General features: G+C 66.4%; 59 protein-coding genes (1 of these 59 cut by a window edge). 32 read left to right on the top strand and 27 right to left on the bottom strand.

Annotated elements, in window-relative coordinates; all coding sequences use genetic code 11:
- Together ACQ3DC_RS18745 and ACQ3DC_RS18740 are read left to right on the top strand one after the other, a co-directional pair.
- A protein-coding gene (locus ACQ3DC_RS18745) for a DUF72 domain-containing protein (protein ID WP_157241030.1) crosses the window boundary here: on the top strand, window positions 1-338 show its 3' end. It extends 394 nt beyond the left edge of the window; 338 of the gene's 732 nt are visible here — the last part of the coding sequence; the start codon falls outside the window, past its left edge; the stop codon is at window positions 336-338.
- A gap of 67 nt (window positions 339-405) precedes the next feature.
- Window positions 406-1,512, top strand: a complete 1,107-nt coding sequence (locus tag ACQ3DC_RS18740) for an App1 family protein (protein WP_157241028.1) — start codon at window positions 406-408, stop codon at window positions 1,510-1,512.
- A gap of 7 nt (window positions 1,513-1,519) precedes the next feature.
- On the opposite strand, the gene ACQ3DC_RS18735 is transcribed toward ACQ3DC_RS18740, so the two are convergent.
- The 4 genes from ACQ3DC_RS18735 to ACQ3DC_RS18720 form a co-directional block, all read right to left on the bottom strand.
- Window positions 1,520-3,100 (bottom strand): glycoside hydrolase family 1 protein, encoded by a 1,581-nt coding sequence (locus tag ACQ3DC_RS18735; protein WP_430752929.1) that lies wholly within the window; start codon window positions 3,098-3,100, stop codon window positions 1,520-1,522.
- An 83-nt stretch (window positions 3,101-3,183) separates the two neighbouring features.
- Window positions 3,184-3,561, bottom strand: coding sequence for a hypothetical protein (locus tag ACQ3DC_RS18730; protein ID WP_157242932.1), 378 nt, complete (start codon window positions 3,559-3,561; stop codon window positions 3,184-3,186).
- A gap of 49 nt (window positions 3,562-3,610) precedes the next feature.
- Window positions 3,611-3,934 (bottom strand): J domain-containing protein, encoded by a 324-nt coding sequence (locus ACQ3DC_RS18725; protein WP_157241024.1) that lies wholly within the window; start codon window positions 3,932-3,934, stop codon window positions 3,611-3,613.
- Between the two features lie 59 nt (window positions 3,935-3,993).
- A complete protein-coding gene (locus ACQ3DC_RS18720) occupies window positions 3,994-4,419 on the bottom strand; it encodes an Hsp20/alpha crystallin family protein (RefSeq protein ID WP_157242931.1) in 426 nt (141 codons plus the stop codon).
- Between the two features lie 137 nt (window positions 4,420-4,556).
- Here ACQ3DC_RS18720 and ACQ3DC_RS18715 point away from each other — a divergent pair, with 137 nt between their 5' ends.
- Complete coding sequence (locus ACQ3DC_RS18715) at window positions 4,557-4,880, top strand: MerR family transcriptional regulator (RefSeq protein WP_321214426.1); 324 nt, start codon at window positions 4,557-4,559, stop codon at window positions 4,878-4,880.
- Between the two features lie 12 nt (window positions 4,881-4,892).
- Here ACQ3DC_RS18715 and ACQ3DC_RS18710 read toward each other — a convergent pair whose 3' ends face one another.
- Window positions 4,893-5,696, bottom strand: coding sequence for a phosphatase PAP2 family protein (locus tag ACQ3DC_RS18710; RefSeq protein WP_321214427.1), 804 nt, complete (start codon window positions 5,694-5,696; stop codon window positions 4,893-4,895).
- Window positions 5,697-5,833: 137 nt separating this feature from the next.
- On the opposite strand from ACQ3DC_RS18710, the gene ACQ3DC_RS18705 reads away from it, so the two are divergent.
- Window positions 5,834-6,946 (top strand): DNA alkylation repair protein, encoded by a 1,113-nt coding sequence (locus tag ACQ3DC_RS18705; RefSeq protein ID WP_430752928.1) that lies wholly within the window; start codon window positions 5,834-5,836, stop codon window positions 6,944-6,946.
- On the opposite strand, the gene ACQ3DC_RS18700 is transcribed toward ACQ3DC_RS18705, so the two are convergent.
- The 3 genes from ACQ3DC_RS18700 to ACQ3DC_RS18690 all read right to left on the bottom strand — a co-directional run bounded on the left by ACQ3DC_RS18700 (window position 6,943) and on the right by ACQ3DC_RS18690 (window position 10,474).
- Complete coding sequence (locus ACQ3DC_RS18700) at window positions 6,943-8,763, bottom strand: S8 family serine peptidase (RefSeq protein ID WP_430752927.1); 1,821 nt, start codon at window positions 8,761-8,763, stop codon at window positions 6,943-6,945. The two genes, ACQ3DC_RS18705 and ACQ3DC_RS18700, sit on opposite strands and share 4 nt — an antisense overlap.
- Window positions 8,764-8,947: 184 nt before the next feature.
- Complete coding sequence (locus tag ACQ3DC_RS18695) at window positions 8,948-9,823, bottom strand: NAD-dependent epimerase/dehydratase family protein (RefSeq protein WP_321214430.1); 876 nt, start codon at window positions 9,821-9,823, stop codon at window positions 8,948-8,950.
- Between the two features lie 57 nt (window positions 9,824-9,880).
- Window positions 9,881-10,474: an adenylate kinase gene (locus ACQ3DC_RS18690; RefSeq protein WP_157241013.1), complete on the bottom strand. Its 594-nt coding sequence runs from the start codon at window positions 10,472-10,474 to the stop codon at window positions 9,881-9,883.
- 299 nt (window positions 10,475-10,773) lie between these two features.
- Between ACQ3DC_RS18690 and ACQ3DC_RS18685 the strand changes: the two genes are divergently transcribed.
- Complete coding sequence (locus tag ACQ3DC_RS18685; RefSeq protein WP_323058052.1) at window positions 10,774-11,517, top strand: GAF and ANTAR domain-containing protein; 744 nt, start codon at window positions 10,774-10,776, stop codon at window positions 11,515-11,517.
- Between the two features lie 151 nt (window positions 11,518-11,668).
- Here the strand turns inward: ACQ3DC_RS18685 and ACQ3DC_RS18680 are convergent, their stop codons facing one another.
- The 5 genes from ACQ3DC_RS18680 to ACQ3DC_RS18660 all read right to left on the bottom strand — a co-directional run bounded on the left by ACQ3DC_RS18680 (window position 11,669) and on the right by ACQ3DC_RS18660 (window position 16,578).
- On the bottom strand, window positions 11,669-12,505 hold the full coding sequence (locus ACQ3DC_RS18680; RefSeq protein WP_430752926.1) for an alpha/beta fold hydrolase: 837 nt from the start codon (window positions 12,503-12,505) through the stop codon (window positions 11,669-11,671).
- Between the two features lie 145 nt (window positions 12,506-12,650).
- The gene (locus ACQ3DC_RS18675; RefSeq protein ID WP_104999076.1) at window positions 12,651-12,848 is read right to left on the bottom strand and encodes a hypothetical protein; all 198 of its coding nucleotides are present in this window, start codon (window positions 12,846-12,848) and stop codon (window positions 12,651-12,653) included.
- Window positions 12,849-12,999: 151 nt separating this feature from the next.
- Window positions 13,000-14,196 (bottom strand): fatty acid desaturase family protein, encoded by a 1,197-nt coding sequence (locus tag ACQ3DC_RS18670; protein WP_157241009.1) that lies wholly within the window; start codon window positions 14,194-14,196, stop codon window positions 13,000-13,002.
- A 13-nt stretch (window positions 14,197-14,209) separates the two neighbouring features.
- Window positions 14,210-15,307 carry a ferredoxin reductase gene (locus ACQ3DC_RS18665; protein WP_157241007.1) on the bottom strand — a complete coding sequence of 366 codons (1,098 nt, stop codon included), beginning with the start codon at window positions 15,305-15,307 and terminating at the stop codon, window positions 14,210-14,212.
- A gap of 236 nt (window positions 15,308-15,543) precedes the next feature.
- Window positions 15,544-16,578 carry an LLM class flavin-dependent oxidoreductase gene (locus ACQ3DC_RS18660; RefSeq protein WP_430752925.1) on the bottom strand — a complete coding sequence of 345 codons (1,035 nt, stop codon included), beginning with the start codon at window positions 16,576-16,578 and terminating at the stop codon, window positions 15,544-15,546.
- A 110-nt stretch (window positions 16,579-16,688) separates the two neighbouring features.
- Here ACQ3DC_RS18660 and ACQ3DC_RS18655 point away from each other — a divergent pair, with 110 nt between their 5' ends.
- On the top strand, window positions 16,689-17,093 hold the full coding sequence (locus ACQ3DC_RS18655; protein ID WP_321214433.1) for a YidH family protein: 405 nt from the start codon (window positions 16,689-16,691) through the stop codon (window positions 17,091-17,093).
- A complete protein-coding gene (locus ACQ3DC_RS18650) occupies window positions 17,077-17,433 on the top strand; it encodes a DUF202 domain-containing protein (protein WP_430752924.1) in 357 nt (118 codons plus the stop codon). Before ACQ3DC_RS18655 ends, ACQ3DC_RS18650 begins: the two co-directional genes overlap by 17 nt.
- A gap of 18 nt (window positions 17,434-17,451) precedes the next feature.
- On the opposite strand, the gene ACQ3DC_RS18645 is transcribed toward ACQ3DC_RS18650, so the two are convergent.
- Complete coding sequence (locus ACQ3DC_RS18645) at window positions 17,452-17,850, bottom strand: hypothetical protein (protein WP_157241000.1); 399 nt, start codon at window positions 17,848-17,850, stop codon at window positions 17,452-17,454.
- Between the two features lie 57 nt (window positions 17,851-17,907).
- Between ACQ3DC_RS18645 and ACQ3DC_RS18640 the strand changes: the two genes are divergently transcribed.
- The 3 genes from ACQ3DC_RS18640 (at window position 17,908) to ACQ3DC_RS18630 (ending at window position 20,692) form a co-directional block, all read left to right on the top strand.
- Window positions 17,908-18,144, top strand: a complete 237-nt coding sequence (locus ACQ3DC_RS18640) for a DUF2630 family protein (RefSeq protein ID WP_104999083.1) — start codon at window positions 17,908-17,910, stop codon at window positions 18,142-18,144.
- Between the two features lie 55 nt (window positions 18,145-18,199).
- A complete protein-coding gene (locus ACQ3DC_RS18635) occupies window positions 18,200-18,994 on the top strand; it encodes a carbon-nitrogen hydrolase family protein (RefSeq protein ID WP_421093795.1) in 795 nt (264 codons plus the stop codon).
- Window positions 18,995-19,339: 345 nt separating this feature from the next.
- Window positions 19,340-20,692: an ammonium transporter gene (locus tag ACQ3DC_RS18630; protein ID WP_421093796.1), complete on the top strand. Its 1,353-nt coding sequence runs from the start codon at window positions 19,340-19,342 to the stop codon at window positions 20,690-20,692.
- Here ACQ3DC_RS18630 and ACQ3DC_RS18625 read toward each other — a convergent pair whose 3' ends face one another.
- Complete coding sequence (locus ACQ3DC_RS18625) at window positions 20,693-21,319, bottom strand: PadR family transcriptional regulator (RefSeq protein WP_430752923.1); 627 nt, start codon at window positions 21,317-21,319, stop codon at window positions 20,693-20,695. It lies immediately after the preceding gene.
- A gap of 179 nt (window positions 21,320-21,498) precedes the next feature.
- Between ACQ3DC_RS18625 and ACQ3DC_RS18620 the strand changes: the two genes are divergently transcribed.
- Window positions 21,499-23,676, top strand: a complete 2,178-nt coding sequence (locus ACQ3DC_RS18620) for a transglycosylase domain-containing protein (RefSeq protein WP_430752922.1) — start codon at window positions 21,499-21,501, stop codon at window positions 23,674-23,676.
- Window positions 23,677-23,785: 109 nt separating this feature from the next.
- On the opposite strand, the gene ACQ3DC_RS18615 is transcribed toward ACQ3DC_RS18620, so the two are convergent.
- The 3 genes from ACQ3DC_RS18615 to ACQ3DC_RS18605 form a co-directional block, all read right to left on the bottom strand.
- Window positions 23,786-24,379: a DUF1992 domain-containing protein gene (locus tag ACQ3DC_RS18615; protein WP_421093806.1), complete on the bottom strand. Its 594-nt coding sequence runs from the start codon at window positions 24,377-24,379 to the stop codon at window positions 23,786-23,788.
- A gap of 158 nt (window positions 24,380-24,537) precedes the next feature.
- Window positions 24,538-25,038, bottom strand: coding sequence for an SRPBCC family protein (locus tag ACQ3DC_RS18610; protein WP_157240993.1), 501 nt, complete (start codon window positions 25,036-25,038; stop codon window positions 24,538-24,540).
- A gap of 12 nt (window positions 25,039-25,050) precedes the next feature.
- Window positions 25,051-25,383: an ArsR/SmtB family transcription factor gene (locus tag ACQ3DC_RS18605; RefSeq protein ID WP_321214439.1), complete on the bottom strand. Its 333-nt coding sequence runs from the start codon at window positions 25,381-25,383 to the stop codon at window positions 25,051-25,053.
- Window positions 25,384-25,483: 100 nt separating this feature from the next.
- Here ACQ3DC_RS18605 and ACQ3DC_RS18600 point away from each other — a divergent pair, with 100 nt between their 5' ends.
- Window positions 25,484-26,212, top strand: a complete 729-nt coding sequence (locus ACQ3DC_RS18600) for a hypothetical protein (RefSeq protein WP_430752921.1) — start codon at window positions 25,484-25,486, stop codon at window positions 26,210-26,212.
- A 29-nt stretch (window positions 26,213-26,241) separates the two neighbouring features.
- On the opposite strand, the gene ACQ3DC_RS18595 is transcribed toward ACQ3DC_RS18600, so the two are convergent.
- Complete coding sequence (locus ACQ3DC_RS18595) at window positions 26,242-26,976, bottom strand: GAF and ANTAR domain-containing protein (RefSeq protein WP_321214441.1); 735 nt, start codon at window positions 26,974-26,976, stop codon at window positions 26,242-26,244.
- A 169-nt stretch (window positions 26,977-27,145) separates the two neighbouring features.
- Between ACQ3DC_RS18595 and ACQ3DC_RS18590 the strand changes: the two genes are divergently transcribed.
- From ACQ3DC_RS18590 to ACQ3DC_RS18555, 8 genes are all read left to right on the top strand, one after another.
- Window positions 27,146-27,865, top strand: coding sequence for a GAF and ANTAR domain-containing protein (locus ACQ3DC_RS18590; protein ID WP_321214442.1), 720 nt, complete (start codon window positions 27,146-27,148; stop codon window positions 27,863-27,865).
- Window positions 27,866-27,874: 9 nt separating this feature from the next.
- Window positions 27,875-28,222, top strand: a complete 348-nt coding sequence (locus ACQ3DC_RS18585; protein ID WP_421093800.1) for a hypothetical protein — start codon at window positions 27,875-27,877, stop codon at window positions 28,220-28,222.
- A gap of 169 nt (window positions 28,223-28,391) precedes the next feature.
- Complete coding sequence (locus ACQ3DC_RS18580; protein ID WP_430752920.1) at window positions 28,392-29,117, top strand: GAF and ANTAR domain-containing protein; 726 nt, start codon at window positions 28,392-28,394, stop codon at window positions 29,115-29,117.
- A gap of 2 nt (window positions 29,118-29,119) precedes the next feature.
- Complete coding sequence (locus ACQ3DC_RS18575; RefSeq protein ID WP_157240979.1) at window positions 29,120-29,374, top strand: hypothetical protein; 255 nt, start codon at window positions 29,120-29,122, stop codon at window positions 29,372-29,374.
- Window positions 29,371-30,141: a GAF and ANTAR domain-containing protein gene (locus ACQ3DC_RS18570; protein ID WP_430752919.1), complete on the top strand. Its 771-nt coding sequence runs from the start codon at window positions 29,371-29,373 to the stop codon at window positions 30,139-30,141. The genes ACQ3DC_RS18575 and ACQ3DC_RS18570 overlap by 4 nt, the downstream gene beginning before the upstream one ends.
- Before the next feature lie 311 nt (window positions 30,142-30,452).
- Window positions 30,453-30,650, top strand: a complete 198-nt coding sequence (locus ACQ3DC_RS18565; RefSeq protein ID WP_157240975.1) for a hypothetical protein — start codon at window positions 30,453-30,455, stop codon at window positions 30,648-30,650.
- 170 nt (window positions 30,651-30,820) lie between these two features.
- Window positions 30,821-31,666, top strand: a complete 846-nt coding sequence (locus ACQ3DC_RS18560; protein WP_430752918.1) for a CPBP family glutamic-type intramembrane protease — start codon at window positions 30,821-30,823, stop codon at window positions 31,664-31,666.
- 29 nt (window positions 31,667-31,695) lie between these two features.
- Window positions 31,696-32,733: a nitronate monooxygenase gene (locus tag ACQ3DC_RS18555; protein ID WP_430752917.1), complete on the top strand. Its 1,038-nt coding sequence runs from the start codon at window positions 31,696-31,698 to the stop codon at window positions 32,731-32,733.
- Between the two features lie 11 nt (window positions 32,734-32,744).
- Here ACQ3DC_RS18555 and ACQ3DC_RS18550 read toward each other — a convergent pair whose 3' ends face one another.
- The 3 genes from ACQ3DC_RS18550 to ACQ3DC_RS18540 form a co-directional block, all read right to left on the bottom strand.
- A complete protein-coding gene (locus ACQ3DC_RS18550) occupies window positions 32,745-32,924 on the bottom strand; it encodes a hypothetical protein (RefSeq protein WP_157240971.1) in 180 nt (59 codons plus the stop codon).
- Window positions 32,925-33,033: 109 nt separating this feature from the next.
- Window positions 33,034-34,074, bottom strand: a complete 1,041-nt coding sequence (locus ACQ3DC_RS18545; protein ID WP_157240969.1) for an NAD(P)-dependent alcohol dehydrogenase — start codon at window positions 34,072-34,074, stop codon at window positions 33,034-33,036.
- A gap of 112 nt (window positions 34,075-34,186) precedes the next feature.
- Window positions 34,187-35,407 carry a multidrug effflux MFS transporter gene (locus ACQ3DC_RS18540; protein ID WP_430752916.1) on the bottom strand — a complete coding sequence of 407 codons (1,221 nt, stop codon included), beginning with the start codon at window positions 35,405-35,407 and terminating at the stop codon, window positions 34,187-34,189.
- Window positions 35,408-35,546: 139 nt separating this feature from the next.
- Between ACQ3DC_RS18540 and ACQ3DC_RS18535 the strand changes: the two genes are divergently transcribed.
- On the top strand, window positions 35,547-36,431 hold the full coding sequence (locus ACQ3DC_RS18535) for a helix-turn-helix transcriptional regulator (RefSeq protein ID WP_430752915.1): 885 nt from the start codon (window positions 35,547-35,549) through the stop codon (window positions 36,429-36,431).
- A gap of 12 nt (window positions 36,432-36,443) precedes the next feature.
- Here ACQ3DC_RS18535 and ACQ3DC_RS18530 read toward each other — a convergent pair whose 3' ends face one another.
- Complete coding sequence (locus ACQ3DC_RS18530; RefSeq protein ID WP_430752914.1) at window positions 36,444-37,586, bottom strand: PQQ-dependent sugar dehydrogenase; 1,143 nt, start codon at window positions 37,584-37,586, stop codon at window positions 36,444-36,446.
- Window positions 37,587-38,084: 498 nt separating this feature from the next.
- Between ACQ3DC_RS18530 and ACQ3DC_RS18525 the strand changes: the two genes are divergently transcribed.
- The 6 genes from ACQ3DC_RS18525 to ACQ3DC_RS18500 all read left to right on the top strand — a co-directional run bounded on the left by ACQ3DC_RS18525 (window position 38,085) and on the right by ACQ3DC_RS18500 (window position 45,255).
- On the top strand, window positions 38,085-39,200 hold the full coding sequence (locus ACQ3DC_RS18525) for an ABC transporter substrate-binding protein (protein ID WP_430752913.1): 1,116 nt from the start codon (window positions 38,085-38,087) through the stop codon (window positions 39,198-39,200).
- Complete coding sequence (locus ACQ3DC_RS18520) at window positions 39,197-40,054, top strand: ABC transporter permease (RefSeq protein WP_321214450.1); 858 nt, start codon at window positions 39,197-39,199, stop codon at window positions 40,052-40,054. Before ACQ3DC_RS18525 ends, ACQ3DC_RS18520 begins: the two co-directional genes overlap by 4 nt.
- Window positions 40,030-40,800: an ABC transporter ATP-binding protein gene (locus tag ACQ3DC_RS18515; protein WP_430752912.1), complete on the top strand. Its 771-nt coding sequence runs from the start codon at window positions 40,030-40,032 to the stop codon at window positions 40,798-40,800. Before ACQ3DC_RS18520 ends, ACQ3DC_RS18515 begins: the two co-directional genes overlap by 25 nt.
- 25 nt (window positions 40,801-40,825) lie before the next feature.
- The gene (locus tag ACQ3DC_RS18510) at window positions 40,826-42,202 is read left to right on the top strand and encodes an LLM class flavin-dependent oxidoreductase (RefSeq protein WP_430752911.1); all 1,377 of its coding nucleotides are present in this window, start codon (window positions 40,826-40,828) and stop codon (window positions 42,200-42,202) included.
- Between the two features lie 165 nt (window positions 42,203-42,367).
- The gene (locus ACQ3DC_RS18505) at window positions 42,368-44,776 is read left to right on the top strand and encodes a molybdopterin oxidoreductase family protein (RefSeq protein WP_430752910.1); all 2,409 of its coding nucleotides are present in this window, start codon (window positions 42,368-42,370) and stop codon (window positions 44,774-44,776) included.
- Window positions 44,773-45,255 (top strand): hypothetical protein, encoded by a 483-nt coding sequence (locus ACQ3DC_RS18500; RefSeq protein ID WP_430752909.1) that lies wholly within the window; start codon window positions 44,773-44,775, stop codon window positions 45,253-45,255. The genes ACQ3DC_RS18505 and ACQ3DC_RS18500 overlap by 4 nt, the downstream gene beginning before the upstream one ends.
- A 27-nt stretch (window positions 45,256-45,282) precedes the next feature.
- Here ACQ3DC_RS18500 and ACQ3DC_RS18495 read toward each other — a convergent pair whose 3' ends face one another.
- Window positions 45,283-46,137, bottom strand: a complete 855-nt coding sequence (locus tag ACQ3DC_RS18495) for a phosphatase PAP2 family protein (protein WP_430752943.1) — start codon at window positions 46,135-46,137, stop codon at window positions 45,283-45,285.
- Between the two features lie 79 nt (window positions 46,138-46,216).
- Entirely contained in the window at window positions 46,217-47,011 is a 795-nt protein-coding gene (locus ACQ3DC_RS18490) for an oxygenase MpaB family protein (protein ID WP_430752908.1), read from the bottom strand.
- Window positions 47,012-47,207: 196 nt separating this feature from the next.
- Between ACQ3DC_RS18490 and ACQ3DC_RS18485 the strand changes: the two genes are divergently transcribed.
- Complete coding sequence (locus tag ACQ3DC_RS18485; protein ID WP_430752907.1) at window positions 47,208-47,612, top strand: Hpt domain-containing protein; 405 nt, start codon at window positions 47,208-47,210, stop codon at window positions 47,610-47,612.
- Between the two features lie 104 nt (window positions 47,613-47,716).
- Here the strand turns inward: ACQ3DC_RS18485 and ACQ3DC_RS18480 are convergent, their stop codons facing one another.
- Entirely contained in the window at window positions 47,717-48,766 is a 1,050-nt protein-coding gene (locus tag ACQ3DC_RS18480; protein WP_430752906.1) for a metallophosphoesterase, read from the bottom strand.
- 35 nt (window positions 48,767-48,801) lie between these two features.
- Entirely contained in the window at window positions 48,802-49,662 is an 861-nt protein-coding gene (locus ACQ3DC_RS18475; protein ID WP_430752905.1) for a phosphatidylinositol-specific phospholipase C/glycerophosphodiester phosphodiesterase family protein, read from the bottom strand.
- 184 nt (window positions 49,663-49,846) lie between these two features.
- On the opposite strand from ACQ3DC_RS18475, the gene ACQ3DC_RS18470 reads away from it, so the two are divergent.
- From ACQ3DC_RS18470 to ACQ3DC_RS18455, 4 genes are all read left to right on the top strand, one after another.
- Window positions 49,847-50,311, top strand: a complete 465-nt coding sequence (locus tag ACQ3DC_RS18470) for a hypothetical protein (protein ID WP_430752904.1) — start codon at window positions 49,847-49,849, stop codon at window positions 50,309-50,311.
- Window positions 50,308-52,086 (top strand): DUF5671 domain-containing protein, encoded by a 1,779-nt coding sequence (locus tag ACQ3DC_RS18465; RefSeq protein ID WP_430752903.1) that lies wholly within the window; start codon window positions 50,308-50,310, stop codon window positions 52,084-52,086. Before ACQ3DC_RS18470 ends, ACQ3DC_RS18465 begins: the two co-directional genes overlap by 4 nt.
- Before the next feature lie 86 nt (window positions 52,087-52,172).
- Entirely contained in the window at window positions 52,173-52,487 is a 315-nt protein-coding gene (locus ACQ3DC_RS18460) for a hypothetical protein (RefSeq protein WP_430752902.1), read from the top strand.
- Window positions 52,488-52,598: 111 nt separating this feature from the next.
- The gene (locus ACQ3DC_RS18455) at window positions 52,599-53,819 is read left to right on the top strand and encodes an IS256 family transposase (RefSeq protein WP_430752901.1); all 1,221 of its coding nucleotides are present in this window, start codon (window positions 52,599-52,601) and stop codon (window positions 53,817-53,819) included.
- Window positions 53,820-53,869: the final 50 nt, after the last annotated feature.

Here is a 53,869-nt window from a genome sequence, read left to right as displayed (position 1 = left end):
TCCGGGTGTCCGTCGAGTTCCGGCATGCGAGCTGGGACAGCCCGGAGGTGTACGCCCTGCTGGAACGGCACCAGGCCGCCTACTGCATCATGAGCGGGGCCAACCTTCCCTGCATCCTGCGGACCACCGCCCCGTTCACGTATGTCCGGCTGCACGGCCCGGACCACGAGCACCTCTACGCGGGCTCCTACTCGGACACCGACCTGCACTGGTGGGCGGACCGCATCCGCGAGTGGTCCGGCAACGGCCTGGACGTGTATGCCTATTTCAATAACGACGGCGGCGGCAACGCCGTGCGCAACGCCGAGACCCTGCGCTGGATCCTGGGGGAAGGGTGACGTCACGGAGTGAGGGCAAGCAGCCGGAAGTGGCCCCGCGCGGTGCAGCCTGTGGCAGAGTGGTTCCATGGACACGGCTCCCCAGACCCCGCCAGAGCATGCAGCAACACCCACAGACCACGGCGGGACGGACCACACCCAGCTCTACGGAAACCAGGTGTTCAGGTTTGCGCACCGGATTTCGGATGCCGTTAACACCGTTCGCATCCAGTTGGCCAAACGCTGGAAGTTCGTTCCCCAGACGATCGCCTACCAGGGCTATGGCTCAACCAGCATGGTGCGCGTGCTGGGACGGGTCCTCCTGACCCAGAAGCCGTCGCCGGGCAGCAAGGCAGAACATGCAGCCCGGAACGGCAACCAGAACGTCCGCGGCTGGCGCGCCTTCACCAGCGTGCCGTTGCAGTTCACCGACGTCGAAATCACCATCGGCGATGTTGTCACCCACGTCCGGGCTGACCGGGGCGGGCTGATTGACACCGAAGTGGATGTTCAGCTCACGCCCGGCTGGCACACTGCCGTCCTGCGGGGCGAAGGCACCGAACCTGTTGAGGCGAAGATCCGGGTCATTGCCCCGGACGTAAAGTTCGGCATCGTTTCCGACATTGATGACACCGTGATGGTGACGGCCCTGCCCCGGCCTTTCCTGGCGCTGTGGAACACGTTCGTCCTGAGCGAGCGGGCCCGCATGGCCACGCCCGGCATGGCGGTCCTGCTGGACCGGCTGACCGTCGAACACCCGGACGCGCCGGTGATCTACCTGTCCACGGGGCCGTGGAACGCCGCCCCCACCCTGGCCCGCTTCCTGACCCGGAACATGTACCCGTCCGGTGCCCTGCTCCTCACCGACTGGGGCCTGACCCAGGACCGGTGGTTCCGCAGTGGCCAGGACCACAAGCACCGCAACCTGGAACGGCTCGCCAAGGAATTCCCTGACATGCGCTGGCTCCTGATCGGCGACAACGGCCAGCATGACGAAGCCATCTATTCCGAATTCGCGCAGGAGAACCCGGACAAGGTAGCCGCAATCGCCATCCGCCAGCTGTCCATCAGCGAATCGGTGTTCGCAGGCGGCCATTCGGAGGACGGGGACCACACGGCATCCCGGGTTCCGTGGATCTACTCACCCGACGGGGCGGGGATAGCCAAGCAGCTCGCCGCCCTGGACCTGCTCTGAACCTGTCCTAGGCGCTGGCACCCAAAGCCGTGACGTCGTCGTCGTCCGGCGCATCAGCACCAACAACGTCGGTGCGTATGACCTCAACGTCAAAAGCGTCGGAAGCCATGGCCTCCGCGATTGCGGTACCCGCCGCCGCGGCGAGGTCGCGCTCCTCGACGAGTTCCTGGAGCCAGAAGTAGGAGGCCTTGGGCGTCCGCTCCAGGGTTTCGAAGTCCACGTGCAGGAGCCCGAAGGGCTGGTTGTAGCCGGCGGACCATTCGAAGTTGTCCATGAGCGACCAGACGTAATAGCCGCGCAGGTCCACCTTTTCCGCCACTCCGCCCGGGGCTGTTGCCCTGAGGGCAGCCTCAAGGTGGTCGGAGAGGTACTTCAGCCTGCGCTCATCCGGGATGAACCTGGTGTTGGTGGACTTGTCCCGCACGATGATGTCCTCGAAGCTGGCACCGCCCTCGGTGAGGATGACCGGCGGGAGGTTGGGGTACCGCTCGCCCATCTCCTTCAGGGCCACTGCCATGTATTCCGGCTTCACGGGCCAGCCGTAGGAGGTGATGTCCGCTTCCGGCCAGGTCTCCACATGGAAGGGTGTTCCGCCGTTGCCGGCCGCGCTGAGGTCGCTGCCCATGGCCTCGGCCATGCTCGCCGGCACTGCACCGCCGCCCGGGCCAACAGCCACCTTGGTGGGCATGTAGTAGTTGAGCCCGTAGAAGTCCAGGGGCTGGGAGATGAGCTCCATGTCCTCCTCAGGGTGCTCGAACGAGCTGAAGAACTTGGCGGCCCGGATGAGGTCCGGATATTTTCCGGTCAGCACGGGATCGGCGTAGAGCCGGTTCTGGGCCAGGTCCATCAGCCCGGCGCTGACGTAGTCCAGCGGGTTGATGGAATTCGGGACCATGGGCGAGTAGACGTTGGTCATGCCGATTTCGCCAGGCACCTTGGCGGCGCGCAGTGCCTGCACCGCCAGTCCGTGCCCCAGCAACTGGTGGTGGACGGTGGGAAAGGCGGCCAGGAGCAGTTCCTTGCCGGGCGAATGCAGGCCGAGGGAGTAGCCGTTGGTGCTGACAGTCGCGGGTTCGTTGATGGTCACCCACCTGGCCACCCTGTCACCGAATGCCTCTGCCAGGATGCCTGCGTACTCCCCCAGCCGGTAGGCGGTGTCGCGGTTCAGCCAGCCGCCGGCTTCGTCCAGGGCCAGCGGCGTGTCCCAGTGGTAGATGGTGGCCATGGGGGAAATGCCGTTGGCCAGCAGCTCGTCCAGGAGCCGGTCGTAGAAGTCCAGGCCCGCCCGGTTGGCCGGCCCGCGCCCGGTGGGCTGGATCCGCGGCCAGGCGAAGGAGAACCGGTAGGAGTCCACGCCCAGCTGCTTCATCAGGGCAACGTCCTGGGGCATGCGGTGGTAATGGTCGCAGGCCGTCACCGGGCTGTGGTTTTCGACGATGGCGCCTTCCTTGGCCGCAAAGACATCCCAGCCTGCCGGCCCGCGGCCATCCTCGTCCAGCGCGCCCTCGATCTGGAAGGCTGCGGTGGCAACGCCAAGCGTAAACCCGGGCGGGATGAGTGCGGCGAGGTCTTTGGCGGTGATGTGCATCGGCGGGCCTTTTGTGACGGAGCGTGTGAGTACGTCTCAGGATGGCACAGCTGGGGGCAACTGACGAGCGGAACCTGCGGCCGCTACTGGGAACCGAACAGAAACTCCTTGGCATGCGCCACGGCCTTGCGGAACGCGTCATTCCGGAGGGTCACCAGATGCTCCGATTCACCGTCGGCAGGTTCCAGGTAACCGGTGTAGCCGGGGCGCAATACCCAGATGTCCCCCGCGGGCGGAAGGTAGAAGACCCCGAAGGACCGCTGCTGCTTTTCATCGGCGGTCCAGACCGGCACAACGGCCAGGGCAGCGCCGGTGGCCGGATTGATCCACTGGGCACGGGGCAGCGGCTGCTCATGCGCCTCGGGGTCCAGGAAGGGGGCAGTGCCGGGGCCCCATCGCTGTTCGAAGCGCTCGTGGAACGCCGGGATCAGGGGTGAGTCGTAGCGGCGCCATTCGCTCATTCGGTTCTCCGCCTCCTCGCGGTTGTCGTTGTACTCCATCAGCCCTGCGTCAGGCCCAGGGCCCGCTCTCCCACCGCACCGGGGTGACCCTGATGGCGGGTCCGGAAGAACCGGCCTGGCTGCGCACCTTGCGGACGGGGATGGCCTGGGCAGCGGCTGCTGCCCGTTGCTGGTCATAGGCGGCACGCCGTTGCGGATCGCGCAGTACATTGAACGCCTGCATGATCTCCAGGAGCTCCCCCTGCGGGGTGGCCCCGCCGTCGACGTCCGGATGGTGGCTGCGCATGAGTGCCCGGTAGGCGCGGGAAATCTCCTGTTGGGTGGCGTGTGGCTGGACCCGCAGGATTGCGTAGTAGTCGGGGGTGTTCGTCATGTGCTGCCCTGTTCCGGGCACGGGCAACGCCAAGGGTTGCCCGTGCCCGCCGCCCGTGGCTAGGTTCCGATCTCGTGCTTCTCGCTATGCTGTGTCTGGATCTCGATCTTGCGCGGCTTCGCTTGCTCTGCCACCGGGATCCGCAGGGTCAGGACGCCCTGGTCGTAGCTGGCCTTGATGTTGTCAGTGTCCAGGGTGTCGCCGAGGATCAACTGCCGGCTGAAGACACCGCGGGGGCGCTCGGAAGCCACCAATTCCACATTGGGCTGCGTGGGGTCCTTGCGCTCCGCCCGGACCGTGAGGACGTTGCGTTCAACGTTCAGGTCCAGTGAATCAATCTTCACGCCGGGAAGGTCGAACGCCACCACAAACTCGCCGTCCTCCTGCCAGGCGTCCATCGGCATGGCAGCCGGGCGGGCGGCGGTCCCAAAGACCTGCTGCGTGAGCCGGTCCAACTCACGGAACGGGTCCGTGCGCATCAACATCATTTCCCACTCCTTCAGCTCTGTAGGTGTTTATCCGTGTCATATCCATCCTCCGTAATCTATGGTGATGGATATAGATTTTTTATAGCACTCGTGGGAAACTGAGGCAAGGCTACCGGACGGATTTTGGAGAACTTATGGCATCGCAGGAAACCGGGCGGCCGCCCGGCCCCAATGGCAGCAACCGCGCGCTGTACGCCATCTCCGTTGCGGCCAAGCTGGCGGGAACCGGCCAGCAGAACATCCGGCTCTACGAGACCAAGGGCCTGCTGACCCCGTCGCGGACGTCCGGCGGAACACGGCAGTACAGTGACGACGACATCGCCGTCCTGCTGCGGATCGGCGAACTGCTTGAACAGGGCCTTAACCTCGCAGGCGTGGCCAAAGTACTGGAACTTGAGGCCGCCAACGTCAAGCTGCACCGGGCGCTGAAGCGTGCCCGGTCGCGGCCGCCGGGCTAGGGCGGTTCCGGCTTAGTCCTTGGGCGAATCGGCCTTGGACAGTTCCCCGGTGATCCGCTCCCCCGGGATCCGGGCCGTGCGCCAGGTGTCCAGGGCTATGACCCCGCCGAGGATGATCAGTGAAAGGGACAACGACGCGAGGGCGTCGCTGAGCCAGTGGTACCCCAGGTACAGCCGGCTTACCGCCGCAAGGAAGATACCAATCCCCGCCCCCACGAAACCCAGGACGGCGGCGCGGGGATTGCGGCGCCGGGAGAAGATCAGGAAGGCCCCCACCAGGAGGAAGTCGCAGGCTCCCAGGACATGCCCTGAGGGGAACGAGAAGGTGTGGTCGATCCCGAACAGCATCTGCTCCACGGGCGGCCGCGAGCGCCGCACGATCTGGAGGATGATCTGGGAAACGATCACCCCGGTGATCATCGCGGACGCCAGCAGGATGGGGCGCCAGGCATGCTTCGCCGCGAACCCCCACGCCAGGATCACCACCAGGACGATGATGGGCAGGGCAATCGGGCCGAAGACCACAGCCAGGAAAATCATGATGACTGTCAGCGTCTGTGACCTCAGCCCGAGCAGCCAATCGCGGACGGGCACGTCGGCTGCGGACAGGCCATCGGCCTGCAGCACGCTGACCAGGGTGGCAATGAACAGAAGGGTTCCCGCCGTCGCCAGGATAATGGCTGCCCGGTACAGCCCGCGCCGGTCGGCCGGATCCAGGTAGCGTTCCTCAACCACGAACTTGTCGTGGAAGGCACGCCACTTGCCGGTACGATGCTTGGTTCCCGAGCCTGCTGATCCCTGTTGTCCCACTGTCATACCCGTCCCTGCGCCGTGAAGTTTAACCTAGGGTGAAGATTATCCCGCACGGGCCGCGTTGGCGCCGTTTGCCCGCATTTTCCATGCAGTGACGCCCTGCCGGCCATCCACCGCCAGACCCGGGGTAGCCTGTCTGCATGGGTGCCATGAACGAACTGATTGACGCGCCTGCCGTGAATTCCGTTGCCGCCATCCTGGCGGAATCCGCTCCGAATGTGCAGTGGGACAGCACGGCCGCCGCCGCCCACCTGCTGAGCGACCTCAACCTGCGCGCCAGGACTGACCTGGTGGCCCAGGCATTGCAGGCTGACATTGGAAAAGTCCCGGGGGCGGGATATCCGACGGCGGCGGGCAGCTTCCGCGCCGCACTTGGGTTCGAGGAGTTCACGGGCTGGGTCTTGTGGCCGGTTTCCGAAGCTGCCGCCGCACTTGCCGTCGCTTCCGGCTCCGGCAGGGACTTCGACGACGCCATGGCCCTGCTGGCGGAACTGACGCCCAGGCTTACCGGTGAGTTCGCCATTCGCCGCCTCCTCCGCCAGGACCCGGACCGGGCGCTGGCCATCATCCAGGCGTGGACCTCCCATCCGGATGAGCATGTCCGCCGCCTGGCCAGCGAGGGCACCCGCCCTTATTTGCCGTGGGCAGTTCGGATCCCCGCCCTCGTCCAGCGGCCGGAAGCCACCCTTCCCATCCTCAGTTCCCTGTACCGCGACCCGTCCGAATACGTGCGGCGGTCCGTTGCCAACCACCTGAACGATCTTGCCCGGCACGCGCCTTCGGCTGTGGTGGCCACCGCCCGGGAGTGGCTCTCCGCGGCTGATGCCAACACGGGACGGGTGGTCCGCCACGGCCTCCGCACGCTCGTCAAGAAGGGGCATCCTGGCGCCCTGGCGCTCCTGGGCTTCACGCCGGCGCAGGTAGCGGTGGCCGGGCCCCGCCTTGACCGGAAGATCCTGAGGGTGCCCGGCGAACTGACGTTTTCATTCGACATCACCAACCTGGGTACAGAGGATGTGACCCTGGCGGTGGACTACCTCATCCACTACCGCAAGGCGAACGGCAGCCAGTCGGCCAAGGTTTTCAAGGCCTCAACCCTCACCCTTGCACCAGGCGAGTGCAGGAGCCTGTCCAAACGCCACGCCTTCCGGCAGATGACCACCAGGGTGCACCATCCCGGCATGCACGCCCTGGAACTCCAAGTCAACGGCGCCGTGCACGGGCACGCGGAGTTCGTGCTCGAAACCGCTTAGTAGGAACCGGTGGTGAACTGCCAGGTGCGGCCGGTGAGCTGGTTGCCAGCAAGGTCCCGGACCGCCGTTCCGCCGCCGGTGACCGTCACGGTGTACTTGGTTTTGGCGGCCAGCGGCTGCGAGGGATCCAGGATCCACTGGTTGGTGGTGCCGTTCCGGAACACGTTGGCCGGAACCTGGGCGCCGGTGGCGGCATTCTTCACGGTAAACGTGGTTCCGTTGACGCCCTGGACCGCTTCGCTGAAAGTGACGCTGACGTTGTTGCCACGGCGCACCAGCAAGGCGTTGCTGCCGGGCGCGTACCCGGTGATGGCGGGCGCGGGGCCGGTGAGGAAGCTCCAGCTGACGGAGGCAAGCGGCGTGCCGGCGCTGTCCCGGATGGCGGACGTACCGCCCACCAGCGTGGCCGTGAAGGTGGTGTCGGCGGCAAGTCCGGCCGCAGGGTCCAGGGTTGCCGTACGGGTGGTCGCGTTGTAGGAGACGGCGGCGGGGATGGTGGCGCCGGCGGAGTTCCTGAGCACGAAGGTCCCGCCGGTGACGCCCTGGACGGCGGTGCTGAAGGTGGCAGTGACGTTGGTTCCTGCCGCGACGGCAGTGGCATTCGCGGCAGGCGTCACGGCTGTCACCGTGGGAGCGGGGGCAGGGGCCGGAGCAGGTGCGGGGGCCGGGGCCGGAGCAGGAGCGGGAGCAGGAGCGGCCGCAGCAGAGTACAGCAGGCGGTTGGGCGTGCCGCTGGTGGCCCCCGCCACCACCCCTGCCGTGGCGTTGGAGGTGAGCGCGCCGGAGACCTGGGCAGGGGTGAGTGCCGGGTTCTGGGAGAGCAGGACGGCTGCTGCCCCGGCCACGTGCGGTGCGGCCATTGAGGTGCCGGACATTGACGCGGTGGCGGTGGAAGACGTGTGGTACGCCGAGCTGATGCCCACGCCCGGTGCGTAGAGGTCCACGCAGGAACCGAAGTTGGAGAAGGATGCCTGCCTGTCGGCGGAGTCGCTGGCAGCCACTGTCACCGCCGCCGGGACCCGTGCCGGCGAACTGCCGCACGCGTCCACGGCGGAGTTGCCGGCGGCCACCACGGCGGTAACGCCGTCGTTCACCACGGACTGGATGGCAGTGTCCACGGCTGAACTGGCGGCGCCGCCCAGGCTGAGGTTCACCACCGCCGGAGCCCCTGCTGCGTGGTTCGCTGCCACCCAGTCCAGGCCTGCCACTACATCCGAGTTGTAGCCGGATCCGTTGCAGTCCAGCACCCGGACGGGAACGATCGTGGCGCTCTTGGCCACCCCGTAGGTGGTCCCGGCAACGGTTCCGGCAACATGCGTGCCGTGGCCGTTGCAGTCGCTGGAGCCCCTTCCGTCAGCCACGGCGGTCCAGCCGGAGGTGATCCGCCCGGCGAACTCGGTGTGCGAGGCCAGGACGCCGGTGTCCACCACGTATGCGGTCACGCCTGTTCCCGAGGACGCCCAGGAGTAGGAGCCGGAAAGCGGCAGCGGCCTCTGGTCCACCCGGTCCAGGCCCCACGGCGCGGGCTGCTGGGTATCGGAGATGCCCACCAGGGCGTCGGCTTCAACGGACACCACCCGGCCGGACTTCGCGAGCGCCGCCGCCTGGGCAGGGCTGGCGGTGACCAGGGCGCCGCGGATGGCGTGGGTGAAGGTCCGGCCGACGGCGAGGCCCTGGGCCCGCAGCCCGGCCGCCTCGGCGGCTACGTCGGTACCGGGCGCGTACTGGACGATGTAGCGCCCGGTAGCTCCGGGATCAGCCGGCGCAACGGCAGCGGCGGGAAGGGCGGCGGCGGACAGGACTGCTGAGACCAGCACTGCGGCGGCGGGCAGCGCAAAGAATGAAGTGCGAATTTTGGGGTCCTCGTTCGGCGTTTTCGGGCTGCGTGGACAGGGGTTTGTGTCCCCGCCCTACCAAAAGAATAGGAGCCCGCAACGCACCGCGACGTGGTCCTTGCGGGATCCTTCGGCAACCCTTGGCGATTCCTGAGCCCGGGCCGGTTCAGCCGGTTTTGGCACCGCCGACACTGGGGGAAACGTGCGTCCGCCACGTGTGTTCCGGCTCGAATCCCAGCAGCCGCCGCGCCTTGTCGATGGACAGCATGGTCTCGTGTTCGCCCAGGTCCTTGACCACCCTGACCCCCGGGAAAACTTCCGCGGCAAGACTTGCACTTGAGCGGCTCATGACAGTGTCCGCGTTGGCGATGATGAAGGCCTCGAATCCCGGCTTCCCGTTCTCCAGTGCCCGGGCCACCGCCTGGGCACCGTCCCGGCCGTCGATGTATCCCCAGAGGTTCCATTTCCGGAGTGTCGCGTCCGAGTCGAAGGAAGGAAACCTCTCGTAGTCCGCCACGTCCATGACGTTGGAAAACCGCAGCCCCACAATGCTCAGCTCCGGATCCCAGCGGGTCAGCTCCACCGCCATCTGCTCCTCCAGGTGCTTCACCAGGGAGTAGGTGCTTTCAGGCCGGGCGGGGTATTCCTCATCCACCGGAATGTACGGCGGGTCGACGTCGAACGGCAGTCCCAGCACGGTCTCGCTGGAGGCGTACACCACCTTCTTGATGCCGGCCCTGCGTGCCGCCTGGAACACGTTGTAAGTGGAAAGCATATTGTTCTCGAACGTGGCGGCGTCAGGAATGATGCCCGGGGCAGGGATGGCGCCAAGGTGCACCACGGCGTCGAAACCTTCGTGCCTGTCATCCAGCCCCAGCAGGACATCCAGGACCTGGCCGTAGTTCCTCAGGTCCACCACCACCAGGCCGGGGCTGCGGCTGCCCTCACGGTCCAGGTTGAGGACCTGGTGGCCGTCCTCCGTGAGCCTGCGGACCACGTGCCGCCCGAGTTTTCCGCTACCGCCGGTTACCGCAATTCTCATCAGGTTTCCTTTATGTTTGTGGCTTTGCGCCAGGTTAGCCGCCAGGTCGGTCGGGGGTCAGTTGCCGCGGCGCGGCGTTCCAAGGAACTTCTCGACGGCGGCGATCGCCAGTCCGGTAATCTCACCGGGATCCCCGCTGCCGTTCACGGACACGAGGATTCCGCGACCGGCGTAGACCGAGACTACTTCATGCGTCTCGCGGTGATAGAGGTCCAGGCGGCGCCGGAACACCTCCACGGTGTCGTCCGTGCGCCCCTGGTCCGCCGCGCGCCGCCGCATCCGTTCTTCCAGCACGGCGTCCGGGGCGGACAATTCGATGACCGCGTCCAGGGCGTACCCCTGCGAGGCGAGCATGTTGTCCAGCTCCGTCACCTGGGGGGCTGTACGCGGATAGCCGTCCAGCAGGAACCCCGCCTGCAGGTCGCTCTCCAGGAGGCGGTCCTTGACCAGCGCGTTGGTGAGGTGGTCCGGGACAAAATCGCCGCCGTCGAGGTAGCTGGCAGCCTGGTTTCCCAGCTCCGTCTCCTGGCTGACGTTGCTTCGGAAGATTTCTCCGGTGGAGACTGCCGGGACGCCGAAGTGCCGTGCCAACTGTTCCGCCTGTGTGCCTTTGCCGGAACCCGGCGGGCCGATGATGAGCAGCCTGGTCATGTTCCTGTCCCACTTCCTGCCCCGTCGGGGCGTGCCGGCCGCCGCTTCGGGGCCCTGCCGCCGGGGCACCGGCGCCTGCTTCATTCTGCGGTAACTTCCCGGCAGGCGCCAGAGAACCCCGCCTTCACGCATGTCAAAGTGACGCCGCCCCCAGCCGGAGGATGTATATACTTCTGGATATCGGTTTAGCAGCAGGCCGTTGGAGAGTTCTTCGATCCAGCGACCTTCATAACCTGCCGGCATTGCGGCGGGATGCTCGAAGGCGCCGGGTTGTCCTGAGCGAATGGCACCCAAAAACCGTGGCCAGCGAGTCAACAGCAAAACCCGATACATCCATAACCGAGCACCTGCATGAACTGGTCCTCAGCAGCCCTGACGTTGAGGACTTCCTTAATGAACTGGCACAGGTGTCGGCACGCAACCTTTCCGAGCCCGGCGACGAAATCATGTGCGCCATCACCCTGCTGCGGCAGCGCAAGGCCGCAACGGTAGCCAGCAGCAGCCCGGAGGCGAAGGCCATCGCGCAGCTTGAGTACGAGTTCAGCGAGACGCCCAGCCTGGCAGCTTCCACCACCCGGGAGACCATCAGCGTTCCGGACGCGCAGCATGACGGCCGCTGGCCTGAATACTCTTCTGCCGTCCTGGCCCAGGGCGTCCGTTCCGTCCTTGCCCTGCCCTTCCGGCTGGAGGGCGAAACAAAGGCGGCGCTGCTGCTGTACTCGCCCCGGCCGCGCCGCTTTGAGTCACGCATCCTTGAGTTCGCCGAGGACTTCGTGGGCCAGACGTCCCTTGCCCTGCGGCTTGCGGTCCGCTTTGCCCATTACAGCGAGACCGCGGCGAACCTCCGCGCCACCCTGGAATCACGCACCGTCATCGACATGGCCGTGGGCATCATCATGGCCCAGAACCGGTGCAGCCAGCACGACGCCTTCGAGATCCTGAAGACGGCGTCGAGCACCCGCAATTCAAAGCTGCATGACGTGGCCGCCGTTGTGGTCAATTCGCTGGGGCAGGGGCCTGCACGGACCCATTACGACGGATAGCTTTCACAGGCGGCACGGCAACAGTCAGCGCCTGGCTCGGCGACGCTCCCTGGCCCGACGCTCTCTCACTTAACGCGGCTTTTCACCCAACGGTCTCGCACTTCTGGCGACGGCGGACTCCCGCCGTCGCCGGAAGTTTCCCGTGTGCGCCTTACTTGGCGAGGAAACGCAGCAGCGCTTCGTTGACTTCGGCGGCGTGTGTCCACAGAAGGCCGTGCGGGGCACCTTCAATCTCCACGTATTCAGCGCTGGGCAGGGCCTTGGCGAACAGCCGGCCGGTGGAGTCGATGGGCAGGATGTTGTCCGCCGTGCCGTGGAGGATGAGTGCCGGAACGTCGATTTTCGGGATATCCGCGCGGAAATCGGTGAGCCAGGTGGGCTGGGCAGCGACAGATGCCGTTGCTCCGGCGCTGGCCGCAAGGTTCCAGCTGGCATTGACGGCTTCCTGGCTTAGTCGGGGCGTACCGAGGAACGTGTCACTGTTGTAGAAGTTCTTGAAGAAGCCGGTGAAGAAGGCGTACCGGTCAGCCGTGACGGATTCCTTCAGCCCGTCGAAGACCTCCTGTGGAACGCCGTCGGGGTTGTCCCCGGTCTTGAGCAGGAAAGGCTGAAGGGAACCAAGGAAGGCTGCCCGTGCCACCCGGGCGGAGCCGTAGGTGCCCAGGTAGCGGGCCACCTCGCCGGTGCCCATGGAGAAGCCCACCAGGACGGCGTCATTCAGGTCCAGGGTTGTCAGTACGGTGTTGAGGTCCGCCGCGAACGTGTCGTAGTCGTAGCCCTCGGTGGTCTTGCTCGATTTCCCAAAGCCGCGGCGGTCATAGGTGATGACACGGTACCCGGCGCCCAGCAGGGCAGCGGCCTGCTTCTCCCAGGAGGAGCCGTCCAGGGGGTAGCCGTGGATCAGCACGACGGGCTGGCCGGAGCCGTGGTCTTCGTAGTAAAGCTCGATGTCAGTGCTGTTTTCGGTTCCAACGGTGATGAGAGCCATCGCGGCGGGTCCTTTCGAGACTGTGGGATCGATGCGGAGCGGGCCGCAGTGCAATGCCCGCGCAATACCCACTCTAGGACGGTCCGCCATCCAGTACAGCCCAACCGTGAGGCCCGGCTGGTGCCAGGTCCCGTTACGCTACCGCTTACTGGGAAGGTTGCGGAAGCTCGCAGTTGATCTGGGGGTTGGCTCCCATGTAGTTCAACGGGCCGGCGGCAATGGTGATGGCAATGGTGCCCGCCTCTGCGCAGTTTCCGGGCGCTCCCCCGAAGTAGCCCCGCTGCCAGGCAGCAACGCCGCCGATGATCAGCCAGATGACAATCAGTGCTCCGACAATCCGCATGAGTCCTCCATTGGCCACGGCGGCGGGTGTGGGTCAATTATGCGCCGTTGACCTCGAAAAATGCGAGAGCACGGGGAAACACAAATGCACCCCCGGTTCCAGGATGATCCGGAACCGGAGGTGCATGTCGATGCATTGCAAAGGTGTCGGGTCAGGCCTTGGCGGCCTTGCCGGGCAGGGCCAGCCTGAAGATCTTGCCCCAGGTTGAGCCAACCTGCTTCAGCAGCGGTCCGGTGGTGTAGTTCAGACCGTAGCGCTGGCAGATTTCACGGACCTTGGGCGCCACCTCGGCGTACCGGTTGGAAGGCAGGTCCGGGAAGAGGTGGTGCTCGATCTGGTGCGAGAGGTTACCGGTCATGATGTGCATGAACTTTGACCCGGAGATGTTGGCGGAGCCGATCATCTGGCGGATGTACCAGTCGCCGCGGGTTTCGCCTTCGGCCATTTCCTCCGTGAAGGTGTCAGTGCCTTCGGGGAAGTGGCCGCAGAAGATGACCGCGTGGGCCCAGACGTTGCGGACGGCATTGGCTGTCAGGGTTCCGTAGAGCGCCTGCTTGCCGGAGCCGGTCAGCATGGCCACCGCGGGGGTTGCGGCATAGTCCTTGGTGAACTGGGTGACAACCTTCTTGCCAAGGGCCTTGAGGTCCTTGAGCAGCGCTTCCTTGGACTTCTTGCCTTCCTGGTACTCGGTCAGCTCGAGGTCATAGATGGCGATGCCCCATTCGAAAAGGGGAGCCAGGATCGCGTTGTACAGCGGGTTGCCCAGGTTGAAGGGCTTCCACGGCTGGTTTTCATCCATCCGCAGGAGGTTGTATCCGACGTCGTTGTCCTTGCCCACCACGTTGGTCCAGCGGTGGTGGAGGTCGTTGTGGGTGTGCTGCCAGGAGCGCGACGGCGTGACGAAGTCCCATTCCCAGGTGGTGGAGTGGATGTCCGGGTCCCGCATCCAGTCCCACTGGCCGTGCAGGACGTTGTGCCCGATCTCCATGTTTTCCAGGATCTTGGCCAGGCTCAGCAGCGTGGTGCCGGTGACCCAGGCTGCCTTGTTCTTGCTGACCAGCAGCGCGGCACGGCCCGAAATCTCCAGGCCGCGCTGGATCTTGATCACGCGGCGGATGTAGGCGGCGTCCGACGCCCCGCGCTTGGCCAGGATCTCGTCACGAATGGCGTCCAGTTCGCGCCCGAGTTCCGCCACTTGTTCATCACTCAGGTGGGCGGCGGCCGGCGGCCGCACCGTGGGGCTGCCGGATTCGGCCAGCTTCCCGGGGCGCGTCCTGCTTCCCGCCGCAGGTTTCTCCTGGTTGGAGGCATCTCCGGCGGTGGTTTTGCTGGGTGTAACTACAGACATACCGTTGTGCTCCTCAGATTTCGAGGTTGACGGGTCCGGCGGCTGCCGAGACACACGTTTGGATCAATTGGCCGGGCTCGCCATGGATTTCCCCGGTGCGGAGGTCGCGGACCTGTCCGGCCAGGAGGGGTGTGAGGCAGCTGTGGCAAATGCCCATCCGGCAACCGCTGGGCATCAGCACGCCGGCGTCCTCACCGACGTCCAGAATGGGGGTGTCGCCGTCGGCTTCCACTTCCCGATCAGACGCTTCAAAGGTGACCAGGCCGCCGTCGTGCCCCACGCCGGCATTGAACGTGGTGTTGAACCGTTCAATCATGAGGTTCCCGGGGTCACCGGCCACCGCGACGTCCGAGCCCGGAGCTGCGGTAGTCAGCGCCGCCCGCTTCCAGAGGGCTTCGGCGTCGTCCAGGAAGCTGTCCGGACCGCAGGCATACGCCGCGCGTTCCTTCCAGTCCGGGCAGATCTCGTCCAGCTGGTCGGTGTTGGTGAGGTCCATCCGGCCTTGTTCGCCGGTGTACCAGTGGGCCAGCCGGAAGTTGGGGAACTGGTCCGCGAGTTCGGCAAGTTCCTCGCGGAACAGGCTGTCCCCGGGCGTGCGGGCCGAATGGACCAGCACGACGTCGGCATCCGGACGCCGCGGAACAAGGGTGCGGATCATGGACATCACCGGAGTGATGCCGCTGCCCGCCGTGACCATCAGCAGGGGCCGGGGGTGCTCGGGAAGCACGAAGTCGCCCTGCGGCGGGGCAAGGAACAGGACGTCGCCCGGCCGGGTGGTGCGCACCAGCGTGCCGGAGACTGCGCCGACGTCCGTGACGGTGATAGCAGGGTCCTTGCCTGCAGGGGCGCTCAGGGAGTAGGACCGCCAGTGGCGGACGCCATCGAGTTCGACGCCGATGCGCGCCCACTGGCCTGCCAGGTGGGAGTGCCAACCGCGGCCGGGCCGGAAAAAGATCGTGGCGGACTGCGCGGTCTCCTGGACCACGCGCGTAACCACGCCGCGAAGCTGCCGGGCAGAATAGACGGGGTTGAACAGCGCGAGGATATCCTCCGGCGCCAAGGGCGTGGTGAGGACAGAGGCCGCCTGGGCCAGCTGACGTAGCCGGATCATAGGGTAAAGCCTAAAACGGCGCGGGCCATATTTCTCTCTCTTCGTTATATGACCGTTCCGCAGTCACGCTGTAATAATGAGGGCGCTAAGCCCCCAAAGCCGCACTATAAGTCTAACGGCTGCGGTGTGCAGAAGGTTCCCCAGTCTTCACTAAGCATACTTAGTTTACCCTCACCGCGCGTGGGCAGGCGGATATTTACGGGGAAGACGGCAAGGTTACGGCCGGCAGCTACGGGTCAGGGGCGTGCCGCCTGCCAGCCAAGTGCCGGTGCGATATACCGGGCGACGTTGCCCAAAAGCTTGGCGTTGAAGTCCACGCCCAGCTGGTTGGGGACAGTGAGCAGGAGGGTGTCCGCGGCCTGCACCGCGGTGTCGGCAGCCAACTGCTCCGCCAGGACGTCCGGTGCGCCTGCATAGCTTTTCCCGAACCTGGCAGTAAGCCCGTCGATGATTCCCACCTGGTCCCGGCTGTCGCGCAGGGCGCTGCCGGCAAAGTACATGTTGTCCTCGGCGTCCACGATGGGGAGGACACTGCGGCTCACCGAAACCCGCGGCTGGCGGGCATGGCCTGCTGCGGCCCAGGCATCCCTGAACAGCTGGATCTGCTCGGCCTGCAGTTCGTGGAAGGGAACACCGGTATCTTCAGTGAGCAGGGTGGAACTCATCAGGTTCATGCCGAGATCCGCGGCCCAGACCGCCGTCTTCCTGGTTCCGGCTCCCCACCAAATGCGCTCCGCGAGCCCGGGCGACTGGGGCTGGACGGGCAGCAGTCCCCTGGTTCCGCCTGCATACCGCGGGTCCGCTTCCGCCACCCCGGCGCCGGTGATTGCCTTACGGAAGAGGGCGGTGTGCCGGCGGGCCATGTCGGCGTCGGTCTCCCCCGCCTCGGGCACGTGCCCGAAAGCTGCCGCACCCTGGCGGGCGGGCTCGGGTGAACCACGGCTGATGCCGAGCTGCAGCCTGCCGCCGCTGATCAGGTCTGTGGCTGCGGCCTCTTCGGCCATGTAGAGGGGGGTTTCGTACCGCATGTCAATGACGCCGGTACCGATCTCGATCCTGCTGGTCCGGGCGGCTATCGCGGAAAGCAGCGGGAACGGCGAGGCCTGCTGCCGGGCGAAGTGGTGCACGCGGAAGAACGCCCCGTCCAGCCCAAGCTCTTCCGCGGCCACCGAAAGGTCAATGGCCTGGAGGAGGGCGTCGCCGGCGGTCCTGGTGCGGGAGCCCTGTCCGGGACCCCAGTGGCCGAAGGAAAGAAATCCGATGCGCTCCATACCTGCCCCAACTGCACGGACACCGCGGGCATTCCCGACGGTCCGGACTGCCCTGGGCCTATTCCGTGCTGCCGCCCAGTGAAGCCCGGCGGCGTGGCTAGACTGGCAGCGTGACCAACAGCGACCAGCCCGCCAGCGCTTCCGTCCCGCCGTCGCGCGGGAAGATCGCCGAGCGCCTGTTGCCGGGCGGAGAAGAACCTGACCCGCGGTTCACCCTCGCCAACGAACGCACCTTCCTTGCATGGATCCGCACGTCGCTCGCACTGCTGGCCGGAGGGATCGCCATCGAGGCATTCACCGCCGGCCTCTTCCTGGAACCGGTCCGCAAGGGTTTGGCGGTGCTGCTGCTCCTGCTGGGAATGCTGCTGAGTGCGGGATCAGCCGTGCGGTGGCTTCGGGTGGAGCGCAGCATGCGGAACAACGCGCCGCTTCCGCTGCCGCTCGTTGTCCCGCTGCTGGCCGGGGCAGGCGCGCTGGCGGCCGCCGTCGTCCTCATCTTTGTCCTCTGGCGCTGACCAGGTGCCGGCGTCCCGCACCGCCGGCGGCCATGGCGACCCGGGCCTGCAGCCGGAGCGGACCTCGCTCGCCTGGGGCCGGACCATGCTGGCCCTGGTGACGGTCAGCGCCATCTTCCTGCGCTGGCTCCCGCAGCACGGGCTCCCCATCCTGATGCTGTTCGCCGTCTCATCCGCCGCAGCGCTGGCCATCTACCTGACCCAACGCCGCCGGTACCGTGTCCGGTCCCGGGGACTCTCCAGGGAAAGGCTCGACGCCGACATCACCGCGGTGCTTTGGACGGCTTTCGCAGGGGTCGCCTTGGGCTGCCTGGGCATTGGCGTTGTCCTTGCCGGCTGAAGCTGCGGCGCAGGACCCCTAGAACATCGGCAGGACAAAGCCGGCAAGCAAGGCCACAGCGCCGATGGCGGTTAGGCAGCGGCCCAGCACGGAGGCTGTCCTCCCTGCTTCTTCCGGCGCCGTGGTCTGCCACTGGGTGGGGCGCTTGGGGTGATAGTAGATGGGGAGGGTGTCGCCCACCGCCAGGTCCCTGATGTCATGGGGCGACATGGGCGCGTGGTGCACCTGGTATTTGCGGTCGAACCACCGAAAGCCCACCCCTGTGGTGTCGGAATACACCACGGCTTCGGCTACTGCCCAGGGATGAACGAAGCGGCGGAGGAACCCGGTATAGAAGAGCAATCCGAGCCCTGCGGGCAGGCACAACCAGGTGAGCATCTCGAGGATTGGACCTGCCATATCAAGCACAGTGGGCATGATTCCGATGGTACAGGCGTACGCTGGGGGAAAACCGTTCCGGCCTAAGGGGTAGACATGAACGATGAAGATCTCCTCACGCGCATCCGGTCCCTTGTGGAAGAGGAACACTCCCTTCGCGAGGCCTCCGGAGACGGCCAGATGCCGGACAAGGCGCGGCTGAAGCAGGTGGAAGAAAGCCTGGACCAATGCTGGGACCTGTTGCGCCAGCGCAGGGCCAAAGCCGGTTCCGGCGAGGACCCCGATGACGCCGAAGTCCGTCCGGTCAACGAAGTCGAGGGCTACAAGCAGTAGCTGCACGGCATCGTTGCACCCGTGCCGCTCCCCGCCGTGAAGAGATTGGAGTTCCATGCGCCTTGCAGTCGCGCAGATCATCAGCAGCGCTGACCCCGCAGCCAACCTGGAGCTGATCCGGGACTACGCTGCACAGGCCAAGGCCGCCGGCGCCGAGCTGGTGGTGTTCCCCGAGGCCGCCATGCGCGCCTTTGGCCATTCCCTCCGAGATGTCGCTGAACCGCTGGACGGCCCGTGGGCCGGGGAAGTCCGGGCCATTTCCAGGGAACTGGGCATAGCGATCGTGGCCGGGATGTTCACCCCCGGCAAGGACGGCCGGGTCCGCAACACCCTCCTGGTCACCGGCCCCGGGCTGGACACTTCATACGACAAGGTGCACCTCTTCGACGCCTTCGGTTTCGCCGAATCCAGGACAGTGGACGCGGGCCAGGCTCCGGTGACCTTTGAACTTAATGGCACGGTGTTCGGACTTGCCACCTGCTACGACGTCCGCTTTCCCGCCCTTTTCACCGCCAACGCCCGCCGGGGAGCACAGGTCAACATCGTGTGCGCGTCGTGGGGCGCCGGCGAGGGCAAGGCGGAGCAGTGGGACCTCCTGGTGCGGGCACGGGCCTTGGACAGCACCACCTTCGTGGTTGCCTGCGGCCAGGGCGATCCCGAAACCATGGGCGCCGGCCCTGCAGGCACAGCCCCCACGGGCATCGGCCACAGCGCCGTAATCACTCCCTTCGGCACCGCCGTGGCAACCCTGGGCGGAAAGCCGGAACTCGCCGTCGTCGATATCGACCCGTCCCTGGTGGACGATGTGCGCAGCAAGCTTCCGGTGTTGGCCAACGCCCGTCAGTTCTAAGCGGGGCTTTTCAGCGCGCCGGTGCGGTGAGCTTCCGTTCACCGCGCCGTAATCTCCCCATGTCCAGCGTGCGACGGCGCTTCTCACCTTCAGCATCCGGCCCGCCCTTTTAGCGCGCGGCCTGCGGAGCAAAACGCGGCGGCCCCGCCCCCTTCGGGATGGCGGCTGTTTACACAGCCGAAACATTACGGACACGGGGACTTCACACACCGGCCGTTTCTGTAACGCGGACGCAACTTTGAGGCGCATTTCCCGAAACACAAAACGCGAAAGATGGACTGCGGGGGAAATGCGAGGGCCTGGAAGAGTGCCCCGCTTCGAGGCGCAACGCGAAGGGACCCGCAGGTGGAGATTTCTGCCCAACATGTCTGGCTGATGATTTCAGCCGCGATGGTACTGCTGATGACGCCCGGGCTTGGCCTTTTCTATGGCGGCATGACGCGGGCCAAGGCCGCGCTGAACATGATCATGATGAGCTTCATCTCCGCCGGGATCGTCGGGGTTGTCTGGGTCCTGTGGGGCTACTCCATGACAACGGGCGACGGCGTGCTGGGCCTCTTCGGCAACCCGTTCGCCAACTTCGGCCTGCAGAACCTCATGGGTTCCCCCGACCTGATCAAGGCCGGATACAGCGCCACCTTCGCCATCATCACTGTTGCCCTGATCAGTGGCGCCATTGCGGACCGCGCCAAGTTCGGCGCCTGGGCCCTGTTCGTCCCCGTATGGATCACAGTTGTGTACTGCCCGCTCGCCTACATGGTGTGGGGCGGCGGGCTGATGAGCTCCGGCGGCGCAGTCACCGCCGTGTTCGGCCAGGTCATCGACTTCGCCGGCGGCGCCGTGGTGGAGATCAGCTCCGGAACGGCCGCCTTGGTCCTGGCCCTGATCGTGGGACAGCGCCACGGGTTCGCGAAAGACCCCAACCACCGCCCGCACAACGTCCCCTTCATCATGCTGGGCGCCGCCATCCTGTGGTTTGGCTGGTTCGGCTTCAACGGCGGCGCCGCAACAACGGCGGAACAGGCCGGCCTCATCTGGGTGAACACGCTGGTTGCTCCCGCCGCGGCCATGCTGAGCTGGCTGGTGACGGAGAAGCTCCGCCACGGCCACCCCACCTCCCTCGGCGCGGCGTCCGGCGTGGTGGCCGGGCTTGTGGCCATCACGCCGTCCTGCGCCAACATCAGCCCGCTGGCTGCCGTGGGCCTGGGCCTGGTGGCGGGAGCTGCCTGCGCGGTCTTCGTGGACCTCAAGTACCGGTTCGGCCTGGATGACTCCCTGGACGTGGTGGGCGTCCACCTCGGCGCCGGGCTCATCGGAACCCTCGCGCTGGGCTTCATCGCCCTCCCGGCAGACGGCCTTGGCGGCGGCCTCTTCTACGGCGGCGGCGTCCAGCAGCTCATCGCGCAGACCGCGGCCGTCGTGATCACCCTGCTGCTTTCCGGCGTCGGAACCCTTGTCATTGGCCGTGCCATCAACAAGGCCATCGGCTTCCGGGTCAGCCACGAGGCGGAAACTGCGGGTGTGGACCTGGCCGAACATGCCGAGAGCGCCTATGCGTTCGGGGAGATAGGAGCGGGCTTCAATCCGCTGCCGCACACCGCATCCCCTTTCCCTGCCGCAGTGTCCGCCGCTGGCATGTCCGCCGACGCGGAGTCCGGCGCGGCTGCACAGCACCGCAAGGAAGACTCTTTCGCCTGATCAGTCAGCCAGGATCTTGTACAGCGCCCGGCGGGTCTCATCCATCTTTTCCATAGCGGCGGCGCGCTGTTCCTCGGTAACCCCGCTGCGGAACTGGTGAATGGCGCCCATCAGCTTCCCGATGCTCTGGTGGAAGTCCCGATCCGGACTGTCCTGCCCGGCGTTCCAGGCGTTTTCCATCTCCTCTGCATGCTCGGCAACGTAGGCCCGGCCCGCGTCGGTTAGGGTGAACTCCGTCCCGCGGCCCTCACTGAGCGCTGAGATCAAGTCCTCGTCAACGAGTTGCTGAAGGGTTGGATAAATGGACCCGGGGCTGGGCCGCCACGCTCCCCCCGTCTTTTCGGCGATCGTCTTGATCAATCCGTAACCGTTCGAGGGCGCTTCCGCCAGGAGCGAGAGGATGGCGGCACGGACATCGCCCCTGCTGGCCCTTCGCGGGCTTCGGCCCAGCCCCGGACCGAAGCCAGGGCCAAATCCCGGCCCGAATCCCGGTCCGAAGCCTGGTCCAAAGCCGGGGCCAAACCCGCCACCCCGGTGCCCGTGCGGCCCCCTCCGGCCCAGCCCGCGCTCAAACCGTCCTCTGCCGAATTCCGGCCCTGGAAACCTTCCTTCAGGAATGCCTAACATGCCATCCTCCTCTTGCTTCCGTAGTCTTCGCTGGATTTATCAGCGATAGTTAACGATATGTCGCTATCTATCGACCGGTCAAGGGTTCAAGTGTGACCAAATCCTGATCTCCGAGGTGTGGATCCCCCCCCTCCCACCGGCGTAGTCTTTTGGCACCCCCTAGGCTTGAGGGCTGAAGAATGGCGACGAAGAGGAAGCGCGGGCGCGGTTTCAGCCTTGCCTTGGGAAGGTTCCTCGGGTTCCTGGCAACGAGTGCCCTGTGCGGCGTCCTGGCCGCCAGCCTGGTGGTTCCGGCCGTGGCGGCCGCTGGCCTCGGCGTCAGCAACTCCATTGGCTTTTTCGACAGCCTGCCGGAAGAACTGACAGTCCAGCCGCCGTCGCAATCCACCAAGGTCCTCACCTCCGACGGCCAGCCGATCGCCATCTTCTATGCGGAGAACCGCGTCAGGATCCCCCTGGACCAGATGTCGCCCTATATCAGGGGTGCCATCGTCGCAATTGAGGACAGCAGGTTCTACGAGCATGCCGGCATTGATCCCCAAGGGATCGTGCGGGCCTTGGTATCGAACCTGACCAAAGGCAGCCAGCAGGGCGCCTCCACCATCACGCAGCAATATGTCACCAACGTGATAAATGAGGCCCGCCTCTCGCAGGACAGGCCGGATGAAGTGATCCTGAGCGGGCAAAAGAACGTCGGCGACAAGCTGCGCGAGATGAAACTGGCCATTGCGCTGGAGAAGAAGTTCACCAAGGAGCAGATCCTCGAGGGATACCTGAACATTGTGTTCTTCAACAGCGACGCCTACGGCATCGAGGCAGCCTCGCACTACTTCTTCAGCACCACCGCCAAGGACCTCAGCCTTCCGCAGGCAGCCCTGCTGGCCGGACTGGTCAACAGCCCGACGTTCTACAACCCGGCGGTCAACCCTGACAAGTCGATTGTCCGCCGGAACCAGGTGCTCTCGGAGATGCTCCGCCAAGGCATGATCACCCAGGCCCAGCACGACGAAGCCGTGGCTACGCCCATTGAACTTAAAATCAGTCCGGAGCGGCAAGGTTGCGCCAACGCCTCGATGGCGCCCTATTTCTGCGACTACATCTCGCATCTCATCCTGAACAACCCTGCCTACGGGGCGAGCCTGATGGAACGGCAGAGGAAGCTGTACCGTGGGGGCCTCACCATCGTCACTACCCTGGACAGCAGGCTCCAGGCTGCCGCCCAGGCGCAGGTGGACGGTACGGCCGGGCCCAATCCGGACCGGTGGGGTGCGGCACTGTTGACGGTACAGCCCGGTACCGGCAAGATCCTGGCCATGGCCCAGAACACCGTGTTCCTTCCCGAACCGGGGAAGTTCGACACGCAACTGAACTTCAACGTGGACGCCAAGGATCCGCAGGGGAACGACCTGAACGGAGCCGGCGGTTTCCAGCCCGGGTCCACCATGAAGCCGTTCACCTTTGCCGAGTGGCTCAACGAGGGCAAGTCGCTGACAGCGGAAGTGGACGCGTCCCGGCGCGTGTATCCGCTGGGATTCCCTTGGAGGTCCAGTTGCGGAAAGGTGCTGGGCGCCTACAGCACCGCCCAGAATAACCCGGAGCTGGGCGCCGCTGATGACTTGCAGAACGCCGAGGAGGGCTTCTACCGGAAGATGCCCATCAATTACGGGCTCTACAACTCGATCAACACTGCCACGTTTGCGACAGCCGCACAGCTGGATTTCTGTGGCATCCAGAAGATGGTGGACGCTGTGGGCCTCCACAGCGGACTCGACGGGACCCCGATCAACATGCACCAGCTGGGCAACCTCCTGGGCGCGATCGGAGTTGCTCCCCTTCATTTGGCCAATGCCTTTGCCACTTTTGCCAACGACGGCCGCTATTGCACACCGATTGCGCTGGCGGACGTCAAGGACGCAACCGGCGGTAACCTGCCTGCCCAAACGGTCGAGTGCCGGGACGCAGTGAAGCCGGACGTGGCCCGCGGCGTCAACAGTGTGTTGCAGGACGTGCTTAAGAAGGGCTCGGGCGTCTGGATCAACCCCAAAACCCATGACAAGTTCCCTGTGGCGGCCAAGACGGGCACCTCGAACACCAACGGGTCCACGTGGATCGTCGGCTACACCACCGGCCTGGCCACCGCGTCCTTCTTCGGTGACGCACTTGAGGGGCAGAAGCGAGCCGGGCAGAACGTCACCATCAACGGAACCTTCTACCCCCGCCTTGACGGCTACATGATCGCCGGACCCCAATGGGCCTACTACATGCTTAACGTGGTGCCGCTCTATCCCGCCGGCCCGTTCCCGCCTCCTCCGCCATCGATGATTGGCCCGAGCCCCTCGCCGAGCCCGCGGCCGTAAGCACCGGGCTATTCGCGTGGGAATTACGACGACGGCGCCTCCCGCCGTCCGGAATGCGCCATGCTGTGCCCGGCAGCGGCGGCGCGGCGGACCGGGAAGAAGCAAGCCGCTAGCCGGTCCCCTTCCACAGCCGCTGCCACCACGAGTGCCGCGGTTCCGGTTCCGGCGGCGCCTCTACGGGACGGGCGGCACGGCGTTCGCGCCACCGCGCCACCGCTTCGTCCACGTCACGGGTCTTGGTGACCACCGGCGGGCCACCCTGGAGCTGGCGCCGGGCATCGATGACCCGCCGGTTGAAGTCCTGCAGGATGTCCCGTACCTGCTGCTCGGTGTACTGGGCATCCAGCCGGGCATCAAGCTCCGCATCCTCGGTACGGAGCAGGATCGCGGCGGGGCCGAGCCCGCTGAGGTTCTCCCGCTGGATGAGCCCTTTGACCCACCAGTCGGGATCGTACCGCTCCCCCAGCCCCGGAATCGGTTTGCCCGCGTATTTGAGGTTGTCGAATTTGCCCTGGGCCATGGCATCGCGGACCAGGTATTCCGCCCGGGCGGCGTCGCTCACTTTCTTGCGCTTCTCGCGTTCCTGCGCTTCGAGGGCGTCGAGCGCGGCTTCTTCCTCGGCGCTGATTCCGGCTCCGCGGTAGGACCGGACCTCAGCGGCGCGTTCCAGGCGCCTCCGGATATCCTTCGCACCGCCGCTCACCGCTGCCACCGCCTCGCCTGGGAATGCTGCTTCCTTCCAGTATTCAGAAGCTTTTCGCCCTGTTCAACGCCTGCCGGGCGCAGCCAGCCCGTGGACAAAGGAAAGCGGACGACGCCGGAACGTCCCGCCGTCGTACGCTCTCCCGAGTGCCGCGAGGCTTAGCCGGCGTTGGCATGCTCGGCCAGGATCGCGTCGATCTGGCCCAAAGCCTCCTTCATGCCCTCCTCCATGCCCATCTTGACCATCTCTTCCATCTGTTCTTCGGAATCGAAGATAGACATGATGGTCATGCGGGTGCGGCCGCCGATGTCCTCCAGGTCAACAGCGGCATGGGCACTGCCCATGGCATCCAAGGGCGCTCCGGTTTCGTCAGCGAAGCCGTCATCGAATTCGAGCTTCCGCGGCGGCTCGATGGTCCTGAATTTCCACCAGCCTCGGGGCTTCTCGCCTTCCGGGGTGGTCATGTAATACCCGGCCTTCCCGCCGGGCTGGAAGTCGAACCGGTCAAACGTGGCCGGATAGTTGGGCGGACCCCACCAGCGCTCCAGCTGGCGCGGGTCTTCCCAGATCTGCCAGACGCGCTCGACGCCGGCGTCGAACTCCGCCACGAGCGTGAGGCTGAGGGCCTCGAGATTCTTAGTGGAACTGATAACAGGCATTGCGCAACCTTCCTATCCTTCAGCCAGAATGTCCGCGATCCGGTCGACGCGCTGCCGCCAGATCGCCTCGTACTCATCGAGCAGCCGCCGGGCTTTTTGCAGGCCTTCATGGTTACCCCGCACAATCTGCTCCCTTCCGCGCTTTTCCTTGGTGACCAGGGACGCGCGCTCCAGCACCGCCACATGCTTCTGGACGGCGGCGAAGCTCATGTCGTAGAGGGCAGCAAGGCCGGAGACGGAATACTCCCCGGCTGTTACGCGGCGGACAATGTCCCGCCGGGTGGCGTCCGCCAGCGCCTGGAACAGGCGATCGACGTCCGCATCACTGAGCTGATCTACAACCATTTGGTTGTACGATAACCCCGCGGGACCCCGGTGTCAATGGAAGCCGGGACCCCATTCACTTTGCACCGCAAAGCCCCTGCATCCGGGTATCTTGAAGGCCATGAGCATCCTCCTGGCGGGCGCCGGTCCCGACCCTGCAGCCTTCCCCGAGTTGTTCGACCGCTTCGTCCGTGACGTCCGGGAACACAGCGGCGGGGAAGGTCCCGTCCGGATTGCCCTGGCGCTACACCACCGCAGCGGGAACCCTGAGGAAGCCCTGCCGGAGTACGCGGAACCACTCCTCGCCCGCGCACCGGTTGAGCTGGTGCCGGTCCTGCTCAGTTCGGCGTATCCGGCGGATCCGGCCGTATTCGACGGCGTCCACGGCGTGGTGGTGGGCGGCGGGCTGACGCCGGCCTACTGGGATGGGCTCAGCGCCGCGGCGGCCGCCATCTCACGGGTGGTTGGCGCCGGTACGCCGTACCTCGGCTTTTCCGCGGGGGCCATGGTGGCGCCCCGCAGGGCACTGATAGGGGGTCATCTGATTCACGGCATCGAAGTCTGCGGCGGGGAATGCTCGGAGGGCCTGGCGGAAGTCGAGATCCGGGACGGACTGGGCCTGGCCCCGTTCGCCGTGGATGTGCATGCGGCCCAGGCGGGCACGCTCAGCCGGGCCGTGGGTGCCGTGGCCGGAGGCCTGGTGGGCAGGGCTGTAGCGATCGATGAGGACACCGCCCTGGTCCTGGCGGCACCGGAGAATGACGGCTTTGAGGTGCTGGGCAGGGGCACCTGCTGGGACGTCCGCAGGTCCGGAACAGGCTGCAGCGTCTCCGTCCTGCGTGCGGCCTGAGTAGCGGGACGGCAGGCTGCGGGCAGCCCTTAGGCGTCGAAGTGCGTCTGGACGCTGTCGCCGCTTAGTTGTTCAATGAGTTCCGCTGCGACGTCCCGCAGCTTCCTGTTGCGGTTGCTGGAGACTTTGGTGAGGATGTCCATCGCTTCTGCCTGGGAACACCGGTTCTGGGCCATGATGACTCCGCAAGCCAGATTGATCGCGGTCCTGCTTTGCATGGCCGCTTCCAGGTTGTCCGCCCGGCTTTGCGCAGTATCGAGGCGGACCGAGAGGTGGAGCGTGTTGTGCGCCGCTGCAGCGAAGCCCAGGGCCTTTTCGTAGACATTGGCCGTGAACATGCCCGGCTTCGACGCAAAGAAATTCAAGGCAACGCTGGCCTCGTCGCTGATCTCCAGCGGCACGCCCAGGGAACTGCGGACGTTTGCTTCCGCCAGCTGTCGGGTCAGCTCCGGCCACCGGGAGTCCGTGGCAACATCGTCCACGATCACCGGGGACATCTCCCGCAGCGCCTTGATGCAGGGGCCGTCCCCCACGGCCTGCTCAACCTGGTCCAGTTCGACTGCGCGCTGGCTGCTGCCGGCCACGGTAGTGGGCTTTCGCCGCAGTTTGAGGGTGACTGCACATTCAACGTGGTCCCCCGCAACGTCAGAGACAGATGCTGCAGCCAGGCCGGCGAGTCCGGTGAGGAACTCAACAACGTTTTCTGCGCCCACCAGGATGCTCTGAAGCTCTTCTATCTGTTCTCTATCCGGTGAACTCGACATGGGCCCATCTTACTGTCCCGCCTGCTGTCGGGCAGCGGGCATTCCGCCTGCCCTCCCCTCGGAAACCCCAGGCTGCGCGGACCACAGCTGAAGGTGGGGCTCGCCCGGCCACGGGACATGCCTGATACGGGAAGGGAAGACCTCCGGGGCTTGGCTCTATGCTGAGAGTATGGCGCAGCGACTTCCCCTTGACGAGCTCAGCACTGTCGTTGCTCGGATTCAAGGGCTGCTGCTGACGGAGGAAAAGGCCACTACGGCTGTCCGGCTCCTGGCCCAGGCCGCCAAGGAGTCGGTTGCCGGCACCATAGGGGCCGGCGTCTCGCTCATGGACGCCCGCGGGCGCCGCACCAGCAGCGGCTATACGGACGGGATTGTGAGCCAGGCGGATGCCATCCAGTACGAGTGCGGGGAAGGACCCTGCCTGACCGCGTGGGCGGCAGAGGAACCCGTGCTGGTCAGGGACCTGGAAGGTGAGTCCCGATGGCCCGAGTGGCGGAAAGCCGTCAGGGGGCTGCCCATAGCGTCAGTGGTCAGCGCTCCCCTGATCGCCGGCCGTGAATCCCTCGGCGCATTGAAGTTGTACGCCGCCGCCCCCGGCGTCTATGACGCATCCAGCGCGGCCCTGCTCCAGCTCTTCGCGGCCCCCGCGGCCACGTTGCTTGCCCACATCCAGGCCAGCGAGGCCCCGCACCGAATGACCGAGGGCCTGCAGGCATCCCTCTACACGCGGGACCTGGTGAACCGCGCCTGCGGAGTGCTGATGGAGCGATCCGGCCTGACCAATGAAGCTGCCCTGCAGCAGCTGATGAAATTGGCCCGCAGCGAGAACACAGCATTGCAGCACGTCAGCGAACGCGTCCTCGCCGGGACGCTGCCTCCCGGAGCCTAGGACCTGCAAATGGGCTTTGATCCCAACGAACCGGAACAGCGGCGCCGGCTCCGGGCAGCCATGAAGGCAGCGGATATCCCGGTGTCAGAGCTGTGGCTGAAATACTTCAGCCTGTCGGGAGACGCAGGGGAATATGAAGTGGAAGCCTATCTTCAGGGGCTCCTTTCCCTGCCCCCGGTCCAGCGCGACCTGTTGGCGCTGGCGGCAAACGAACTGATTGACGATCTCCCGCGGCCACGGGCGCCCTACTCTGACGACTTCGACAGCGGCCCCGCTTCCGGCGTTCCCGATTCGGCAGGCGAGGAACAGCCAGGCACCGAAGACAGCACCAGCCGGCAACCGGACCGGGACGAGTAGCCCCATCGGCCGCCGCGTATCAATAGCTCCCGCAGGGGCGTAATGTCAGTAGTAGGAGATCTTCGGAATAGAAACGCTCCGGAGGTTGAATACTCGGGCCAGCCAGCGTAGAGAGCAGCGGCCGCCAGCCAGAGGACGGGCTTCTGGTGCACCCAGGGATCGAGGCCTGATGGCCAAGGAAAGCACGCTCACCGCTTCAGACCAGATGCAGGACCTGCTGCTCGAAAGTCCGGGTTTCCCTGAATTCCTCCTGGGACTGGCCACCCTTTCCGCATCCATGGCGGGTGCCGACGGTCAAGTCACGTGCACCATCACAGTTGAGCGCGACGGCGGATTGTCAACGGTCGCCAGCAGCAGCGAAGAGGGCCGGCGGCTGGATGAAACCCAGTATTCGTTTGGCGAGGGCCCCTGCCTCACCGCAGCCCGGCACCAGCGCCTGGTGTGGGTTCCGGACCTGGCGGGCGACGAGCGCTGGAGCGCCTATGCCGAGGCGGCAGCCCAGGAGGGCGTCCGGTCCGTCCTTGCTGTCCCCATTTCCACAGACGCGTCATCACGGGCGAGCCTTAACTGCTATGCAGGGACGACCAGTGCATTCAATGAGGGCACCGTGGTCCTCCTGGAGCAGCATGCAGCATCCATGTCCAGGGTCCTCCGCATCGCGCTGCGCCTTCATGGGGCGGACGTCCACCCTGAGCACCTCAGGGCGGCCCTCAAATCCAGGGCAACTGTGGATGCGGCCGTGTCCCTCATCATGCTCCAGCACAGGGGCGGGCGGGATGGCGCCCTGGAGATCCTCCGCCTGGCGGCGAAATCCAGCAACCGCAAAATCCACGTGATCGCCCAGAACATCGTGCGAGGAGCCGAGCTCCCTGCACTCCCCAATGACCGAGTGTAGGGATGTATCCCTTCGGGGCCGACGGGCCCGAACTGCCGGATCGGGCAGCCCAGGAACGCAAGGGGGCTGCCCGGCGTTACCGGACCACAGACCTGCCCTTGGAAAAGCTCTGGATTTACTATTACGGCATCGGCGGCGACCTCGATGAAGTGTCGCTTGACGCCTACCTCCACGACGCCCTGGACATACCGGCCGCGCAAGTACACCTGATTGACACAGCAATGATGGAGATGATGGACGAGGAGGAGCCGCCATGACAAACCCGGAACACTTCACCGGCAGCTCCGGCACGGGAAGCCACGAAACCCCCGGTATGGACACGAGGCTGCAGGAACTGGTCCTGGACAGCCAGGACATCGCCGGCTTCCTCACCGACCTTGCCGTGGTTGCCGCTGACCGGCTGTCCACGCCAGGCAGCACGGTCCACGCCGGCGTCACCGTGATCCGCCGCAAAAGGCCCAAGGCCGTGGCAAGCAGCGACGCCGAAGCGCGGGCCCTGGACGAACTGCAGAACGGATTCGGTGAAGGCCCGTGCCTTACTGCCCTTCGCACGAAAAGTCCGCTGCTGGTCCCCGACCTGGCCGGCGAGCACCGTTGGGCGCCGTACGTGAAAGTGGCCCAGGCGCAGGGCGTTGCCTCCATCCTTGCCGTGCCGCTGGATTTGGCCGGCGATGCAGAGGCCGTCCTGAACCTCTACTCCAACCGCAGCCACGGTTTTTCAGCTGAAGGCATCTCCACCGTGGAATCCTTCGCCCGCCAGGCAGCCGGATCACTGAGGCTGGTCCTTCGCATCACACAACTCAGCGAGGCGAAAGCCGACCTCTCCACCGCCCTGCAGTCGCGCACCATCATCGACATGGCCGTCGGAGCCGTCATGGCCGAGAACCGGTGCAGCCGGGAGACGGCGTTCGAAATCCTCACCAAGGCCTCCAGCACGCGCAACATCAAGCTCCGCGAGGTGGCGGCGGCGGTCATCGCCTCCATCTCCGGCGAGAAGGAAATCAAGACCTACTTCGACGCCTAACACCCCGGCGCGGGCAGCGGCCTGCGCCGCCGGACGTGATGAGATTCACTGGCAACAATGTTGAGGGCGGTGCTGCCGGCTGGGCACTATGGAAGATGTCGGCCGGGCCGCACCCAAAGAAGACCGCAGCCCGCCGGCGGCCGGTGTGCTTGGTCACATCGGCCCGGATTCGGTTGCCAACCCTTTCGGCAGCCGCCACTATTGAAGTACGGGAATGCGCTTTCCCACCTGCAGTCCGTCCTCATAGACGAGGACACGGCCCGGGCAATGAAGATTCCAGGCCGCCAACCGCAAGAAATGGAAGTTGAATAATGACGTTCGATGCCAATGACTCCGTGACCCTCAAAATCTGGGACCGGTCCACGCTCCACCACACCCTTGATTCCGCGGTCAGCGACCTTTCCGCGCGGCACAACACCACCACCTGCCGCGTCGCCGTCACCTGCAGCGGCCCCAACACCTTCACCCTGAGCCTGCGCGGCGAGGGCAAGGCGCTGGCCTCCGCCTAGGCGGCCACACCAAAGCGCAAGCGGACGACGCCGGGACCTCCCGCCGTCGTCCGCTTGCGTTAACCGCCCGCCCGGCGAGGGGTTGACGCTGGCCTTTCCCTGCTCTGGTGGGCGGCAAGTAGACTGTGTGGCATCCAGGCCGGAGCGCCGCCCGAGCAACAAAGGTAACCATGAGGCAGCAACCACAAGCGCAAGCCGACACCGCCGTGGCGGCCGCTGGACAGCCGGCCGCGGCGTCACTTTCCTTGCTCCCGGCGGCCCTTGTGTCGGCATCGGGCTTCCTGCTCTTCGCATGGCAGGACCGCCTTTCCGGATTCCTGCTTTTGGCCACCGCGCTGGCCGTGGCAGCCTTCATCAGCCGCCGCCTCCTGGTTGACCTTGCCCTGATCGGAGTTGGACTGACGGCCATGAGCCTGGTCCCCATCACCACGGACATCAGCACCGAGCACATGGCGGTGATGGGAACGGCCATGGTCCTGGCCGTCGGCATCCCCTATTCTGTCTCGAGGTTCGTCACCAGGGACCACGCCATCCGGTTCCCGATCAGGACCGGAACGCCGTGGACGCGCGCCGAAAAATGGTACCTGCCGGCTGTCCTGGTGATCGGCTATGCCCTGATGCCCGTGTACATGATCAGCACCGGCGTCTACAACAACTGGCCCGCAGTGAGCGACCCGGACGGCATTATCCGGCTCTTCCTGGGGACGAACGTGCTGGGCATCTGGGACGAGCTCTTCTTCATCTGCACCGCGTTCACCCTGCTGCGCCGGCACCTCCCGGACTGGCAGGCAAACCTGCTGCAGGCGGTGCTGTTCACGTCCTTCCTCTGGGAACTGGGCTTCCACGCCTGGGCACCCTTCTTCATCTTCCCGTTTGCCCTGCTGCAGGCCCGGCTGTTCACGGTCACCAAGTCGCTGTCCTACATTGTGAGCGTCCACCTGCTGTTCGACTTCGTCCTGTTCCTGGTGCTGGTCCACGCGCACAACCGCGAGTGGATCAGCATTTTCCTGTACTGAACTCCCCAGCCAGAAAGCGGCCTGACATCTTGGATTCCTCCATCCCCAGCACACCCCGTTTCAGTGTCGCTTCCCTGCTGTTGCCCGTGGTCCAGGCGCCGATGGCAGGCGGGCCGTCCACCCCGGAACTGGCCGCGGCGGTAAGTACGGCAGGAGGACTTGGCTTCCTTGCGGCAGGCTACAAAACCGCCGCAGCCGTGAAGGCGGAGATCGGGACCACCCGTCAGCTGACCGACGGGCCCTTCGGCGTCAACGTGTTCGTCCCGCAGCCCTCGATGATCAGTCCCCAGGCACTGGACCGGTACGCACTGTCCCTGGCGCCGGAGGCGGAACGCCTGGGCGCCGCCCCCGGCGATCCGCGTCACGACGACGACGATTGGGACGCCAAGTTGGACGTCCTGCTGGAGGAGGCGCCCGCCGTCGTCTCCTTCACTTTCGATCTTCCGGACCCAGCCGTGGTCGCCGCCCTGCAGGAGCGGGGCGTCTGCGTCATCGGCACAGTGACCTCACGGCCTGAGGCACTCCGGGCAGTTGATGCAGGCATTGATGCACTCTGCGTCCAAGGGCCCGAAGCCGGCGGACACCGCGGCACCTTTGACACCGCCAGGCGGCCTGAGGATGAATCCCTGCACGGCCTGCTTGAGGAGTTGGCGGATCTCCAGGTGCCACTGATAGCGGCCGGCGGAATCGCCACGGGAGACGACGCCCGGGCCGCACTCGCCCGCGGAGCTGTGGCGGTCCAGGCCGGAACAGCCTTCCTGCGCGCCGACGAGGCCGGCACCAAGGCAGCCCACCGGACGGCCCTGGCCTCCGGGCGCTTCACCACCACCTCGGTCACCCGCTCCTTCTCGGGGCGGAACGCCCGCGGGCTGTATAACGAATTCATGCGCCGGCATGACGGCGAGGCCCCTTACGGTTATCCGGAGATCCACCACCTCACCGCTCCCCTGCGCGCCGCGGCCGCTGCTGCCGGGGATCCGGATTCCATGAGCCTGTGGGCGGGAACGGGTTTTAGGCACACGGTCGAAGGCCCCGCGGCAAGAATCCTCGCAGTCCTGCGGCCCTGACCGGAGCGGGCCTATTCCTCGCCCGTGTCCTGCGCTTCCAGGTATCTGTCCATGGCTTCGCACGCCCTTTTCCAGCGGGCGTTCAGGGCGTGCCTGCTCAACGGTTCGGACATGCCGTTGAGCACTTTCTCGATGGCATCGGATGCGGCGTCCCGGGCCCGGTCCTGCGCCGCCGGGGTGTAGTAGTTCATGCCGGTTATTCGTTGCGTCCCCGGCAGGGGATTGCAGGAGAAGGCTCCCGCACGCACCACGGCGGCCGGCCCCTTTCCGGGACCGGCCGCCGTCGGACGCGTTGTGCTGTTAGAGGGTGGCGGTGTCGATCACGAAGCGGTAGCGGACGTCCGAGGCGAGGACGCGCTCGTAGGCCTCGTTGATCTTCTCCGCGGGGATGACCTCGATCTCCGCGCCGAGGCCGTGCTCGGCGCAGAAGTCCAGCATCTCCTGCGTTTCGCGGATGCCGCCGATCATGGAACCGGCAAAGGAGCGGCGGCCCATGATGAGCGCGAACGCGTTGACCGGGAGCGGCTCCGCGGGGGCGCCGACGTTCACCAGCGCGCCGTCGAGGGTGAGCAGCTGCAGGTAGGAGCTGATGTCGATCGAGGCGCTGACGGTGTTGATGATCAGGTCGAAGCTGCCGGCCAGGTCGGCGAAGGTGTTCTCATCGCTGGTGGCGTAGTAGTGGTCGGCGCCCAGCTTGAGGCCGTCCTCCTGCTTCTTGAGCGACTGGGACAGCACCGTCACTTCGGCGCCCATCGCGTGGGCAAGCTTGACGGCCATGTGGCCGAGCCCGCCGAGCCCGACGACGGCAACCTTCTTGCCGGGTCCCGCACCCCAGTGGCGCAGCGGCGAGTAGGTGGTGATGCCGGCGCAGAGCAGCGGCGCGGCGGCGTCGAGTTCGATTCCCTCGGGAATCCGGACCACGAAGTCTTCGGTCACCACGACGTGGGTGGAGTAGCCGCCCTGGGTGACGGTGCCGTCGCGGTCCACGGCCCCATAGGTGCCGACGTTGCCCTTGAGGCAGTACTGCTCCTCGCCCTTCAGGCAGTTGGCGCACTCCTTGCAGGAGTTGACCATGCAGCCGACGCCGACGCGGTCGCCCACGGCGTGCCGGGTGACGGCGGGCCCTACCTGGGTGACGACGCCCGCGATCTCATGGCCGGGAACCAGCGGGTACTGCTGCGGGCCCCAGTCGCCGCGGACCGTGTGGATGTCCGAGTGGCAGATGCCGGCGAACTTGATCTCGATCAGGACGTCGTTGGGGCCGACTTCGCGGCGTTCGATGGTGGTGGGAATGAGGTCCTCAGTCGAGGACGGGGATGCGTAAGCCTTGACGGTGGTCATGGGTCTCCTGAGGTCTGTTTGGGGGATATTGAAATGCTACAGGCGTGCAATGCCGTCACACCGGGTTCCGAGGCCCGTAGAGGTGGCCCTGTTGTAACTGGTTCTGGCAGTCCTACCCTTGGCGGTTGTGCGGGCGGGCCAGGACAAGGAGCCCCGCCATGGAAAGCAGTGCCCCGCCAATCATCAGCAGCGCCATGGGAACGGCTGTGTCCTCGCCGCCCAGGCCCGCTAGGGGCGCCACAATTCCGGCGGTGGTCCACTGCACGAGCCCCAGGACCGCCGAACTGGTCCCCGGGTGCCCGGGTACCTCCGCCGAGGCGAGGGCGCCGCCGTTGGTGTTGATCAGGCCCTGGGCCACCATGAGGGCAAAGAAGCTGCCCATGGCCACCAGCAGCGGAGTGGCCCACCACAGCGCCCCGGCCAGCATGGCCACCCCCGCGGCAAGGGCGAGGAGCTGGCCCGCAAAGATGACTTTCCTCGTCGACACACGGCCTGCCAGGCGGGCAGACAGCAGGGCGGCGATGGTCATGCCGCCGGCGTTCGCGGCGAACACGATCGAATACATGACCGGAGACAGGCCATTCATGCCCTGCAGGATGAACGCGGACGTCGCCACATACGCGAACAAGGCAATGAAGGCCGACGACGCCACCATGACGTAGCCAACAAAACGGCGGTTTGAGAGCACGGACTTGGCCGCGCGGCCGAATTCAGCCAGCCCGCCCGGGTGGCGCTTCTCCGGCGGGAGCGATTCCGGAACGACGAACAGGGCACAGAGCGTCATGAGGATGCCAAGGGCTGCGAGCGTCCAGAACGTCACCCGCCACCCGGTCAGCTGCAGGATGACCGCACCGAGCAGCGGGCTGATGATGGGCGCAACACCGCCAATTCCCATGACTATGTTGAGTACCCGGACCAGTTGTGGACCGTGGGCCAGGTCCACAATGACGGCGCGGCCGATGACCATGGCCCAGCCGCCGCCAAAGCCCTGCAGGAACCGGGCCAGCATCAGGATTCCGACGTCCGGCGACACGGCACACGCAACCGACGCCGCCGTCATCAGGAGGGTGCCGGCCACCAGCGGCAACCGCCGCCCGCGCTGGTCGCTGAACGGCCCGCCCACCAGCTGTCCCAGCCCCATCCCGGCGAAGAACGTGGTCAGGGTCAGCTGCACGGCGGACGCCGTGGTGCTGAACTCCGCCGAAACGCGGGGAAAGGCCGGTACATACATGTCCGTTGCCAGCGGCGCCACGGCCGTCAGGAAGATGACCGTGGCCACCAGCGTCGCGGGAACGGCGCTCGCCGCCGGCGCACGCATGGTAGTAGGCAGCATGGTTTGATGCTCCATCCGATTGCTGGTTGAGGGGTCTTCTCCATCAAACCGGCCGCCCGCAGGCGTAGCGAGGGCCCTGCTGAAACGGGTTTTGGCAGACCCTCCTTACGGTTTCCCGATTCGTCGTAACGTGTCCTTTATGGATAACCGAGCCGAGGTACGACAGTTCCTGTCCACCCGCCGTGGACGCATCACGCCGGAGCAGGCAGGAATTGAACCCTACGGCGGGCGCCGCCGCGTCCCCGGGCTCCGCAGGGAAGAAGTGGCCAGGCTTGCCGGCGTCAGCGTTGACTACTACACGCGGCTGGAGCGCGGAAACCTCACGGGTGTCTCGGACAGTGTCCTTGACGCCATCGCCCGCGCCCTGGAGCTGGACCGAGCCGAGCACGACCATCTTTACGACCTCGCCCGGACAGCCAACACATCGGGACGCAAGCGGGCGGCGCCCCCGGTGCCGTCAGGGGTCCGGCCGGAGCTGCAGTTCCTGCTGGACACCATCACCGGCGCGCCGGCATTCATCGGGAACAACCGGATGGACATCGTGGCCGCCAACACCCTGGGCTACGCGCTGTACTCCGACATGTACCGCAGCACCGCCAGGCCCGCGAACCACTCGCGGTTCATTTTCCTGGATCCCCGGGCCCACAACTTCTATATCGACTGGGAGCGGGCAGCGAACATGAACGTTGCCATCCTGCGGCGCGAGGCGGGCCGGAATCCGCACGACAAGGGGATTGCCGGACTCATTGGGGAGCTGTCCATGCGCAGCGACGAGTTCCGGACGCGCTGGGCTGCGCACAACGTCCGCCGCCACTACGCGGGAACGAAACTCTTCCAGCATCCCGTGGTGGGGCTCCTGGAACTGAACTACCAGGTGCTGGGGCTGGAGGAGGACCCGGGGCATTCCCTGACCGTCTACCCGGCCACACCCGGCAGCCCCTCCGATGAGGCCCTCAAGCTCCTCGCCTCCTGGGCCGCCACCGAGAACATCGTGGAACTGGCCCAGGCCGGCCCACGGGGCTGACGAAGCGCCTGCTCATCTTTCGAGGTCGACGGCTAGGATCCGGTCGTCCCCGGGGCGGGGATCGCCGCGGCCGTCGGTGTTGTTGGTCAGGAACCACAGCCGGCCGTCCGGGGCCAGCGCCACGTCCCGGATCCGGCCGTACTCGCGGCTGAAATGCTCCGTGGATGTGGCGGGGTCGGAGACGGGGACGGACCGCAGGACCTGTCCGCGCAGGTTGGCCAGGAACAGTGTTCCGCCCGCGTGGGCCATGCCGCTGGGGCTTGCGGCTCCTGGCTGCCACTGCTGCACCGGGTCCACGAAGCCCGGCCTGCCCGCGATGCCCTCCACCGTTGGCCAGCCGTAGTTGGCGCCGGGCGTGATGATGTTCAGCTCGTCCCACGTGTTCTGGCCGAACTCGGTGGCGAACATGGTTCCGTCGTCCGCCCACGCCAGGCCCTGCGGGTTGCGGTGCCCATAGCTGTAGACCAGCGATCCCGGGAAGGGGTTGTCCGCCGGGACACCGCCGTCGGGAGTCATCCGCAGGATCTTTCCGGCGAGCGAATCCCGGTCCTGGGCGCTGTCGCGCCGGCTCGCATCACCGGCCGTCACGTAGAGCATGCCGTCGGGACCGAAGGCGATCCGGCCGCCGTCGTGGATGCTCGCGGACGGGATGCGTTCGAGGAGCGTGTCCGGCTGCCCCAGCGACAGTGAGCCCGGTTCGCCGTTGACCGGGAAACGTTGGACCCGGTTGCCGTCCGCCGCCGTCGAATACACGTACAGGTCGCCCTGGCTGCCAACGGCAAGTCCCAACAGCCCTGATTCTCCCCGTGCAGCTACACCCTGGACGGTTCCGATGGACCGCGCCGAGCCCTCAGGGGAAAGTTCCAGGACCTGCCCGCTGTTCCGCTCGCTGACCAGCGGCGTCCCGTCGCGGAAGACCACCGACCACGGAGCGTTGAGGCCCGTGGCCACCGGCTGGGGCGTGCCGGCGATGGCGGCTGCCGCTGCGGACGCGGGATCAGTTGCGGGGACGGAGGACGCCGGAGCGGATGGAGGCGTGGAGGAGGTCGCCGGTGCAGGGGACGTGGTTGCCGGCGCGGGTGACGGGGCGGCGGTGCAGCCTGCCAGCAGGATGCATGTTCCCGCGGCTGCCGCGGCGAGGACCCGGCGATCCATGTGTTTCTCCCGTCAACCGCATCCCACAACCCTTCCAGTCACATTAACCCGCATTGCGGATCATGGCGCCGCATTGCCCGTTTTGACCCGGGAATGGCGGAATAAGTAGCGCCGTTTCGTCCTGTTGAGCTTCCGTTTCGGGCCGCTGGCCAAGGCCTCGCCAGGCGTGCTTAGGTGTTTCAACGGCACCGGCCAGGCCCGTAAAAACAGCACCTGCTACGAGAAGGAGGACCCGATGCCTGACATCTCCAGCCGCGCGGACAGCGCCGCCACGTGGGGTCCGTGCTGTTGCAGCTTCCGAATGATTCCGTCCCGCCGAATGGCAGCACACCGGCGCTAGCTTCGGCAGCAGTTCCACAGGTCCCCAGCGCTGAGTTCCGGCGCGTCGGGCGCATTCGTCCGACGCCGGCACACTCCTACATCCCGTTTCGTCTTCCCGGTCACCGGGCGATTCGTCGCGCCCGGATACCCGCCACTCCACCCTTCGAAAGGCATCCCATGACCTTCCCCGCATTTTCCCCGCCCCGGCCGCCCTCCGTCCGGCCGTTCACCCGCCGCAAGGCGCTGGGCGCACTCCTGGCGATTCCCGCCGTCGGCCTCCTGACCGCCTGCGGCGGCACCGCCACAGCCGGCAACCCGGCCAGCCAGGCGTCGTTTGCCCCGCTCGCCACCTCAGTCCCCGGAGGGACCACCATCAAGGTGGGCGATCCCAGCATCCGCGTGGCGCTTGAGCTGTCCGGCCTGGTCAAGGACCTGGACGGCATCAACGTGGAATTCGCCAACATCTCGGGCGGTCCGCAGACCACGGAGGCCTTCAGGGCCAACGCCCTGGACGTCGGCTCCGTGGCGGACATTCCGCCCATCCACGCAACCTGGACCGGCCTGGACGTGCGGATCATCGCGAGCGCCTACCGCCAGGACGCCGTGAACCACCCACTGTACGAACTGGGCGTCGCTCCCGGCGCCGGCATCAGCAGGCTGGAAGACCTGCGCGGCAAAAAAGTGGCGTACAGCCCCGGACAGGCACAGGGCGCCCTGGTCCTGCGGATCCTTGAGAAGGCCGGGCTCAAGCAGGAGGACGTCAAGCTGGTGGAGCTGCCCAGCACCGGTGACGCCTACTCTTCGGCGCTGTCCGGCAAGCAGGTGGATGCGGCGCCGCTGGGCGGGGTGCAGATCAAGCGCTACCTCGCCAAGTACAGGGCCGACGGCGCCACCACCCTCCGGCACGGCCTGCGGGATGATCCGGGACACCTCTACTCCCCCGCCAAGGTCCTGGCAGATCCCGCCAAGGCCGCCGCCCTGGCCAAGTACGTTGAGGCCTGGGGCAAAGCGCAGCGCTGGATCGAGGACCACCCCAAGGAATGGCTGGAAGGCTACTACGTCAAGGATCAGGGGCTTTCCGCCGAGGACGGGCAGTACCTGATCGACGCCGCGGGCAAGCGGGACGTTCCCACGTCCTGGACCGAGGCCATCGGACGCCACCAGCAGACCATCGACCTGCTGGCCCAGGAACAGAAGAAGCCGCAGTTGAAAGCGGACGACCTCTACGACACCCGTTTCGAGGCCATCGCGGGCACCGCCTTCGCCGCGGCGGGCAAGGGAGGCACCGCATGAGCGCCGTACTGGAACGTCCCGCCGTCGAACCGCACCTGGACCCGGCGCTCGCCGCGCGCGAGGACGTGCGGCCCACCGGCCGCCGGCTGGGACCGGGAAAGCGGCGGCAGCTGGCTTGGCTGCTGGGCCCCTCGGTGCTGCTGTTGTTGTGGGCCGCCTCCTCGGCCACCGGGCTGCTGGATCCGCGCATCCTCTCCGAGCCCTGGACGGTAGTGGCCACCGCCGGGGAACTCCTCGCCGACGGCCGGCTCCAGGAGAACCTCGCCATCTCCGCCCAGCGGGCTGGCCTGGGGCTCTTCTTCGGCATCGTCGTGGGCGCCCTGCTGGCCCTGCTGTCCGGCCTGAGCCGCGCGGGTGAGGCGCTCATCGACGGGCCGGTGCAGATCAAGCGGGCCATCCCCGGCCTGGCCCTGATCCCGCTGCTCATCCTGTGGTTCGGAATCGACGAGACCATGAAGGTCCTCACCATCACCCTCGGTGTCTTTGTCCCGATCTACCTGCAGACCCACGCCGGGCTGCGCGGGATCGACCTGCGCTACGTGGAGCTCGCCCAGACCGTGGGCCTGGGCCGCGCCGCCTTCATCCGCAAGGTGGTCCTCCCCGGCGCCCTCCCCGGCTTCTTCCTGGGCCTGCGCTTCGCGGTCACGGGCGCCTGGGTGTCGCTGGTGGTGGTGGAGCAGATCAACGCCACCAGCGGCATCGGCTACATGATGGAGCTCGCCCGCACCTATGGCCAAACCAACATCATCGTCCTCGGACTGGCCGTCTACGGCCTTCTCGGCCTGCTGTCCGACGGCGCCGTCCGCTTCTTCGAACGAAAGGCCCTCTCATGGCAGCGCACACTGGCGGGCTGACCGCCGTCGCCCCTTCCGCCGTCGCCCCTCCCGGAACAATCAACGCAGTTTCGGTCCGCGGCCTGATCCGCAGCTTTGGCCCCAAAGGCGTCCTGAACGGCGTGGACCTGGACATCGCCCCCGGCGAGTTCGTGGCCCTGCTCGGTCCCAGTGGCTGCGGCAAGAGCACCCTGCTGCGGGCACTCGCCGGGCTGGACCACGACGTGCGCGGCAGCGGTGTGATCACGGTCCCCGAGCGCGTGTCCGTGGTCTTCCAGGACTCCCGGCTGCTGCCGTGGGACAGCGTGCTGGGCAACGTCACCCTGGGGCTGCGGGAGCACGACGCCGAGGCCCGGGCACGCAAGGCCCTCGCCGAGGTGGGGCTCGCCGGCCGCGAGAAGTCCTGGCCGCACGAGCTGTCCGGCGGCGAACAGCAGCGCGTGGCGCTGGCCCGCTCGCTGGTCCGTGAGCCGCAGCTGCTCCTGGCAGACGAACCGTTCGGCGCGCTGGACGCGCTGACCCGGATCAGGATGCACGGACTCCTCCGGGACCTCGTTGCCGCCCACCGGCCGGCTGTCCTGCTCGTGACGCACGACGTGGACGAGGCCATCGCCCTCGCGGACCGGATCGTTGTCCTCGACAGCGGCCGCGTTGCCACCGTCCGCACTGTTGCGCCCGACGTCGGAACGGCAAAAGACGCAGCCGGCCACGAAGCCCTCCGCCGCGACCTCCTCACCGATCTTGGCGTCGTCGGCACCACCCACTGAACCTCCAGACCCGAAGGATTAACCCATGACTGCCACCAATCGTCCTTACCGCCAACTCCACCTCAACGCCTTCCTCATGAGCACCGGCCACCACGAGGCCTCGTGGCGGCTGCCCGAAAGCGACCCGCACTCCAGCACCAACGTGGAGCATTACAAGCAGCTGGCCCGCACCGCCGAGCGCGGCAAGCTGGACTCCATCTTCTTCGCCGACTCCCCCGTCCTTTTCGGCGAGGTGGGCCGCCGCCCGGCCGGCAAGCTCGAGCCCACCGTGCTGCTGACCGCCATCGCCGGCGCCACGGAACGCATCGGGCTGATCGCCACGGCTTCCACCACCTACAACGATCCGTTCAACCTGGCCCGCCGCTTCGCCTCCGTGGACTGGGTGAGCGGTGGCCGCGCCGGCTGGAATGTGGTCACCACCGCCGGTCCGGACGCCGCCCGCAACTTCGGCGTGGATGACCAGCCCGCCCACGCTGTCCGGTACGAGCGTGCCGCCGAGTTCATCGAGGTGGCCCGGAAGCTGTGGGACAGCTGGCAGGATGACGCCGTGCTCGCGGACAAGGCCGAGGGCGTCTGGGGCGACGCCGAAAAGATCCGCGTGATCGACCACGAGGGCAAGCACTTCAGGGTCCGCGGTCCCCTCAACGTCCCCCGCTCGCCGCAGGGGCACCCGCTGATTGTGCAGGCGGGATCCTCCGAGGACGGCAAGGATCTCGCCGCCCGGTACGCCGACGCCGTCTTCACCGCGCACCAGACCCTTGCCGATGCGCAGGAGTTCTACCGGGATTTGAAGGCCCGAACCGCCGCCGCCGGCCGCGCCCCGGAGACCATCAAGATCCTGCCGGGCATCGTGCCGGTCATCGGCGCCACGGAGGAAGAGGCCCTGGAGCTGGAACGGGAACTGGACCGGCTGATCAAGCCCGAGTACGCCAGGATCCAGCTGGCCAAGACGCTCCGGGTGGCGCCGGAGGACCTGGCCCTGGACCGCCAGCTCCCCGAGGACCTGCCCGGCGAGGACGAAATCGAGGGCGCCAAGAGCCGCTACACCCTGATCGTCCAGCTCGCCCGGCGGGAGCGGCTCACGGTGCGCCAGCTGATCGGCCGCCTGGGCGGCGGCCGCGGGCACCGCACCTTCACGGGCACCCCGGTGCAGGTGGCGGACGCCATCCAGGAATGGTTCGACGGCGGCGCGGCGGACGGCTTCAACATCATGCCGCCGGTGCTCCCCTCCGGCCTGGAGGCATTCGTGGACCAGGTGGTGCCCATCCTGCAGGAGCGCGGCCTGTTCCGGACCGGCTACGCGGGCACCACCCTGCGGGAGCACTACGGCCTGGAGCGCCCGGCCAACCGCTTCGCCGGCGCTGTTGCGCCGGAGCTGGCCTCGATCGGATCGGCGTTCTGATGGGCCGGCACAGCCCGCTGAGGCGGCCACGTTGGTGCGGTGTTCTTCGCTGGTGGTCCGCGCCCGGGCTCTTGTGATGCGGTGGCGGCCTCCGTAAAGTCGGGCACACGTGGCTCCGGCGCCGCCGGGGACCAGTGTTTCCAGCTGGATGACCGGAGGACTGCTGTGGCCCGAGTGGACAGGATCACCGAACCGTGGGGAACCCGGACCCCGTATGGACCGGGCCAGGAGTGGCCGGCGCGGGTGGATTCACATCTTGCCGAGGGCCTGGAACCCTCCGACGTGGACCGCTGGGTCCAGGCTGCATCCTTGCTCCACTCCAACGGTGACGCGATGGACATCGCCGTGAAGGACGGGAAGATTGCCGGGGTCCGGGGCCGCGCCGGGGACCGGGTGAACCGCGGCAGGCTGGGGCCCAAGGACCTATACGGGTGGCAGGCGAATGCGTCGCCGGACCGGCTTACCACGCCTTTGATCCGTGAGAACGGCCGCTTAGTGGAAACTGGCTGGGACACGGCCATGGACAGGGTTGTGGCCAGGAGCAAGGAACTGCTGGCGGAGCAGGGCGGGAGCGCCATCGGCTTCTACACCACGGGCCAGCTCTTCGCGGAGGAGTACTACACGCTGGGCCTGATTGCGCACGGCGGCCTGGGAACCAGCCATGTGGACGGCAACACGCGGTTGTGCACGGCGACGGCGGCGGAGGCGTTGAAGGAATCCTTCGGCTGCGACGGGCAGCCCGGAAGCTATACGGACATTGACCACGCGGACGTCATAGCGCTCTTCGGCCACAACATGGCGGAAACGCAGAGCGTGCTCTGGACCCGGATCCTGGACCGCCTCGCCGGGCCGAACCCGCCGCAGATCGTCTGTGTTGATCCCCGGCCCACCCCGGTGGCGAGGGCCGCAACCGTTCACCTGGCACCGCGGCCAGGGACAAACGTGGCCCTGATGAATGCCCTCCTGCACGAGGTCATCGCCAACGGGTGGGCGGACGCCTCCTACATCGAAGAGCACTCGGTGGGGTACTCCGACCTGGAGGAACGGGTGAAGAACTACTCCCCCGCCGTCGTGGCTGGAATCTGTGACGTGCCGGAAGCGGACCTCCGTGAGGCGGCCCGGATCCTTGGCCAGGCGGAACGCCTGCTCTCCACCGTGCTGCAGGGTTTTTACCAGTCCCACCAGGCGACGGCTGCCGCGGTCCAGGTAAACAACCTGCACATCATCCGGGGCATGCTGGGCAAACCGGGATGCGGCGTCCTCCAGATGAACGGGCAGCCCAGCGCGGAAAACACCCGCGAATGCGGTGCGGACGGGGACTTTCCCGCCTTCCGGAACTGGTCAAACGACGCCCACGTGAAGGACCTGGCCCGGGTGTGGAACGTCGACCCGATGGCCATCCCGCACCAGTCGCCGCCCACGCACGTGATGCAGATGATGCGCTACGCCGAGGACGGCTCCATCCGGATGCTGTGGGTCAGCGGCACCAACCCCGCTGTGTCGCTGCCCGAACTGGCACGCATCCGGTCCATCCTGTCGCAGGACCGGCTGTTCCTGGTGGTCCAGGACATCTTCCTGTCCGAAACCGCGCAACTGGCCGATGTGGTCCTTCCGGCCGCCACGTGGGGTGAAAAGACCGGAACCTTCACCAACGCAGACCGCACGGTCCACCTCTCGGAGAAGGCAGTGGACCCGCCCGGCGAAGCGAAGCCGGACCTGGACATCTTCCTGGACTACGCGCAGCGGATGGAACTCAAGGACAAGGACGGCCTGCCGCTGGTGAAATGGGACAACCCGGAAGCGGCCTTCGAAGCCTGGAAGGAATGCAGCCGCGGGCGACCCTGCGACTACACCGGGCTGAGTTACGCGAAGCTGCGCGGACCCAGCGGAATCCAATGGCCCTGCAATTCCGCCAACCCCGAGGGTACAGAACGGCTCTACGCAGACGGCAAATTCTGGGCCCACCCGGACTACTGCGAGACGTATGGCCGGGACCTGGTCACCGGAGCGCCGGTGGAGCCGGACGAATACAAGGCGTTGAACCCCGAAGGGAAAGCCGTCATTAAGGCCGCCAAGTACCTGCCGGCCCACGAACTGCCCAGCGGGGACTTCCCGCTGCAGCTGATTACCGGCCGCACCCTCTACCACTTCCACACGAGGACAAAGACGGGACGTGCGCCCGAGCTTCAGTCAGCGGCGCCGGAGGTCTGGGTTGAGGTTTCAACGGCCGACGCCGGCACGCATGGAGTCTCGGAAGGAGACATCGTGGACATCACCACTCCCCGGGGCACCGTGCGTGCCCAGGCCAGGGTGAGCGGAATCCGGCGCGGGGTGGTCTTCCTGCCGTTCCATTACGGCTACTGGGACACGGCGGACGGGAAGGAACCGGCAGGTCACGGGCGGGCAGCCAACGAGCTCACCATCACGGACTGGGATGCAGCCTCCAAACAGCCCGTCTTCAAGACGGCGGCGGCCCGGCTCGTCCGCGTCGGGCCCGGGGACGGCCCGGCGCCTGCACCTGCCGTCACCGCATCCGCGCCTGTTGAGGCACCGGCAGCCGGGGGTGCACAGTGAAGATCGGGCTGGTCCTGAAAGAACTGCACCGTTCCGAAACGGACCTGGTGCATGCGCTGCTGCACGTTTCGGAACGGCACAAGGTGGACCATGAAGTCTTTTACCTGGCACGGGACCTGGCAGGCTGGTCGCGGGAGCACCTCCGTGAGCTGGCCGCCGTCGCAAAGGTTTACGGCCAGGACCTGGACCCGGAGCCGGCGGACGAATCCAGCGTGGGCATGAAGCTGTGGGAGAAGGGCAGCGAACTCCTTGGACGCGACAAGGATGCCGGGCTGTTCCTGCTGCAGGACCTGCGGGAAATCTACCTCAAGGCCTCGGGGGTATCCCTGGACTGGGAGATGCTGGCCCAGGCCGCACAGGGAATCAAGCACACGGACCTGCTTGACGTGGCGAAGAGGTGCCACCCGGAGACTCTCCGCCAGGCAAAGTGGGCCAACGCCAAGCTCAAGGAAAGCTCCACCCAGGTCCTCATCAGCTGACGGCGTATGTCCGGGGCACGCTGCGGGTCAGGGCCTGGCGGGCCCGGACACCGGCGCAGGCGGGTGCACCCGCGTGGTGAGGTAGAGCCGGTGGGCAGTGATGACCAGAGCCAGCCAGGCCGCTCCGAGTGCCCAGGCGCCCAGCACGTCCGTAAGCCAGTGGTGGCCGAGGTAGACCCGGCTTAGCCCCATGGTTGCCGCAAAAACCGCCGCCGCCACTCCCGTGAGTATCCGGGCGCGGGCCGTGGTGAGGCGGAGGATGATTAGGTAGGCCACGATGCCCGCGATCACCACGGAATTCAGGGAGTGGCCACTGGGGAATGAAGCTGAGTACTCGTAGGGCGGCACGGCATCGGCCAGGTCCGGCCTGGTCCTGCCCACCAGCTCCTTGCCCGCGATAGTCATCAGCAGCGAACCGATCCCGGCAACGAGCATGAGGATGACAGGGGTCACGGACCGGCGCTTGAACGCCAGGCCGGCCATGACGGCCAAAGCCAGCACCGGCATCCCGACGGTCCCGCCCACGTCCGTATAGGTGGTGACGAGGATGTCCAGTCCCGGGGACCTGAGCGTTTTTGCGCCGTCCAGGACGGGATGGTCAAGTCCGGCAACTCCATCGGCTTCGACGACGGATTCGTAGACCTGCGCGAAAACCGCAGCCAGCGAAACCGCCAGCGCTGCCCCGACGGCCAAGGTGATGATCAATACCGCGTGGGACCCGAAAAGGCCGCTGATGCGTTTGGCGACCGATGCCAGGAGCCGGCCCGGCCTGGTATCCCATCTGGTGAGGTCCTGCCCGCCAACAAAGCGGTCTTGGTGGACTTCGCCTTTGACCCCGGTTTGGGCCGCCTCCGGGTGGGGCGGATTGTTGCCTGCAACCATGTCTTTTGGCCCTTCGCTGCCGGAGATCAAGTTAGTAAGCAACCTTACCTTGTTCTGCCGGCGCGTCAGCAGGTTGGAACTACGCGGTCACTGCCCGGCGGGAGCTGATGTCGAGCTGGTTCAGGCAGTAGTCCTTGAACCAGTGCCGGATGCCCTGGGGCAGCTTCGGGTAGGTCACCGCCAGGATCTTGAAGGTGCGGTTGAAGCGGCGCTCATGGCGGTGGCTCCAAGCCAGGCCGAAGTCTTGGCGCAACTGGTCCGGCAGGAGGCCTGCGGTGAGGAACCTGGCGAAGGGCATGATGGCGAGGTACCACAGCGCCGCCCGCTTTGGATACAGGAGTCCCCGGCCAAAGCGCACGGCATTCTCATCAGCCCGCAGTGCACGCATCTTCCCATCCCAGTAGCGTCCAAACGCGGCCCTGTCCTCCGGCCACATATGCCCTGGCAGTTGCAGGGCCGTGCCCAGCTTCGCGTAATCGCGGTACATGGCGTCGGCGGACTCGTCGTCGAGTGGACCGTAGATTTTCTCGATGATGGTCAGCGCGGTGTCGTAGAGCGTCGCTGCCACCCACAGCTGAAGCCCGGCGTCGTACGCCTTGTACCCCGGCGACTCGTCATCGGCAGCCCGGCGCACAGGCGCGTGGGCGCGGTTGACCCTGCGGCGGACCTCCTTCACCTGCTCGTCGGTGCCGTAAACCACGGCGTAGACGTAGGTCAGGGTGCCCTTGAGCCTGTTGATGGGGCGGTCCGTGAACGTGCTGTGCTCGGCGACGCCCCGCCCCACCCCCGGCTCGGCAAGCTGCAGCAGGATGGCCCGCCCTGCTCCGGCAAGCAGGATCGCCTCCGCGCCCAGATCGGCAATTCCACTCACCATTGCAACAGGCTACCGGAGGGATGCAAGGTCGGACGATGGCGGCGGGCGCGAGCAGTACCCGCGAAAAAAATCGAGTACCCACCACTCGTGCCCTCCACCCTCTCTGCACGTACCGTCCTTCAAAAGCCCTGCGCACAAACCCCGCGGGTGTTCCGACTGTGAAGGGGGCGGTCATGAATGGCACGGAGGCCCTGCCATGACTCAGCCGGACGCCTATGCCCGGCCGCTCCTGGACCCCGCAGTGCTCGAACGGCTGCGCGACGATCTCGAGGATGACGAGGGCGTGTGGAAGGTTTTCGTGGAGAACTTCATCGCGCACATGCCCCAGCGGCTGCAAAAAGTACGGCTTTCGCTCACCACCGGCGACGTGGCCGGCTCCATGGACGCCGTGCTGAGCCTGAAAACGTCAAGCCAGATGGTGGGTGCCGAGAGGCTGGCAGCCTATGCCGCCGAACTCGAACAGGCGCTGCGCCGCCAGGCCGGGAGCGAGGACCCGGCCGTCACCCTGCCCCTCATCGCGGCGGACCACCTCCGGCGGATCAAGCAGTGCGCCCAGCGGACCGTCTATGTCCTGCAGAACCACCTGAAACAAGGGCATTGAACAGGGCACCAGGATAGGGCGCCAGGCTCCCTCACTGCATGCCTCCACAAAGCAAGCGGACGACGGCGGGACCTCCCGCCGTCGTCCGTTTGGAAGGCGTGGGGCTACCGGGTGAAGGGCACCTTTTCCCATGACAGGACCGGGCCGCCCGCGCTGTTCCCTGACGCGGTGAACCGGACATAGTTGGTGGCATTGGCAGAGCCGTCCACAGTGATGCGCTGAAGATCGTCAGCCGCTGCCTCCTGGCCGTAGACGTCCAGCCACGGCGAGCCCGGCGCCAGCGGCTGGTTCTCGGCGAACACGTGGCTGTCGCCGTTGATGAGGTAAACCGGGGCGTCGAACCGGTTGGTTTCCTCAACGATGGTGTCCACGATCTCGCGGAAGCCGGAGACGACCGCCGGGTTGGCGGACGCGGCAGCGAGCAGCGAGGGGTCGAACATGTCGGCCTGGGCCATCAGCACCACTGCCCTGTCGTTGCGCCGGGCGGCGTCACTGAAGGTGGCACGGATCTGGTCCAGGACAGCCTCGGTGCGGTACTCCACTTCGGCCTGCTGTTCGGGCGTCACTGCGGTTTCGCCGAGGCCGCTCCACGGCTGGAGCGAGTTGTTGCTGCCCTGGACGTTCACCACCGAAAAGGCAACCCGGTTCTCGGTGAAGCGGACATTCTCCGGAAGACCGAGGGCCTCCTGGGATTTGACCGGCATGGTGGCACCGAGGGTCTTGCCGGGTTCGTTGAAGAACACTTCCCTCAGCTTGGCCAGCCGTTCGAGCGGGTTGTAGGCGCCGTTGTTGGCGCGGTGGCAGTCCACCCACTCGTTGTCGCCCGGGGTGAACACCAGCGGGAGCTCGAACGTGTCGAACTGTTCCCGGATGAAGGCAAAATACCCGTCCGAGCAGACGGAAGATCCGTTCTTGATGTCACCGACGTGGGCCACGAAATCAAGGCTGCGGTCCGCGTTGAGGTCCTGGATGCGGGCAGGGAATTTCGCGATTTCCTGTTCGCCGTAGGGAATGTCGCCGATGACGCCGAAGCTGAAGGCGTCCTGCCCGTCCGCATCTTTGGGAGTGTTGTCGGCGGCGTATGCCGGCTGGGAGGCAAGGAGGCCGAACGCAAGGAGGGCCGCCGTCGTCGCGGTTGTAGCAAGGGTCTTCATAGCCACGGTGTTTCCTGTCTGCTGGCTCGGGGTGGTTACTGCGTGCGGGCCGTCAGGAACTGCTGCAGCCCCGCGAGGTCGTCCGTGTTGATGTGGTCCACTCCGGCGTCGACAAGCTCGTTCCACATGGCGTCCCGGGCCGGGCCGGCCTGGTCCGGGGTGGCCCAGAAGCGGACGCGGTAGCCGTTGGAGTGGGCTTCGGCAACGTAGGCGTGCAGCTTGGCGCGTTCGGCCTCCGGCATGGGTCCCACGCCCTGCCAGGTGAAGAGCTTGGTCCAGTTGTTGCTGACCAGGGGCATGAGCTCGGCCGGCATGCCGGAGGTGAGGTCGGCGGCGCGGCCGTCATAGAATCCGAACCTCTGGTCCTGCGCCTGCATGGTGGCCAGGGGACGGTTTCCGCTGATCACTGCGGTAACCGGGCCGGTCTTGGTTTTGCCCTGGCTGAAGCGGCTCATGATGTCGCGGTGCTCGGCGAGCTCCTGTTCGACGGCGGCGTAGGTGGCTTCGCCTTCGCTCTTGATGTCGATGAGGAGCTGCAGGCTGCCGTCCCACCCCGGGTACACGCTGTGGCCCTCCTGGCCGCGGACCAGGTCTTCCAGCGGGTCAAGGTAGAGGCTTTCAAGCGTGACGCCGGCCTTCACATCCTCGAGGTCGTGCGCCACCAGCAGTTCGCCGTCCACCAGCCAGACGTCGGCTTCAACACTGGTGAAGCCGTGCTCCAGCGCATCGAACAGCGGCCTGTCATGCTCATAGTCATTGTGGGCATGGGCGGCGGCCAGCGGCTGACCCAGGACCGGTGAAGGGCTGGAAGACTGGGCAATGGCCGCGGGGGCTGCGGCAGTCCCTGCCAGGGAAGCCAGGGCAACGAGGGCGGTGACGGCGCTTTTCACGAACACGGAGTTCTCCTTGATACAGCTGCGGGGATTCACTGCCCGGCTGTTGGGATGGGGCAGTGTGTGCGTGACAAGGATTGTTGGCGCGCAATAACACCCGAGGACCCCACGGTTGCGGAAAAGTGAACAGGAAGAGTCGGGCCTAAAGACACCAGCGGAACCAGCCCAAAAACGGCATACTGGCGCCATGACCGATGCAGCGCGAAAACCGGACCGGATCATCCTCGTGCTGCTTGGCATCATCGGCGTGCTGGTGGTGGTGGCCCTTGCCGTGGTGTTTTCCCGCGGCGACCCCGCGCCGCTGGATGAAGCCAGCCCGGCCGGCGTCGTCCAGCGGTACAGCACGGCGGTGATCGACGGCGATATCGCCACCGCAGAGACCTACCTCACCGATTCTGCCCGGACGGTTTGCCGAGGCTCCTTCTCCGGCGAGCCCCGCCCCGCGCGGGTTGTCCTGGTGTCGACGACGGAGCGGGACCAGTCCGCCACCGTGAAGGTCTCCATGGTCAACTCGTACCAGGACGGCCCCTTCGGCCCCTCAGAGTACGAGATGGAGGACATCTTCACCCTGGCCAAGGAGGACGGGAACTGGAAGATCAGCCAGGCCCCCTACATGCTGATGGCCTGCTCGGGAACGCCGGTGAAGCCATGACTTCCCCCGCGCAGCTGACGGCCCCGACGGCGGGACACGCCCAGACCACCCTGCGCCGCCTGATCCAGTACGCCCTGCTCTTTGCCTTGGTGCTGATCGCGGCGTCCGGCCTCAGCGGACTGCTGGAACGCCTGTTCACATCGGGGGCAGTCCTGGCCTCCACGGACGTGGCCGGGCTGGCCCGGTCGCTGGCATTCACCCTGATTGGCGGCCCGCTCGCCCTGCTTCTGTGGTGGTTTGTCTGGCGGCGGCTCGACGACGAGGCGGAACGCACCTCAGCCGGGTGGGGCCTCTACATCACGGCCATGTACGGCGTCTCGCTCATTATCTTCACCACCTCCTTCCTGGGGCTGGCCACGTCATTCATCGGACAGCGGGGCAACGACTGGGCGCCCACGCTGGCCAACACCATTGTTTGGGCGGCCATCTGGGCCTGGCACCGCTGGATGTGGAAGCACCCGAAGAAACCCACGGTGCACCTCGAGGACGTGCGTGCCGTCGTCGGGTCCGTGTTTGGCCTGCTGCTCGGTGCCGGCGCCGGGATCGCAGCCCTCGGCGGGCTCCTGGACGTCGCAATCCGCGGCTTCCCGCTGACCGTCACCGTTGAACCCTGGTGGTACTCCGTGCTCCGTTCACTGGTGTGGGCGGCCGGCGGAGCCATCGTGTGGTGGTGGCACTGGTTCAGGGAGGGCGGGCGCCGCTTCCAGACGGGCCTCGTTGACGTCATCATGATCGCCGTCGGGATCTTTGCTGCCGGCATCACGGCCCTTGGCGGCGCGGGCGTGGTCCTGTTTGTGCTCCTGCGCCTGGCGTTCGACCGGAACAATCCCCTGAACGAACTGCTCGAGCCATTGGCCCCGGCCATTGCCGCGGCGCTCGTGGGGGCGCTGGTGTGGCGGTACCACCGCACGGCCTCGATCCGCCGTTCCCCCGGCACCATGCGGGCAAGCCTGCTGGTCACGTCGGCCGTGGCCCTCGCTGCCGCCGCTTCCGGGGTGGGCGTTGTGGTCAACGCGCTGCTGGCTGCGGCCGTGTCGCCGCTGGCGGAAGGGGCCACGCGGACCCTGCTGCTTGGCGGTCTCAGTTCCCTCGTGGTGGGCGGGCCTGTCTGGTGGCTGGCGTGGAAGCCCCTGAAGCAGCCGCGGGCTGCCGAGGACATTCCGCCCGGACGCCGCGTCTACCACATCGCATTCTTTGGAGTCAGCGCGGTGGTTGCACTCATCACGCTCCTGGTGATCGGCTACCGGCTCTTCGAATTCCTGCTCGGGGACGTCACCGGCGGCAGCCTCCTGGACCGCATCCGTGCACCGTTCGGGCTCCTGGTGGCCGCCGGCCTGGTAGCGGGCTACCACTTCGCGCTGTGGCGGCACGACCGTGCCCTCCTCGCCGCCGCGCGGCCCGCCAGGAAACGCACCGTCGACGCAGTCACGGTTGTCACTGCGCCCCAGGCGGACGCGGAGGCTTTGGCAGCGGGCATCGCTGAAGCCACCGGCGGCGCCAGGGTCACCTTATGGCTGCGGACGGACGACGGCGGCTCCGCCCTTCCGGCGTCAGGTCCGGCCTCCGGCGGGGCTGGTACCGGGGCTGGTACTGCGGCGGGTGACATTGCTGCGGGTGATTCTGCTGCGGCGGAAACTTCGCCGCCATCCGGCGACGTCATTCCGCGCATCGCTGCGGCGTTGGAAGGCGTCGCGTCCCGGCACGTCCTGGTAATCCTGGGCCCGGCGGCGCGGCTGGAAGTCATCCCGCTGGCCGATGCCGGTTCCCGGCGCTAGCTGTTCTGGGAGCGGCCGCCCACGTTGGCGCCTGCTTAACAACGCACGCGCAGAAAAATGTCAGACCCTCCCGCGACGATATAGGTATGGGAAACGGCGCGGGGACTAACGCGGGGGCTGCGGTGGTGATGGAGGGTATTCATGCCTCTGTTGGCGCCCTTGACTCGCTGTTCCTCGAGGAAGCCCGGCTGGATGCTGTGACTGCTGGTTCCAGTCCTGCTGCTGATTTTGGTCCTGCTGTTCCTGCTGCCCCGGACCCTGTTGTGGATGTCCTGCAGCGGAAGATCGATAACCGGCTGGAGCGCCTGGCGGTTGTAGCGCGGCTGGAGGCACAGCTGGCCGCGGCCAAGGCCCGGGACGCGGCGGAGATCCTCGAACTCCAGCAGAGGGTGTTTCATTGAGTGTGTAAGGGTCCGGTCTCTAACTAGGGTTTGACCTGCGGTTTCACCCCTGAAAGGACGGGCCCTCTTGGCCGAAATCAGTATGACCACCAACCCCCTTGAAGGCGTCTTTTGAGCGCCGACCAGATCGACGCCCTCGTCACGGCAGCGGAGGACCTCGGAGAGGGCCGCAACGGTGTTGAAGAGCTCCTCTCCCGGATGACCCGCGCGGTCCTGGAACGGGCCTTGGAAACGGAGATGAGCGACCACCTCGGCTACGAGTCCGGGGACCCCGCAGGGCAGGGCACGGGCAATTCCCGCAACGGCAAGACCACCAAGAGCGTTCAGACCCTCCAGGGGCCGGTGCAGGTCACCGTGCCACGGGACCGGAACAGCTCCTTCGAACCGGTCATCGTGCCCAAGCGGGCCCGCCGGCTGGGCAAGGTCGAAGACATGATCCTGTCCCTTTACGCCCGCGGAATGAGCACCCGGGATATCGGCTCCCACCTCGATGAAATCTACGGGACCAAGGTCTCCGCGGCGACAATTTCGAGGGTGACCGACGTGATTGCCGATGAGCTCGCCCAGTGGCAGAACCGGCCGCTGGAGTCCGTGTATCCGATCGTCTACATCGACGCGATCTGGCTGAAAATCAGGGACGGCGGCGTGGTGGTGAACAAGGCCTGCCACGTGGCCGTGGGCGTGGACGTAGAGGGCCGCAAGCAGGTCCTGGGCCTGTGGCTGGGCACCAGCGAAGGGGCGAAGTTCTGGGCCAACGTGCTCACCGAGATCCGTAACCGCGGAGCCGCCGACATCCTGATCCTGTGCTGCGACGGGCTCACCGGGCTGCCGGCAGCGGTGAACAGCATCTACCCCCAAACCGTCGTGCAGACCTGCGTCGTGCACCTGCTGCGCTCGGCCATGAAATACGCCTCCTACGGTGCACGCAAAGCCATGGCCCGGGACATGCGCCCGATCTACACCGCACCGACCGTGCAGGCGGCCGAGCTGGCCATGGAGGCCTTCGCGGAGACCTGGCAGAGCACAGCTCCCGGGGCGGTGCTGGCCTGGCGGAACGCTTGGGAAGACTTCACCCCGTTCCTGGCTTTCACCCCCGAGATCCGCAAAGTCATCTACACCACGAACCAGATCGAATCGATCAACTACCAACTGCGGAAGATCACCAAAACCAGGGGCTCATTTCCCTCCGACGAGGCCGCGATCAAGCTGGTCTACCTCGGGATCAGAAACATCGAGACCACCCGCGGCGGCGAGCTCGGAACCGGCACCCAAGGCTGGCACCAGGCACTGAACGCTTTCGCCGTTCAATTCCCCAACCGGCTTCCGATCTGACCACCCGGCAGACCGGATAACCGACCGGTCCCTTACACAGAAAACTTGAC

Source organism: Paenarthrobacter sp. NEAU-H11 (assembly GCF_050573415.1).
In the GTDB taxonomy this organism is placed as follows: domain Bacteria; phylum Actinomycetota; class Actinomycetes; order Actinomycetales; family Micrococcaceae; genus Arthrobacter.
The sequence above is the reverse complement of the archived record's forward strand: the minus strand, read 5'-3'. Positions and strand labels throughout refer to the sequence as shown.

Bases quoted from the DNA above. Each gene is read 5' to 3' on its own strand.
- ACQ3DC_RS18740 (WP_157241028.1), top strand. From the start codon at position 406: ATGGACACGGCTCCCCAGACCCCGCCAGAGCATGCAGCAACACCCACA.
- ACQ3DC_RS18735 (WP_430752929.1), bottom strand. From the start codon at position 3,100: ATGCACATCACCGCCAAAGACCTCGCCGCACTCATCCCGCCCGGGTTT.
- ACQ3DC_RS18730 (WP_157242932.1), bottom strand. From the start codon at position 3,561: ATGAGCGAATGGCGCCGCTACGACTCACCCCTGATCCCGGCGTTCCAC.
- ACQ3DC_RS18725 (WP_157241024.1), bottom strand. From the start codon at position 3,934: ATGACGAACACCCCCGACTACTACGCAATCCTGCGGGTCCAGCCACAC.
- ACQ3DC_RS18720 (WP_157242931.1), bottom strand. From the start codon at position 4,419: ATGTTGATGCGCACGGACCCGTTCCGTGAGTTGGACCGGCTCACGCAG.
- ACQ3DC_RS18715 (WP_321214426.1), top strand. From the start codon at position 4,557: ATGGCATCGCAGGAAACCGGGCGGCCGCCCGGCCCCAATGGCAGCAAC.
- ACQ3DC_RS18710 (WP_321214427.1), bottom strand. From the start codon at position 5,696: ATGACAGTGGGACAACAGGGATCAGCAGGCTCGGGAACCAAGCATCGT.
- ACQ3DC_RS18705 (WP_430752928.1), top strand. From the start codon at position 5,834: ATGGGTGCCATGAACGAACTGATTGACGCGCCTGCCGTGAATTCCGTT.
- ACQ3DC_RS18695 (WP_321214430.1), bottom strand. From the start codon at position 9,823: ATGAGAATTGCGGTAACCGGCGGTAGCGGAAAACTCGGGCGGCACGTG.
- ACQ3DC_RS18690 (WP_157241013.1), bottom strand. From the start codon at position 10,474: ATGACCAGGCTGCTCATCATCGGCCCGCCGGGTTCCGGCAAAGGCACA.
- ACQ3DC_RS18680 (WP_430752926.1), bottom strand. From the start codon at position 12,505: ATGGCTCTCATCACCGTTGGAACCGAAAACAGCACTGACATCGAGCTT.
- ACQ3DC_RS18675 (WP_104999076.1), bottom strand. From the start codon at position 12,848: ATGCGGATTGTCGGAGCACTGATTGTCATCTGGCTGATCATCGGCGGC.
- ACQ3DC_RS18670 (WP_157241009.1), bottom strand. From the start codon at position 14,196: ATGTCTGTAGTTACACCCAGCAAAACCACCGCCGGAGATGCCTCCAAC.
- ACQ3DC_RS18665 (WP_157241007.1), bottom strand. From the start codon at position 15,307: ATGATCCGGCTACGTCAGCTGGCCCAGGCGGCCTCTGTCCTCACCACG.
- ACQ3DC_RS18660 (WP_430752925.1), bottom strand. From the start codon at position 16,578: ATGGAGCGCATCGGATTTCTTTCCTTCGGCCACTGGGGTCCCGGACAG.
- ACQ3DC_RS18645 (WP_157241000.1), bottom strand. From the start codon at position 17,850: ATGCCCACTGTGCTTGATATGGCAGGTCCAATCCTCGAGATGCTCACC.
- ACQ3DC_RS18640 (WP_104999083.1), top strand. From the start codon at position 17,908: ATGAACGATGAAGATCTCCTCACGCGCATCCGGTCCCTTGTGGAAGAG.
- ACQ3DC_RS18635 (WP_421093795.1), top strand. From the start codon at position 18,200: ATGCGCCTTGCAGTCGCGCAGATCATCAGCAGCGCTGACCCCGCAGCC.
- ACQ3DC_RS18625 (WP_430752923.1), bottom strand. From the start codon at position 21,319: ATGTTAGGCATTCCTGAAGGAAGGTTTCCAGGGCCGGAATTCGGCAGA.
- ACQ3DC_RS18620 (WP_430752922.1), top strand. From the start codon at position 21,499: ATGGCGACGAAGAGGAAGCGCGGGCGCGGTTTCAGCCTTGCCTTGGGA.
- ACQ3DC_RS18610 (WP_157240993.1), bottom strand. From the start codon at position 25,038: ATGCCTGTTATCAGTTCCACTAAGAATCTCGAGGCCCTCAGCCTCACG.
- ACQ3DC_RS18605 (WP_321214439.1), bottom strand. From the start codon at position 25,383: ATGGTTGTAGATCAGCTCAGTGATGCGGACGTCGATCGCCTGTTCCAG.
- ACQ3DC_RS18600 (WP_430752921.1), top strand. From the start codon at position 25,484: ATGAGCATCCTCCTGGCGGGCGCCGGTCCCGACCCTGCAGCCTTCCCC.
- ACQ3DC_RS18595 (WP_321214441.1), bottom strand. From the start codon at position 26,976: ATGTCGAGTTCACCGGATAGAGAACAGATAGAAGAGCTTCAGAGCATC.
- ACQ3DC_RS18590 (WP_321214442.1), top strand. From the start codon at position 27,146: ATGGCGCAGCGACTTCCCCTTGACGAGCTCAGCACTGTCGTTGCTCGG.
- ACQ3DC_RS18585 (WP_421093800.1), top strand. From the start codon at position 27,875: ATGGGCTTTGATCCCAACGAACCGGAACAGCGGCGCCGGCTCCGGGCA.
- ACQ3DC_RS18580 (WP_430752920.1), top strand. From the start codon at position 28,392: ATGGCCAAGGAAAGCACGCTCACCGCTTCAGACCAGATGCAGGACCTG.
- ACQ3DC_RS18575 (WP_157240979.1), top strand. From the start codon at position 29,120: ATGTATCCCTTCGGGGCCGACGGGCCCGAACTGCCGGATCGGGCAGCC.
- ACQ3DC_RS18570 (WP_430752919.1), top strand. From the start codon at position 29,371: ATGACAAACCCGGAACACTTCACCGGCAGCTCCGGCACGGGAAGCCAC.
- ACQ3DC_RS18565 (WP_157240975.1), top strand. From the start codon at position 30,453: ATGACGTTCGATGCCAATGACTCCGTGACCCTCAAAATCTGGGACCGG.
- ACQ3DC_RS18560 (WP_430752918.1), top strand. From the start codon at position 30,821: ATGAGGCAGCAACCACAAGCGCAAGCCGACACCGCCGTGGCGGCCGCT.
- ACQ3DC_RS18550 (WP_157240971.1), bottom strand. From the start codon at position 32,924: ATGAACTACTACACCCCGGCGGCGCAGGACCGGGCCCGGGACGCCGCA.
- ACQ3DC_RS18545 (WP_157240969.1), bottom strand. From the start codon at position 34,074: ATGACCACCGTCAAGGCTTACGCATCCCCGTCCTCGACTGAGGACCTC.
- ACQ3DC_RS18540 (WP_430752916.1), bottom strand. From the start codon at position 35,407: ATGCTGCCTACTACCATGCGTGCGCCGGCGGCGAGCGCCGTTCCCGCG.
- ACQ3DC_RS18535 (WP_430752915.1), top strand. From the start codon at position 35,547: ATGGATAACCGAGCCGAGGTACGACAGTTCCTGTCCACCCGCCGTGGA.
- ACQ3DC_RS18530 (WP_430752914.1), bottom strand. From the start codon at position 37,586: ATGGATCGCCGGGTCCTCGCCGCGGCAGCCGCGGGAACATGCATCCTG.
- ACQ3DC_RS18525 (WP_430752913.1), top strand. From the start codon at position 38,085: ATGACCTTCCCCGCATTTTCCCCGCCCCGGCCGCCCTCCGTCCGGCCG.
- ACQ3DC_RS18520 (WP_321214450.1), top strand. From the start codon at position 39,197: ATGAGCGCCGTACTGGAACGTCCCGCCGTCGAACCGCACCTGGACCCG.
- ACQ3DC_RS18515 (WP_430752912.1), top strand. From the start codon at position 40,030: ATGGCAGCGCACACTGGCGGGCTGACCGCCGTCGCCCCTTCCGCCGTC.
- ACQ3DC_RS18510 (WP_430752911.1), top strand. From the start codon at position 40,826: ATGACTGCCACCAATCGTCCTTACCGCCAACTCCACCTCAACGCCTTC.
- ACQ3DC_RS18495 (WP_430752943.1), bottom strand. From the start codon at position 46,137: ATGGTTGCAGGCAACAATCCGCCCCACCCGGAGGCGGCCCAAACCGGG.
- ACQ3DC_RS18490 (WP_430752908.1), bottom strand. From the start codon at position 47,011: ATGGTGAGTGGAATTGCCGATCTGGGCGCGGAGGCGATCCTGCTTGCC.
- ACQ3DC_RS18485 (WP_430752907.1), top strand. From the start codon at position 47,208: ATGACTCAGCCGGACGCCTATGCCCGGCCGCTCCTGGACCCCGCAGTG.
- ACQ3DC_RS18480 (WP_430752906.1), bottom strand. From the start codon at position 48,766: ATGAAGACCCTTGCTACAACCGCGACGACGGCGGCCCTCCTTGCGTTC.
- ACQ3DC_RS18470 (WP_430752904.1), top strand. From the start codon at position 49,847: ATGACCGATGCAGCGCGAAAACCGGACCGGATCATCCTCGTGCTGCTT.
- ACQ3DC_RS18465 (WP_430752903.1), top strand. From the start codon at position 50,308: ATGACTTCCCCCGCGCAGCTGACGGCCCCGACGGCGGGACACGCCCAG.
- ACQ3DC_RS18460 (WP_430752902.1), top strand. From the start codon at position 52,173: ATGGGAAACGGCGCGGGGACTAACGCGGGGGCTGCGGTGGTGATGGAG.